Source organism: Thiomonas sp. UBA7699, from assembly GCF_002482605.1.
In the GTDB taxonomy this organism is placed as follows: Bacteria; Pseudomonadota; Gammaproteobacteria; order Burkholderiales; family Burkholderiaceae_C; genus Thiomonas; species Thiomonas arsenitoxydans.
The window spans coordinates 57,672-112,418 of sequence record NZ_DLGH01000010.1 but is presented as its reverse complement, the minus strand read 5'-3'; the positions used below and the strand labels follow the sequence as shown (position 1 = coordinate 112,418).

General features: G+C 63.0%; 55 protein-coding genes and 3 pseudogenes (2 of these 58 running past the window's edge). 32 read left to right on the top strand and 26 right to left on the bottom strand.

The genetic code is table 11. The annotated features are described in order from the left end of the window. The 8 genes and pseudogenes from B3H47_RS04600 to B3H47_RS15300 all read left to right on the top strand — a co-directional run. On the top strand, positions 1-915 hold the 3' portion of the coding sequence (locus B3H47_RS04600; protein ID WP_286986207.1) for a hypothetical protein. Its footprint begins 60 nt before the window's first position; only the last 915 of its 975 coding nucleotides appear in the window; the start codon falls outside the window, past its left edge; it ends in the stop codon at positions 913-915. 400 nt (positions 916-1,315) lie between these two features. Next, positions 1,316-2,371 (top strand): DUF3800 domain-containing protein, encoded by a 1,056-nt coding sequence (locus B3H47_RS04595; RefSeq protein WP_286986206.1) that lies wholly within the window; start codon positions 1,316-1,318, stop codon positions 2,369-2,371. Positions 2,372-2,428: 57 nt separating this feature from the next. Continuing rightward, on the top strand, positions 2,429-4,018 hold the full coding sequence (locus B3H47_RS04590; protein WP_286986205.1) for a VPA1262 family N-terminal domain-containing protein: 1,590 nt from the start codon (positions 2,429-2,431) through the stop codon (positions 4,016-4,018). Next, entirely contained in the window at positions 4,015-4,644 is a 630-nt protein-coding gene (locus tag B3H47_RS04585) for a hypothetical protein (protein WP_286986204.1), read from the top strand. Before B3H47_RS04590 ends, B3H47_RS04585 begins: the two co-directional genes overlap by 4 nt. After that, entirely contained in the window at positions 4,641-6,632 is a 1,992-nt protein-coding gene (locus B3H47_RS04580) for a hypothetical protein (RefSeq protein WP_286986203.1), read from the top strand. Before B3H47_RS04585 ends, B3H47_RS04580 begins: the two co-directional genes overlap by 4 nt. 61 nt (positions 6,633-6,693) lie before the next feature. Continuing rightward, positions 6,694-7,014 carry a hypothetical protein gene (locus tag B3H47_RS15325; protein ID WP_414718225.1) on the top strand — a complete coding sequence of 107 codons (321 nt, stop codon included), beginning with the start codon at positions 6,694-6,696 and terminating at the stop codon, positions 7,012-7,014. After that, positions 6,990-7,565, top strand: a pseudogene (locus B3H47_RS15305) (hypothetical protein); the annotation flags it as partial. The gene B3H47_RS15325 and the pseudogene B3H47_RS15305, both read left to right, overlap by 25 nt. 114 nt (positions 7,566-7,679) lie before the next feature. After that, the gene (locus B3H47_RS15300) at positions 7,680-8,174 is read left to right on the top strand and encodes a HEPN domain-containing protein (protein WP_349681458.1); all 495 of its coding nucleotides are present in this window, start codon (positions 7,680-7,682) and stop codon (positions 8,172-8,174) included. Positions 8,175-8,603: 429 nt separating this feature from the next. Here B3H47_RS15300 and glmS read toward each other — a convergent pair whose 3' ends face one another. Beyond that, positions 8,604-10,439 (bottom strand): glutamine--fructose-6-phosphate transaminase (isomerizing), encoded by a 1,836-nt coding sequence (gene glmS / locus B3H47_RS04570; RefSeq protein WP_013122307.1) that lies wholly within the window; start codon positions 10,437-10,439, stop codon positions 8,604-8,606. Positions 10,440-10,587: 148 nt separating this feature from the next. Between glmS and B3H47_RS04565 the strand changes: the two genes are divergently transcribed. After that, a complete protein-coding gene (locus tag B3H47_RS04565) occupies positions 10,588-11,067 on the top strand; it encodes an Lrp/AsnC family transcriptional regulator (RefSeq protein ID WP_013122308.1) in 480 nt (159 codons plus the stop codon). Here the strand turns inward: B3H47_RS04565 and glmU are convergent. Continuing rightward, entirely contained in the window at positions 11,054-12,445 is a 1,392-nt protein-coding gene (gene glmU, locus B3H47_RS04560; protein WP_041608545.1) for a bifunctional UDP-N-acetylglucosamine diphosphorylase/glucosamine-1-phosphate N-acetyltransferase GlmU, read from the bottom strand. The two genes, B3H47_RS04565 and glmU, sit on opposite strands and share 14 nt — an antisense overlap. A 92-nt stretch (positions 12,446-12,537) precedes the next feature. Further along, a complete protein-coding gene (locus B3H47_RS04555) occupies positions 12,538-13,329 on the bottom strand; it encodes a hypothetical protein (protein ID WP_013122310.1) in 792 nt (263 codons plus the stop codon). Between the two features lie 282 nt (positions 13,330-13,611). Between B3H47_RS04555 and B3H47_RS04550 the strand changes: the two genes are divergently transcribed. Beyond that, complete coding sequence (locus tag B3H47_RS04550) at positions 13,612-14,982, top strand: chloride channel protein (protein ID WP_041608344.1); 1,371 nt, start codon at positions 13,612-13,614, stop codon at positions 14,980-14,982. 165 nt (positions 14,983-15,147) lie between these two features. Then, positions 15,148-16,437, top strand: coding sequence for an MFS transporter (locus B3H47_RS04545; RefSeq protein WP_013122312.1), 1,290 nt, complete (start codon positions 15,148-15,150; stop codon positions 16,435-16,437). A 63-nt stretch (positions 16,438-16,500) separates the two neighbouring features. Here B3H47_RS04545 and B3H47_RS04540 read toward each other — a convergent pair whose 3' ends face one another. After that, the gene (locus tag B3H47_RS04540; protein ID WP_013122313.1) at positions 16,501-16,980 is read right to left on the bottom strand and encodes an Lrp/AsnC ligand binding domain-containing protein; all 480 of its coding nucleotides are present in this window, start codon (positions 16,978-16,980) and stop codon (positions 16,501-16,503) included. 474 nt (positions 16,981-17,454) lie between these two features. Beyond that, the gene (locus B3H47_RS04535; protein ID WP_013122314.1) at positions 17,455-18,195 is read right to left on the bottom strand and encodes an acetoacetate decarboxylase; all 741 of its coding nucleotides are present in this window, start codon (positions 18,193-18,195) and stop codon (positions 17,455-17,457) included. Between the two features lie 178 nt (positions 18,196-18,373). Here B3H47_RS04535 and B3H47_RS04530 point away from each other — a divergent pair, with 178 nt between their 5' ends. From B3H47_RS04530 to tatA, 3 genes are all read left to right on the top strand, one after another. Further along, positions 18,374-18,541, top strand: a complete 168-nt coding sequence (locus B3H47_RS04530) for a DUF6726 family protein (RefSeq protein WP_013122315.1) — start codon at positions 18,374-18,376, stop codon at positions 18,539-18,541. 10 nt (positions 18,542-18,551) lie between these two features. Continuing rightward, entirely contained in the window at positions 18,552-20,057 is a 1,506-nt protein-coding gene (glpK, locus tag B3H47_RS04525) for a glycerol kinase GlpK (RefSeq protein WP_286986201.1), read from the top strand. 122 nt (positions 20,058-20,179) lie between these two features. Continuing rightward, the gene (tatA, locus tag B3H47_RS04520; RefSeq protein ID WP_276730061.1) at positions 20,180-20,458 is read left to right on the top strand and encodes a Sec-independent protein translocase subunit TatA; all 279 of its coding nucleotides are present in this window, start codon (positions 20,180-20,182) and stop codon (positions 20,456-20,458) included. Between the two features lie 5 nt (positions 20,459-20,463). On the opposite strand, the gene B3H47_RS04515 is transcribed toward tatA, so the two are convergent. The 7 genes from B3H47_RS04515 to B3H47_RS04485 form a co-directional block, all read right to left on the bottom strand. Continuing rightward, the gene (locus B3H47_RS04515; protein WP_286986200.1) at positions 20,464-21,714 is read right to left on the bottom strand and encodes a THUMP domain-containing class I SAM-dependent RNA methyltransferase; all 1,251 of its coding nucleotides are present in this window, start codon (positions 21,712-21,714) and stop codon (positions 20,464-20,466) included. Positions 21,715-21,840: 126 nt separating this feature from the next. Beyond that, positions 21,841-22,725, bottom strand: a complete 885-nt coding sequence (locus tag B3H47_RS04510) for a GIDE domain-containing protein (RefSeq protein ID WP_286986199.1) — start codon at positions 22,723-22,725, stop codon at positions 21,841-21,843. A gap of 40 nt (positions 22,726-22,765) precedes the next feature. After that, positions 22,766-23,341, bottom strand: coding sequence for a LemA family protein (locus tag B3H47_RS04505; protein ID WP_276708331.1), 576 nt, complete (start codon positions 23,339-23,341; stop codon positions 22,766-22,768). A gap of 123 nt (positions 23,342-23,464) precedes the next feature. Beyond that, positions 23,465-23,635 carry a hypothetical protein gene (locus B3H47_RS04500; protein WP_276708333.1) on the bottom strand — a complete coding sequence of 57 codons (171 nt, stop codon included), beginning with the start codon at positions 23,633-23,635 and terminating at the stop codon, positions 23,465-23,467. 27 nt (positions 23,636-23,662) lie between these two features. Beyond that, positions 23,663-23,821 (bottom strand): hypothetical protein, encoded by a 159-nt coding sequence (locus B3H47_RS04495; protein WP_276708336.1) that lies wholly within the window; start codon positions 23,819-23,821, stop codon positions 23,663-23,665. Positions 23,822-23,888: 67 nt separating this feature from the next. Further along, on the bottom strand, positions 23,889-25,856 hold the full coding sequence (locus B3H47_RS04490; protein ID WP_276708339.1) for a PglL family O-oligosaccharyltransferase: 1,968 nt from the start codon (positions 25,854-25,856) through the stop codon (positions 23,889-23,891). A gap of 63 nt (positions 25,857-25,919) precedes the next feature. Then, positions 25,920-26,375, bottom strand: coding sequence for a pilin (locus tag B3H47_RS04485; protein WP_286986198.1), 456 nt, complete (start codon positions 26,373-26,375; stop codon positions 25,920-25,922). A 327-nt stretch (positions 26,376-26,702) separates the two neighbouring features. Here B3H47_RS04485 and B3H47_RS04480 point away from each other — a divergent pair, with 327 nt between their 5' ends. Continuing rightward, complete coding sequence (locus tag B3H47_RS04480) at positions 26,703-26,873, top strand: hypothetical protein (RefSeq protein WP_286986197.1); 171 nt, start codon at positions 26,703-26,705, stop codon at positions 26,871-26,873. Between the two features lie 165 nt (positions 26,874-27,038). On the opposite strand, the gene B3H47_RS04475 is transcribed toward B3H47_RS04480, so the two are convergent. Further along, positions 27,039-27,524, bottom strand: a complete 486-nt coding sequence (locus B3H47_RS04475; RefSeq protein WP_276708347.1) for a pilin — start codon at positions 27,522-27,524, stop codon at positions 27,039-27,041. Positions 27,525-27,816: 292 nt separating this feature from the next. Here B3H47_RS04475 and B3H47_RS04470 point away from each other — a divergent pair, with 292 nt between their 5' ends. Genes B3H47_RS04470 through B3H47_RS04455 form a run of 4 tightly spaced genes read left to right on the top strand, consistent with a single transcriptional unit; the run spans position 27,817 to position 30,391 of the window. After that, on the top strand, positions 27,817-28,065 hold the full coding sequence (locus tag B3H47_RS04470) for a type II toxin-antitoxin system Phd/YefM family antitoxin (RefSeq protein ID WP_276708349.1): 249 nt from the start codon (positions 27,817-27,819) through the stop codon (positions 28,063-28,065). Next, on the top strand, positions 28,062-28,448 hold the full coding sequence (locus tag B3H47_RS04465) for a type II toxin-antitoxin system VapC family toxin (protein WP_276708351.1): 387 nt from the start codon (positions 28,062-28,064) through the stop codon (positions 28,446-28,448). Before B3H47_RS04470 ends, B3H47_RS04465 begins: the two co-directional genes overlap by 4 nt. 48 nt (positions 28,449-28,496) lie before the next feature. Then, entirely contained in the window at positions 28,497-29,720 is a 1,224-nt protein-coding gene (locus tag B3H47_RS04460; RefSeq protein WP_276708353.1) for a M20 aminoacylase family protein, read from the top strand. A 29-nt stretch (positions 29,721-29,749) separates the two neighbouring features. Beyond that, entirely contained in the window at positions 29,750-30,391 is a 642-nt protein-coding gene (locus B3H47_RS04455) for a Uma2 family endonuclease (protein ID WP_276708355.1), read from the top strand. Here the strand turns inward: B3H47_RS04455 and B3H47_RS04450 are convergent. From B3H47_RS04450 to B3H47_RS04435, 4 genes are all read right to left on the bottom strand, one after another. Then, on the bottom strand, positions 30,310-30,942 hold the full coding sequence (locus B3H47_RS04450; protein WP_276708356.1) for a Uma2 family endonuclease: 633 nt from the start codon (positions 30,940-30,942) through the stop codon (positions 30,310-30,312). The two genes, B3H47_RS04455 and B3H47_RS04450, sit on opposite strands and share 82 nt — an antisense overlap. Before the next feature lie 42 nt (positions 30,943-30,984). Then, the gene (locus tag B3H47_RS04445) at positions 30,985-31,755 is read right to left on the bottom strand and encodes a sporulation protein (RefSeq protein WP_276708357.1); all 771 of its coding nucleotides are present in this window, start codon (positions 31,753-31,755) and stop codon (positions 30,985-30,987) included. 55 nt (positions 31,756-31,810) lie between these two features. Beyond that, entirely contained in the window at positions 31,811-33,148 is a 1,338-nt protein-coding gene (locus tag B3H47_RS04440; protein ID WP_276708359.1) for a biotin--[acetyl-CoA-carboxylase] ligase, read from the bottom strand. Positions 33,149-33,284: 136 nt separating this feature from the next. Further along, a complete protein-coding gene (locus B3H47_RS04435) occupies positions 33,285-33,782 on the bottom strand; it encodes an SET domain-containing protein (RefSeq protein ID WP_013122333.1) in 498 nt (165 codons plus the stop codon). Positions 33,783-33,929: 147 nt separating this feature from the next. On the opposite strand from B3H47_RS04435, the gene B3H47_RS04430 reads away from it, so the two are divergent. From B3H47_RS04430 to B3H47_RS04420, 3 genes are read left to right on the top strand one after another with little or no spacing between them, the layout of a single operon-like run. Then, entirely contained in the window at positions 33,930-34,481 is a 552-nt protein-coding gene (locus B3H47_RS04430; protein WP_276708364.1) for a TlpA disulfide reductase family protein, read from the top strand. Between the two features lie 18 nt (positions 34,482-34,499). Then, the gene (locus tag B3H47_RS04425) at positions 34,500-37,031 is read left to right on the top strand and encodes a DNA topoisomerase III (protein WP_276708367.1); all 2,532 of its coding nucleotides are present in this window, start codon (positions 34,500-34,502) and stop codon (positions 37,029-37,031) included. Positions 37,032-37,090: 59 nt separating this feature from the next. Then, positions 37,091-37,849: a glycerophosphodiester phosphodiesterase family protein gene (locus B3H47_RS04420; protein WP_276708369.1), complete on the top strand. Its 759-nt coding sequence runs from the start codon at positions 37,091-37,093 to the stop codon at positions 37,847-37,849. On the opposite strand, the gene B3H47_RS04415 is transcribed toward B3H47_RS04420, so the two are convergent. After that, positions 37,815-38,609, bottom strand: coding sequence for a 5'-methylthioadenosine/adenosylhomocysteine nucleosidase (locus B3H47_RS04415; RefSeq protein ID WP_286986196.1), 795 nt, complete (start codon positions 38,607-38,609; stop codon positions 37,815-37,817). The genes B3H47_RS04420 and B3H47_RS04415 overlap by 35 nt on opposite strands. A 51-nt stretch (positions 38,610-38,660) precedes the next feature. On the opposite strand from B3H47_RS04415, the gene B3H47_RS04410 reads away from it, so the two are divergent. From B3H47_RS04410 to B3H47_RS04395, 4 genes are all read left to right on the top strand, one after another. Then, positions 38,661-38,921 carry a DUF3149 domain-containing protein gene (locus tag B3H47_RS04410; RefSeq protein WP_231836365.1) on the top strand — a complete coding sequence of 87 codons (261 nt, stop codon included), beginning with the start codon at positions 38,661-38,663 and terminating at the stop codon, positions 38,919-38,921. Between the two features lie 185 nt (positions 38,922-39,106). Then, on the top strand, positions 39,107-40,123 hold the full coding sequence (locus tag B3H47_RS04405; RefSeq protein ID WP_276708371.1) for a TRAP transporter substrate-binding protein: 1,017 nt from the start codon (positions 39,107-39,109) through the stop codon (positions 40,121-40,123). A gap of 92 nt (positions 40,124-40,215) precedes the next feature. Further along, entirely contained in the window at positions 40,216-40,839 is a 624-nt protein-coding gene (locus tag B3H47_RS04400; RefSeq protein WP_276708373.1) for a TRAP transporter small permease, read from the top strand. Next, positions 40,836-42,122 (top strand): TRAP transporter large permease, encoded by a 1,287-nt coding sequence (locus B3H47_RS04395; protein WP_156054419.1) that lies wholly within the window; start codon positions 40,836-40,838, stop codon positions 42,120-42,122. Before B3H47_RS04400 ends, B3H47_RS04395 begins: the two co-directional genes overlap by 4 nt. Before the next feature lie 13 nt (positions 42,123-42,135). Here the strand turns inward: B3H47_RS04395 and B3H47_RS04390 are convergent, their stop codons facing one another. The 3 genes from B3H47_RS04390 to B3H47_RS04380 form a co-directional block, all read right to left on the bottom strand. Continuing rightward, the gene (locus B3H47_RS04390) at positions 42,136-42,411 is read right to left on the bottom strand and encodes a hypothetical protein (RefSeq protein WP_276708374.1); all 276 of its coding nucleotides are present in this window, start codon (positions 42,409-42,411) and stop codon (positions 42,136-42,138) included. Positions 42,412-42,598: 187 nt separating this feature from the next. Next, positions 42,599-44,005: a cytochrome c1 protein gene (locus B3H47_RS04385; RefSeq protein WP_276708376.1), complete on the bottom strand. Its 1,407-nt coding sequence runs from the start codon at positions 44,003-44,005 to the stop codon at positions 42,599-42,601. 197 nt (positions 44,006-44,202) lie between these two features. Beyond that, complete coding sequence (locus B3H47_RS04380; RefSeq protein WP_286986195.1) at positions 44,203-44,478, bottom strand: acyl-CoA-binding protein; 276 nt, start codon at positions 44,476-44,478, stop codon at positions 44,203-44,205. A gap of 182 nt (positions 44,479-44,660) precedes the next feature. On the opposite strand from B3H47_RS04380, the gene B3H47_RS04375 reads away from it, so the two are divergent. From B3H47_RS04375 to B3H47_RS04365, 3 genes are all read left to right on the top strand, one after another. After that, complete coding sequence (locus B3H47_RS04375) at positions 44,661-46,532, top strand: ABC transporter ATP-binding protein/permease (RefSeq protein ID WP_276708717.1); 1,872 nt, start codon at positions 44,661-44,663, stop codon at positions 46,530-46,532. Positions 46,533-46,542: 10 nt separating this feature from the next. After that, positions 46,543-47,178 carry a hemerythrin domain-containing protein gene (locus tag B3H47_RS04370; protein ID WP_276708718.1) on the top strand — a complete coding sequence of 212 codons (636 nt, stop codon included), beginning with the start codon at positions 46,543-46,545 and terminating at the stop codon, positions 47,176-47,178. 106 nt (positions 47,179-47,284) lie between these two features. Beyond that, positions 47,285-47,659 carry a hypothetical protein gene (locus B3H47_RS04365; RefSeq protein ID WP_276708719.1) on the top strand — a complete coding sequence of 125 codons (375 nt, stop codon included), beginning with the start codon at positions 47,285-47,287 and terminating at the stop codon, positions 47,657-47,659. A gap of 45 nt (positions 47,660-47,704) precedes the next feature. Here the strand turns inward: B3H47_RS04365 and radA are convergent, their stop codons facing one another. The 4 genes and pseudogenes from radA to alr form a co-directional block, all read right to left on the bottom strand. Beyond that, positions 47,705-48,841: a DNA repair protein RadA gene (radA, locus tag B3H47_RS15295; protein WP_414718224.1), complete on the bottom strand. Its 1,137-nt coding sequence runs from the start codon at positions 48,839-48,841 to the stop codon at positions 47,705-47,707. Between the two features lie 3 nt (positions 48,842-48,844). Continuing rightward, positions 48,845-49,081, bottom strand: a pseudogene (locus B3H47_RS15320) (AAA family ATPase); the annotation flags it as partial. Between the two features lie 168 nt (positions 49,082-49,249). Next, positions 49,250-49,342: pseudogene (locus B3H47_RS15315) on the bottom strand (hypothetical protein); the annotation flags it as partial. A 178-nt stretch (positions 49,343-49,520) separates the two neighbouring features. After that, a complete protein-coding gene (gene alr / locus B3H47_RS04355; protein ID WP_276707453.1) occupies positions 49,521-50,624 on the bottom strand; it encodes an alanine racemase in 1,104 nt (367 codons plus the stop codon). Between the two features lie 206 nt (positions 50,625-50,830). Here alr and lplT point away from each other — a divergent pair, with 206 nt between their 5' ends. The 3 genes from lplT (at position 50,831) to B3H47_RS04340 (ending at position 53,914) form a co-directional block, all read left to right on the top strand. Beyond that, positions 50,831-52,159 carry a lysophospholipid transporter LplT gene (gene lplT / locus B3H47_RS04350; RefSeq protein WP_276707451.1) on the top strand — a complete coding sequence of 443 codons (1,329 nt, stop codon included), beginning with the start codon at positions 50,831-50,833 and terminating at the stop codon, positions 52,157-52,159. Between the two features lie 77 nt (positions 52,160-52,236). Then, complete coding sequence (locus B3H47_RS04345) at positions 52,237-53,052, top strand: mechanosensitive ion channel family protein (RefSeq protein WP_286986193.1); 816 nt, start codon at positions 52,237-52,239, stop codon at positions 53,050-53,052. 58 nt (positions 53,053-53,110) lie between these two features. Further along, on the top strand, positions 53,111-53,914 hold the full coding sequence (locus tag B3H47_RS04340) for a TlpA family protein disulfide reductase (RefSeq protein WP_276707449.1): 804 nt from the start codon (positions 53,111-53,113) through the stop codon (positions 53,912-53,914). Positions 53,915-53,940: 26 nt separating this feature from the next. On the opposite strand, the gene B3H47_RS04335 is transcribed toward B3H47_RS04340, so the two are convergent. Beyond that, positions 53,941-54,747, bottom strand: the 3' end of a protein-coding gene (locus B3H47_RS04335) for an EAL domain-containing protein (protein ID WP_276707448.1). Its footprint extends 2,553 nt past the window's final position; 807 of the gene's 3,360 nt are visible here — the last part of the coding sequence; its start codon lies off the right edge, out of view — the gene reads right to left on this strand; it ends in the stop codon at positions 53,941-53,943.

Sequence of the window (54,747 nt, the reverse complement as noted above, 5' to 3'; positions counted from 1 at the left end):
AGTGCCGGCAATCTCTCCGGCACTTACGTCGGTTTGCACGCAAACGCGGCAGATCTTCTCCAGATCGTCGAGCGTCCGGATGGGGCGCTGCTCGGGCATTTCGAGCAGGTGATCCTGTCGGGTGACGGCATCGGAATTAATCGCATGAATGCCTCGGTTTCCGGTGCCGTCAACGCGGACACGCTCGTGCTGACATTGAAGCCAGCCGAGTTCCTGGGCGGTGCGATACCCATGTCCGGGACGATTCAGGTTGGGGCGGTGCAGCTCTCCGGCGGGTCTGGAGGGAACAGCTTTGATCTGATTTTGCGGCGATCCAGCCTGGCGGTCTATTCGCGGCACGTGCAGCAATTGACCGCGCGGGCCAGCGAGGCGGCTGCGGCCAAGGCGGCGAAAGACGCCATGGCCAAGACGCAAAATGCCATCCAAGACGTCACCGCCTGGATGCGGCACTACGTGCGGGATGCGGACGTGCATCTTCGGCGCATGCCCAAATTGTCCGCGGCCTATGCCCGGCTGACGGCAAAGATGCAGGCCGCTTTGGATGATGAGGCAAGAGAACCGCCCAACAGAGTTGCGCGGGCACAGATCGACGTCGGAATATCGCAAATGTCCGTTGCGTTCCACCAAGCGCAAATCGGGTTGCAAACTCTGGAATCGTCGTTCGGATATGCCGGAGGGAAGATCACTTACCCAGAAGCACAGAAGGACATCGCACGTGCGCAGCAATACTGCGGTTGCACTGGTCAGGCGTTGACGCCGATTTGCGGGGATTTTTCGACGGCATATGCAAATTTCCAGGCGACGGTAAGTGCGCTGCGGCAAGACTTCGCCAACACGGAGAGTGCCTGGAACGCCGAGGACCAAAAGCAGCAGGCGATCGAGAGGCAAGCCGATCGCTTGAATCAAGGCGGCTGATTTCCTCCGCTCGCAACCCAATCGCCGAAGCGGTTTCATCGGGTGCATTGAAGGCGCATTGATGTGTCCGACGCCTACAGCCCCAACCCTAGGCTGAAAACGCACGATCGCGCTCGCTTCGCAGGCTCGCGATGTTGTCGACCAACCGCATAGGCGGCAACGGGCGAAGTGGAAATGTTGGCGTTGTGTCCGCTCCTCGGCCATAGATGCCACTCAACCCTTCAGGTTTGAGCGACGGGTTTTGGATGCTAATCAGACTTCGCCTGAATTACGATAGTCAGAAGCAATTCAAATCGTTCAAAATATGGCTGTGATCGTTTATCGTATATGCCATAGCGGTATGCCTTGGGCAGATGGAACATCTACACAACTGGTATAGGCATTAGGGCGGGCGGGCAAATTGGAGTGCTTTCACATCGACGAGAGTGGCTACACGGGATTCGATCTGCTCAACGCGGCACAGCGCTTTCAAGGTGCGGCAGCGGTGTCTATCGATGACGATGAAGCTGCACGACTGATTCGAGAACATTTCCCCAAGCTGCAGGCCCCCGAGCTCAAGTACCACGCCTTGGCACGCCGGCCCGGCTACCGACAGCCATTGATGGAGTTGCAACGTGCCGTGCTCACGCAGCACAAGTGCGTAACCTACGTCTGCGACAAGCGCTTCCTGCTGCTCCTCATGTTCTTGGACTATGCCGTCGAACCGTTCTACTACGAACGCGGACACGATTTCTACAAAGATGGCCAGAACTACGCCTTGGCTTCATTGCTGCATACCGTCGGGCCCACTTTACTTGGCAAAGCGCCATTCGATTATCTGCTTGCGGCTTTCCAACGGGCGGTCAAGGAAAAGACTTCGCAGTCCTTGGATGCGTTAGTGAAAGCGGCTAGGCAGCTCAATTGGCGCGAACTGCCGGAAGCGTTGGGCCCTCTAGCGCAGAACTCGCCCGAATGTCTGTCCGCGATTGCCACACCGGGCGTCTCCACCGATGCCGCAATGGTGGTTCTCCAGTCCCTGATCAGCCGGATGGAAGTGATGGCAGCGGGTCCGTACCGGGTCGAGCATGACCAGTCCAAAAACCTGCTCACGTACCACGACCTGCTGCAGCGCTACATCGAACATCAGGATGCAGTCGAATTCAGGTCGTCGCAGATTGCGAGCATCCGTTTCCCCCTCAAGTTGTCGTCCGTTACCCAGGTCGATTCAAAGACCAGTCCAGCTGTGCAGATCGCCGATGTCATGATCGGCGCTGTCGTCGAAGCGGCAAACGGACTAAACGGCCTGCGCCCATCGTTGCTGGACCCGCAAGCCGTTATGTCGCTATACGCCGACGACCAGTTCATCCACTTGGTGCCGTCGATCGATTTTGATGAACAGAAGCGGTTACGCGAAGGGACGCAGGCGGCAGAAATGATCGACTACTTCGCCACGCATTTCACTACGAAAATTTCGTGAAACTGCTGCATTTGATTCGATAGTTACCCATCATAAAGGAAGCATTTAGTGTTAAACGTGGACAGCTACGTAGGTGCCGTCATACGGCTGGCAACCCTGCAAAGGCAAAGAGGACAAGCTGGGCGGCTGCTTTTTGCCACCGTGTCCCTGCTTCCTCGTGGCAGACCGTTGCCACCCCCGATGCAGGGGCAACCACATAGGTATGCTGTCGGAAAGACCGGCGAGAACGTCTTCTTTCGCCGCGCATTGCTGACCGTTCACGATGCAGTCGATTGGTATCGAAGCCTCGGGCTTGGCGAAGACACAACCCCCATTCCATCAAAGGCCGAAGAACGCGATAGCCGGTACGATGGGATCAGGATAGAAACCGCAAACCTGACTGACAACCCGACATGGCCGCACCTCGGCCTGCCGATGAGTGAGGGGATGTTTGCCTTCCATTCTGGGCGCAGCCACCCCGCGCCCTTTATCGGTAATGCGCCCGCTCGCATTCACCGCCGTCTCGGCGGCCAGGACGGCTTCGACGTGATGCTGGCGGATGATGCCGCCGTGGCCTTTGTTGCCAGGCGATTGCATGTCGATCTGCGACTGTACCGGGAATATCTGGGTAGCGTTGCCCTAGTCGCGCCGGACCCCGTGCTCAAGCAAATCGATCACTTCATGATTCCGGCTACTGCCGATAGCGGCGAACGCATTTTCTACCGTTTTGTCCCGCGTGCAGGCGCATTGCTTGCGGGCCTGAAACTCACCACCTTCGACGAACAAGCCTATCTGCTGACCGATCTCAGCACCTATGACATCCCCGCCGATGGCATTCTGGATATCGACAAAGGGGACTGCATCGGGAGCTATGGCTATGTGGTGACTCACCCGGAGCATGGTGTGCTTGCCTATAGCCCACCTTATTCATTCGTTCGCCAAATCGGCTTCAATTCACATGTTGTATCGAGTGGGGGCATGAGGGTCAGTGTCCAAACCGGTGAATCGGCCAACTCGCTACGCATGGAATATCAAGCAGCTCAACGCTCGTCACTTTCTACACAGAGCCTCATTGGCAACGCGGCGCGCGTTCCCAATGTCGGCGGACGTATCACCATTGCGGCCGCGCACCGTGAAAAGATTGCCAGTGCCAAGCAATACGGCCAGCGCTGGTTTTCCGATGGCTCCCGCGAGGAAGCCATGCGCTTTGTCCAGGGCGAACTGATGCGGGCAAGAACCCGAGTCATGATCGCCGATCCCTACCTCGCTGGATTGCAGTTGGGGCAATTCCTCTATGCAGTTAATCCAGAAACGACCACCGTGACCTTGCTGACCTCCGGCCTTGCATTCAAATCCCAGGCGCAGGAGCCATCGAAAATTGACGATTTCAGCCAGCGGCTTGCTCAACTGGAAAAGGACGCAAAAGTCACTGCCAAGACCTACGTGCTTCAGTCCTCCGTTCTGCACGACCGCTTTTTGGTGATCGATGATGCCGTTTGGTTCCTCGGCAACTCGCTGAACACCTTGGGCGACAAGGCATCCTTGATCGTCAAGCTGCCCAACCCGGATGAGGTCATTGGTCAACTCGAAGGCATGCGGAGGCAAGCTATACCTTTTGACGACTACAGACAGCGCCAAACCAAGCATCAAGAAGACAGCGCGTCATGAAGAAGTTTGGGCTCGACATCGCTATCTCCCCCAAGGCGGAGCGTCCATTTCCGGCCAGGGAAATTCTCTGGGGCAGCCAGGAAGGCGGCCAAAACAGCTTCCCGACATCAACGGCGGCTTGGGAACGAAAGTATTCCAACGACCCTGTTCCATTGCAGAAATTCGGCAAGGCAGTGGCTGACGCCCAGGAGCGCGTCTGGATCGTCGACGAATATTTGCTGATGCCCGACGAAGGGAAGGGGAGTCCGACAGATCGAGTCGACAAAATCTTGACTTGGCTACCTTTATGGCTTGCCGCTAGCGATATTCGGTTGCTGACGAAGCGGCATAAAGAAGTTGGCGACGACGATTTGAAGAAATTCCAGCAACAGGCACGGGCAATCAGTAACCACGTAGCGCGGCGCGAGATGGAATGTCGCATCGAGATCAGGATGCACCTCACACAAGCGTGCTGCAATTACATCCACGACCGCTTCGCCATCGTCGACGACGAGCTATGGCATTTTGGCGGAACGGCAGGCGGTTTCCATGCCACTGTCAGCGCCGCCAGCCGGGGCTGGCGGGCAGCGGATCATGGCGCCATCGATTTCTTTGAGGAAATCTGGAACGCGGGGGGACGGAAATGAACGAGCAATGGCCGAGCGAACGCCACGCCGTACAGCGACAAATGATTGCGGACACTTCGTTCAAGACTAAGCAGGACTTTCTTACACTGTTGAACGCGTTTCCAAGTGGTCTGCCACGAGCCTTCGATGATGTCGTGAGCTGGATCGTGGAACAGGATGGCGATCTTGCCGAACTCGAACTGCGCATGACTTCAGTAGTTGATGCGACCGATTTACGAGCTTATGCGGATAGCCTGCCCTTGCTGATGACCTGCGCCTGCGCAGCCGCCCTCGCCAAAGCCCCCTCGTTGCATACCTGGGGCAGGGTTAGTACGTTCAAGTACAACTCCTGGCAACTCGCACATTGGCTGGGTGAAGCTATGACGGCGTATGTGAACGTGAATTCCCCGGTCTGCCATAACTATGTAGCGCTTGCCCGAGAGGCTTTTGCAGGGCTGGATAACTTCTCACTGCAATCTAAATCGGATCGCATCAATGAAGAACGATCCGCTGCATGGACCTCTTGGAATGAATGCCAGGACAAGCTCGACGAAATATGGTGGGGTTTGCGCGGCTGGCATGGCTTCATGAACTACGAGGATGTGCTTCCGCTATTCCAAGTGTTCTACGAACTGAGCCCGGACGAATTCATTCGTACACTGTCGGGTTCTTCCAATCCCTATCTCGTCAGCGCTTTACTCGTCGTGGCGGGTATAGGCGCATTCTCTCCGCGATTCTCGGAATGGAAGCGAACGCTTGCGGCGGCACCAGTTGCTTTCGAGGATGATGGAAAATGGAATGGCTCCGTCCTGATGCCGCTGCTTCTGGTCGAAGCCCGCAACCAGCTGTTGCAGGTGCGGCAGAACTTTAGAACTCCAGCCCCAACGCCTGACGAGCTTCACGGGATCAGCCAGCAAGTTGCCGATACTGCCGAAGTTATCGCAGCCGCGTTGGCTGCGCGCCAGGATGCATCCGCAATTTTTTCTCGCTGGACGCCCTGGCTCATGCGGCAAGTCCTGAGTCATACATCAAAAGACACCGCCGACGTAAAGTCCTCGGCGTTTGCCGATGACGCCTTGATTGATGCGATTGGGCGGAATCTGGGAAATTGCGCTCTGCCGCAAACAAGTCCAGCAGATGCTGCCTCATGGGAATCCTGGTGCTACCGCTGCGCACGGTCCTCCTTTGCCTATAACGAGCACATCTCCGTGCCTGCCTGGGAGGATTTCGGAAACGAATGGCGCCTTGCGCCCGACGACTGGGCGGGCAGGAACGGGGGGCTCCTACGCGACCACGCCAACCTGCTTACAACCTTGAACAAGGAAACTCCGGGGGTTGCCGCCAACTTATTGGCCTACCCCATAGCGCAATCGTCCTCGCCAGGGGGGGCGTGGATCGGCCTGTGGAATGACGCCATCACCTTGCGCGAAATTGTGGAATTCGGCGATTCGGACGCAACTTCGGACGAATACAGTTCCCGTTCGGAGGCCGGACGGCTACTACTCTTGCTCTTCCGCATCGGTCTGGCCATCTTCGATCAAGGCGCGTCCCAGTGTTCCAGCAACAGTTCGCCTGAAGCCGAATCGCTTGTCGATTTATATAAGGCGCTTATCTCGGCTGCTCATGAAATGCGGGAAATTGACAGCACGCTGAACCATGATGAATGGCTCTCGGTGGTCCAACACTTGGCGGTCAGGAGAATGATTTGGGAGCAGATATCTGGCGACGAAAGTAAATCCGTGAATTTTATAATCTTCAAGCCCGACGACACCCCGACCGTTGTCGATCTCCTTGTAGAAGCAAAAGGCAATGTGATTGAACTGGTCGCCATCCTGCAATCTCTCTTGCTCAATGGCCCGGATGTTTCAAGACTGAAGGCCGATCTCAATTCGGCATCGATCAGTTTGGCCGACATCGTGCGATCGATCAGGAGGCTAAACCAATTCCATTCTCGCAGATACCCTATTGATCAAGCCCAGCTGCAAACACTTGACGATTTCGGCAGATAATCAAAAAAAGAGAGCTGCGTCAGAAAGTGGTCGTTACACCTTCGCAGAAAGACTGACGATTATGGATAAGTACAAGGATTTCCGAAAATCTGGGTTGTTCAAATTTTCTTCTGATGTCGAGGTGCCCGGCGAGCTTTCGCTTAATAGCGGAGCAACCTCGCTTGACCTGTACTCAACTTCGTTTTTCAGTACACATGGGAGTCAGGACATCGTCGGGGTGTTTCACGACCGAAGCAAGGTTTCGTTAATTGACTGCATCACGATGTCTGGACCAGGTTGGGGTACTAGAGTAGAGGCAAAGATCATTATCATTTCTCGAGTTTCTTTCCGCACTTCGCACTTTTCGGCGAGGAGCACCTCACGTCTGCTGACCGAAAGATAGTCGAGGTCAGTTTTGCGGTCGACGATGCAACTGCAATCTTCTATGACTTCGATGCTTTCGGATCAGTCATCAATGCACGCCCTTACATGGAAAGGATTATTGAAGCCAAGGAGTACGGGCGGACGATCGAGATTGGCGAACACCCACTCCTTTTTTACTTTACGGGTAAGCACGATATCTTTTCGACCGACACAGCACTCGGCAAGATATCGGCAACGCATGGCATCACCTACTCCTCCCCAGGGCCTAAGGGGATTCATGTTCAGAATACGATCCGTCTGAACATCAGTTTCCCGACCGAGCAGAGTGTAAAAACGGCCATTAGGGCTGTTATCGATACGTTGCGCTTTTTGGAAGTCGTTGCTGGTCGGCCGCAAAACATTGTGGACATGGCTTTTCGCCTCACGGCTTCAACCGATGAGCGTCCCCGAATCCTCGACGCTTACTGGTCCCTGCCTCCACGCAGGAATAAAGATGATGAGTCCACGGAGCCTCATCCCGCCGACCTTCCGTTGCAGGCAGGCAAAGACCCAGACAGTTTTGTAACCGTGCTGGCCCGTTGGCTTGAACGCCACGACGAGTGGCGCAATGCCCGAGCGCGGCACGCTACCGCATCGGCATATCAGAATCGCTACGACACAGATCGGTTGATCGGGGCAGCCAACATGTTCGACATCATGCCAGACTCGGCTTGCCAAACAGCCGAGGAATTGCCGCCAGCACTGAAGGAGGCAAGGGATGCAGCGCGAAAGGCGTTCAAGGCATTGCCATCAAGTCCTGAGAGGGACAGTATCCTCAACGCGCTTGGCCGTATAGGAAAGCCCTCCCTCAAGCGTAAAGTCCGCAGCCGTGTAAAGTTGATCGTCGACGCTGTAGGTACGAAGTTCCTCAATTTGGAGCTGGTCACTGACCAAGCGGTCGACTGTCGCAACTATTACGTGCATGGCACGCCGGGTAAGTTTAGCTACGAAATTCATTCTGATCAGCCCATCTTTTTTACCGATACGCTGGAATTTGTCTTCGCTGCTTCGGACCTGATCGAGGCGGGCTGGGACATCGCGGAATGGATCAAGCAAGGGACCACGATGTCCCACCCGTTCGGTCGATATCGCGTCAACTACGCAGCGCGTCTATCCGAGCTGAAAAAACTCTTGACCTGAGCGGCAGGTAACCAGGACATTGCAGCCCCCAATCGCTCATCAGACGAACGTCAGCAAAGGCCGATGTCCGGGCCTTTGGCGGTTTCGGTCAAAAGTACCCTCGGAGCTGGAAAGCTCCCCGCGACTGGAGTGTCGGGCCTAATCCTTGGGTTGTCACTCAAGGGTCAGCAAAATTGCATGCTCGATAACGCGTGGTTATAGCCTGCGCGACATCCAGTCCCCGTATCGCCCGCGATGTCCAGTGCCATGCCAGCAGTGCAATGCGTGGGGCCAAATCGGCCCTCAGGCCGCGACGCTGCGTGGTCGCTGTTTGCGACTTCATGTGCATGCCTCGCGAGCCCGCATTCTGCCTTGATCGTTGTTAGCGACTTTAATGTGCTGTTTGCGACTTTAATTGCACGGAACAGGAATATCGAAGTCTTGCTCATCTCACTCCACCGTCACGCTCTTGGCCAGATTGCGGGGCTTGTCCACATCGGTGCCGCGGGCGGTGGCGGTGTGATAGGCCAGCAGTTGCAGGGGCACGACGTGGAGGATGGGGGAGAGCGCGCCGTAGTGTTCGGGCAGGCGGATGAGGTGCACGCCTTCGCTGGCTTCGATCTGGCCGTCGGCGTCGGCGAAGACGTAGAGCTCGCCGCCGCGGGCGCGCACTTCCTGCAGGTTGCTCTTGAGTTTGTCGAGCAGCGCATCTCGCGGGGCGACGGCGACCACGGGCATGGCTTCGGTCACCAGGGCCAGCGGGCCGTGCTTGAGTTCGCCCGCGGGGTAGGCCTCGGCGTGGATGTAGGTGATCTCCTTGAGCTTGAGCGCGCCTTCGAGGGCGATGGGGTAGTGCATGCCGCGCCCGAGAAACAGGGCGTTTTCGCGGCGGGCGAACTGCTCGGCCCAGGCGATGATCTGCGGCTCCAGCGCCAGCACGCTTTGCACGGCGGCGGGCAGGTGGCGCAGGGAGGTGAGCATGGTGGCTTCGGCCTCGTCGCTCAGACGGCCTTTGGCGCGGGCCAGTGCGCCGGCCAGCAGGTAGAGCGCGACAAGCTGTGTGGTGAACGCCTTGGTCGAGGCTACGCCGATTTCGGCGCCGGCGCGGGTGAAGAACTGCATGGCGGTTTCGCGCGCCATCGCGCTGGTGGCGACGTTGACCACGGCCAGGGTGTGGGTGTGGCCGAGTTGTTTGGCGTGTTTGAGCGCGGCCAGGGTGTCGGCGGTTTCGCCCGACTGGGAAATGACGACGACCAGTGCGCTCGGGTCGGGCACTGAGTCGCGGTAGCGGTATTCGCTGGCGACCTCCACCTCAACGGGCACGCGGGCGATCGATTCGATCCAGTATTTGGCGGTGAGCCCGGCGTAGAAGCTGGTGCCGCAGGCCAGAATGCGCACGCCGCTGATGGCGGGAAACACGCTCTCGGCCTGCGCGCCGAACAGTGCCGGGGTGATGGCCTGGATGCCGTCGAGCGTATCGGCGATGGCGCGCGGCTGCTCGAAAATTTCTTTCTGCATGAAGTGGCGGTAGGGGCCAAGCTCCACGGCGGCGGTGTAGGCGGTGATGGTGCGTACTTCGCGTTCGACGGGCTTGTGGGCGCGGTCGACGATCCACACCTTGCCCAGTTGCAGGTCGGCCACATCGCCGTCTTCGAGGAAGATGAATTGGTCGGTGGTGCCGGCCAGCGCCAGCGCGTCGGAGGCGAGAAAGTTTTCGTTCTGACCCAGGCCAACGACCAGCGGCGAACCGTCGCGCGCGCCGATGATGCGGTGCGGCTCTTCGCGGCTGAATACCGCAATCGCATACGCGCCGTGCAGTTGCTGTGTCGCGGCCTGCACCGCCTCGAACAGATCGCCGGCGTAGAGGTGATCGATCAGGTGGGCGATGACTTCGGTGTCGGTCTGGCTCTCGAACTGGTAGCCGTCTGACTTCAGCATGGCGCGCAGCGCCTCGTAGTTTTCGATGATGCCGTTGTGCACCACGGCGATGTGCGCCGACTCCGCCGTCTTGTTCGGCCCGGCCGAGAAATGCGGGTGCGCGTTGCGAGTGGTGGGCGCGCCGTGGGTGGCCCAGCGGGTGTGGGCGATGCCGGTGAAGGCTTGCAGGTCGTGCGTTTGCGCGTCGAGCTCGGCTACGCGCGACACGCTACGGGCGCGCTGCAACTGGCCGTCGGCATAGACGGCGATGCCGCAGGAGTCATAGCCGCGATATTCCAGGCGGCGCAGGCCCTCGATCAACACCGGAACGATATTGCGTTGCGCCACGGCGCCGACGATTCCACACATGAACAGACTCCCTAGGGTTGCGTTGGCTGCCATGATAGGCAGGCGGCTGTGAAATGAGTCGGCAATATTTCACGAAAAATGATTGCAGATTCCACCGCGATTGGTGAATGGAATAAAATTGCAAAAATGACTAAAAAATGGAATTAAAATGGAATCGATTGAACTTGACGAGGCCGACCGGCGCTTGCTCGATGTGCTGCAGCAGGATTGCGCGCTGAGCAACCAAGAGCTGGCGCAGCGCGCCCACCTCACCCCGCCCACCTGTTTGCGCCGGGTGCGGCGGCTGGTGGAGGCGGGGGTGATCGAGCGGCGCATCGCGGTGCTCAACCCCGAAAGGGTGGGGGCGGGGCTGACCGTGATTGTCGAGATCACCCTGGCCGAGCAGGCGGCCGAGCGCATGGCGGCGTTCGAGGCGCTGGTGGCCGAAGTGCCCGAGGTGCAGCAGTGCTACCGCGTGTCGCCTGGGCCGGACTTCGTGCTGGTGTTGCTGGTCGTGGACATGGCGGCCTATCACGCCCTGGTGCACCGGTTGTTTACCGCGGCGAATCAGGTGCGCAATGTGCGCGCGTTTTTTTCGGTGCACCGCAGCAAGTTCGCGCCGCGCGTGCCTGGGCTTATTTCTTCTTGACCGGGCGGGTCCAGCCGTCGAGGGTGACGGCCTTGGCGCGCGCGACCGTGAGCTTGCCCGCCGGCACGTTTTTGCTCACCGTGGAGCCCGCGCCCACCGTCGCGCCCGCGCCGATGGTGATGGGCGCGACCAGCACGGAGTTGGAGCCGGTGTGCGCATCGTCTTCAATCACGGTGCGGTGCTTGTTGGCGCCGTCGTAGTTGGCGACGATGGTGCCCGCGCCGATGTTGACCCGCGCGCCCACCGTGGCGTCACCCACATAGCTCAAGTGGTTGGCCTTGGAGCCCGGGCCCAGTGTGCCGTTTTTCACTTCGACGAAGTTGCCGATGTGCACGCCATCGGCCAGGGCGGTGGCGGGCCGCAGCCGGGCGAAGGGGCCGATGATCGCGCCCGCGCCGATGCTCGCGCCGTCGAGATGGCAAAAGGGATGCACCACCGTGCCCGCGCCCACACGCACATCGCGCAGCACGGCGTAGGGTCCCACGCGGGCGCCGTCGGCCAGATGCACTTCGCCTTCGAACACGCAGCCCACGTCGATGAACACATCGCGGCCACAGTGCAGCGCGCCGCGCACGTCGATGCGGCTCGGGTCGGCCAGGGTGACGCCCGCGTCGAGCAGGCGGCGCGCAGTGCGCAGTTGCACCACGCGCTCCAGATGCGCGAGCTGGCTGCGGTCGTTCACGCCGAGCACATCGTCCGCGTCGGCCACGGTGGAGGCGCGCACCGGCACACCGTCGGCCACGGCCAGGGCCACCACGTCGGTGAGGTAGTACTCGCCCTGCGCGTTGTCGTTGCGCAACTGGCCCAGCCAGCGGCGCAGGGCGGGCAGGGGCGCGCACAGAATGCCGGTGTTGCATTCGCGCACCGCGCGCTGCGTCGGCGTGGCGTCTTTGTGTTCGACGATGCCCTGCACCGCGCCGTCGGCACTACGCAGAATGCGGCCATAGCCTGTCGGGTCGTCCAGCTCGACGGTGAGCAGGGCGAGCGCGCCCGTCTGCGCCTGCGCCACCAGCGGCGCCAGGCTGGCGGCGGGCGCCAGCGGCACGTCGCCATAGAGCACCAGGCACACGCCGTCACCCGGCAGGTCCGGCAGGGCTTGCTGTACCGCATGGCCGGTGCCGAGCTGCGGTTCCTGCAGCGCAAAGCGCAGGTGCGCCTGATGGGCAAAGGCCTCTTGCACCCGCTGCGCACCGAAACCGGTGACCACCACCACGCGCTCGGCTGCCAAGTGATGCACGGTATCGAGCACATGGCCGAGCAGCGGTTTGCCCGCCAGCGGCTGCAGCACTTTGGGAGCGTCGGAGCGCATGCGCGTGCCCTTGCCTGCGGCAAGGACGACGACGGAAAGGGCGGAGGAGGGGGTTTGGGCGATCGTCATGCCGCGCATTCTAAGGAGCGCCGGTGACGCTGCTGCGCCATTTGCCGCATGAAAAACCCCGCATCAGCGGGGTCGGCAAAACGTAAAAATGATCAGGCTGTGGCGGTGCGCACCACCGTCTTGGGCACTTCGGTCACGATGCGCTGCATAAGGAATTTGGGCAGGCCGATCCACATATCGAACAGGGCCACGCCCATCTCCATCATGGCGATGGGGCACGAGAGCGCACCGCCGATGAGCACGAACCAGGCGAAGTCGGGGTTCTGCTTGGTGAGGAACCAGCCGGAAAAATCGAGCAGCATGGCGATGAACGGCGTGATGACCGAAATGGCCTTGATCTGGCTATGCACCCTTGTTTGCAAAAACAGCCAGCCGGCCACCCAGAAAATCAGCCCCAGCATGGTCAGGTGCACCATGCCGGTCATCAGCATCGAGTTGTACGACATGCCGGTGTCGACCTTGGCCACCGCCTTCACGTCTTCATACGAAGCCAGCGGCGGGTTGTGCAGTTGCTTGCTCATGGCCACGCTGTGGCACATCAGGCAGTGTTGCGCGAGGATGGGCTTGATCTCGGTCTCGTAGCCGGCCTTGGTCTGCCCGCCGACCACCCAGGTGTCGATGGTCTTCTGCAGTTGCGGCCACTGCTCTTTCGGCACGCCCGCGTTGGTGAGCATGGTGGGCAGCACGGTTTGCAGCTTGCTGCTGTCGCGATTGCCGTAGTACGAAATCTGGATGTCCTTGAGGGTCACCCCGGTCTTGCCGTCCAGCCCGGCGTGGGTGACGTAGAGATAGGCTTCGGCACAGAGCAAGCCGATGCAGACCAGAAAAATGAAGCCGGTATGCAGCAGTTTTTCCGGCACGGTGAGCAGATGAAGGGAACGCATGAGTAAGGCTTTCTCGCAAGGTGTCAGCGGTTGTGAACGCGTCTGTGTTTTAACTTTTGTCAAAAATGCGGGGTTATCCTAGTGCGTAAAAACCCTTAAGTGCAATGCCTGAGTTGCACGAAGGGACACAGGCAACGTTCTGTTTCTATTGAGATTTACCCCGTGCAGTATGGTGGTGGGTTGCGCACCATGACGCTTTTCGCTTCATCCGTATGCGTATTCGTATACCAGGGCCCTTGGCCTTTACGGCGCGTGCGCGCCGCCCCGCTATTCTTGTTCCCTATGCATGCTCGTTACCGCCCCGCTGCGATTTGGCGACTCACACGAAAAGAACTTCGCAGATCGTGGCTGAATTACGGCGTGCTCTGGGTGGGGGCGATCCTGGTGGGGTTGGCAGCGGTGCAGTTCGCCAACTGGACCAACGATGTGCTGGCTATCTTTCTGGGTTGGATCGACGGCAGGGCGTGGTTGGCCCTGCTTATCACCCCGGCGTTGACCGGCGGCGCGGTATGGATGACCCGCAAATGGTTCAGCGGCAGTGAGGGCAGCGGCATTCCGCAGGTGATTGCGGCGCTGCATGGCCAGCCAGACCCCACCCGCATCCGCCGCCTGTTCGGTCTGCGCATCTTGATCGGCAAGATCGGTCTCGGGCTACTGGGCATGCTGGGCGGCCTGACGCTGGGCCGCGAGGGGCCGACGGTACATATCGGCGCGTCCATCATGATCGAGATGCGGCGGTTTTATCCGCGCGTCTCGCTGCGCATGGAGCGCCTGTTGTTGCTCGCGGGCTCGGCGGCGGGTCTGTCGGGTGCGTTCAATACCCCGCTGGCCGGGATTTTGTTTGCTATCGAGGAGCTCACCCGCAGTTTCGAGGTGCGAACCAACGGCGTGCTCATCACCAGCATCGTGTTCTCCGGCCTGGTCTCTTTGGCGCTGGCGGGCAACTATCTGTATTTCGGACAGATCACCGCGCCGGACATTTTTCCGCTGGCCTTCGTCTTGCCGGTGGTCATCGCCGCGGTGGTCTGCGGTCTGGCCGGGGCGGCGTTCAATCTGGCCTTGCTCAAACAGGTGCGCTGGATTCCTGCCAAGCTGATGGCTTGGCGCGAGCGTTCGCCGCTGGCGTGGGGCGCGGGGCTGGGCCTGCTGGTGGCCATCATCGGCATCGCCTCGGCCGGGCAGACCTGGGGCAGCGGCTACGAGCAGGCGCGGCATTTGCTGATGAATCACGGCGAGCAGGTGAGCTGGTATTACCCGCTGGTGAAGTGGCTCACCATGGTGCTGTCCTACATCACCGGGCTGCCCGGCGGGCTGTTCTCGCCTTCGCTGTCGATCGGCGCGGGGTTCGGGCAGTGGGTCAGCCAGTGGTTCGGGCAGTATCCGCAGTCGGCCCTGGTGGCCATTTGCATGGTCGGTTATCTTGCAGCGGTGACGCAGTCGCCGCTGACTTCGTTTGTTATCGTGATGGAAATGATCAACGGCGGCGGGCTGGTGATTCCGCTCATGGCCACGGCGCTGATCAGCAGCCGGGTGGCGAACTTGTTCACCCCGCCGCTGTATGAAGCGCTGGCCGAGCAGAAGTACTTTGCGCCCTTGCGCCACACGCCGCAGCCCGAACCAGTGGCCGTGGCGGTGGATGAAAAGCCGCGCTGATTGCGCGCTGATCCCGGCTTTGAACCGGGTTTGATGGGCTGAATGGAGTGCCCCCAGACCTGCCGCGAAGCGTCAGGCCCCCCGAGGGGGGATGAGAAAACTTGGGGCGGCCCGGCGTTTTCTCATGAGCCCTCATGTTTGAATCACAACGACAAGGAGACTTTCATGGCAACACATCCTGCAACGCCCGCAGCCCCGCCCGCCGAAGCGGTCTATCGCCGCATCGGCTGGCGCATCATTCCCTTCCTGATCTTGTGCTATTTCGTCGCCTATCTCGACCGGGTGAACATTGGCTTCGCCCAGTTGCAGATGAAGGGCGACCTCGGGTTTTCCGACGCGGTGTACGGGCTCGGCGCGGGCATCTTTTTTCTCGGCTATTTTTTGTTCGAGGTGCCGAGCAACCTCATTCTTCACCGGGTTGGCGCGCGGGTGTGGATCGCCCGCATCATGATCACTTGGGGGCTGATTTCCGCGCTCACGCTGTTCGTCACCACGCCGACGCAGTTCTATGTGATGCGGTTTCTGCTCGGCGTGGCCGAGGCCGGGTTCTTTCCGGGCATCATCCTCTATCTCACTTATTGGTATCCGGCGGCGCGGCGCAGCCAGATGACCGCTTGGTTCATGAGCGCGGTGCCGCTGTCCGGCTTGATCGGCGGGCCGGTGTCGGGCTGGATCTTGCACCACTTCCACGGTCATCACGGCTGGGCCGGGTGGCAGTGGTTGTTCGTGCTCGAAGGCCTGCCGGCCGTGGTGCTGGGCATCGTCACCCTGTTCTATCTCGACAACGGCATCAAGCATGCCAAGTGGCTGAACGCGGACGAGAAAAACGCGCTGCAGCACGCGCTCGACCAGGAGGCGCAGACCAAGCCAGCGCACTCGGCGCTGCAGGGCATGGCCGATCCGCGCGTGTGGCTGATGGCGCTGATCTACTTCTCCGTGGTCATCGGCCTGTACGGCCTGAGCTTCTGGCTGCCGCTGCTGATCAAGTCCACCGGCGTGACCGATCCGCTGACCATCGGCTGGCTGGTCGCGCTGCCTTACGGCGTGTCGGTGGTGGCGATGATTCTGGTGGGCCGCAGCTCGGACAAACGCCATGAGCGCCGCTGGCACGTGGCTATTCCCGCACTGATCGGCGCCGTGGGCCTGGTGCTCTCCACGTTCTGGAGCACCGACACCACGCTGGCGATGGTGGCGCTGACGCTGGCGACCGTGGGCATCATGGTGGTGCTGCCGCTGTTCTGGGCGTTGCCCAACGCCTTCCTCGCGGGCACCGCGGCGGCGGCAGGCATTGCGCTGATCAACGCGCTGGGCAATCTGGCCGGGTTCTTCGGCCCGTCCATCATCGGTTGGGTGAAGCAGACCACGCAGAGCACCAACGGCGGCATTCTGGTGCTCGCTGCCTTCATGGTGCTGTGCGCCGTGCTGGTGCTGCTCACGCCGAAAACGCAAAAATAAAAAAGCGCGCGCGAACCAGTCAGATTCGCGCGCGCCTTGCCGCCGCTCTCGGCCGCAAGACGGTCAGAGTTCAACTTGCAGCCGGGTGGTGTTCTTCACCTCGTCGATCACGGCGAACGAGCGGGTTTCACGCACGCCGGGCAGGTTGGCGATAACGTTGGCGACAAACGTCTTGTAGGCCGCCATATCGGCCACGCGCACCTTGAGCAGATAGTCGAAATTGCCGGCCACCATATGGCATTCGAGAATTTCCGGGCGCACCTTGATGGCGGACTGGAATTTCTCGAAACTGTCGGCCACCGAGCGGTCGAGCTGCACTTCGACGAACACCATCAGCCTCGCGCCGAGCAGGTTGGGGTTGAGCCGACCTTCGTAGCCGAGAATGAAACCGTCACGCGTGAGCCGCTTGACACGCTCCAGCACGGCGGTGGGCGAAAGATTGACCAGTTGGGCCAAACGCAGATTGGCAATGCGGCCATCTTCCTGCAGCAGATCGAGCAGGCGACGGTCGATGCGGTCGATGCCGCCAATTTTTTCAGACATGGCGAGCCTCCGCGGTGGGGGTGGGAAGCTGCAGGCAGGGCAGTAGAGAGTTCATCATGGCCTCGGTGTGAACGGTTGTATTAGTGGAGGTTTGAAATTTAGCGCATCAGTGTCATGCGAGTCGAAGTCTAGCGACAATTGCCTGACAATCACTCCGGTTTATAGAGGGCAACACCCGTAAACAGTGCTTCATTGCCGGGGAATCGGTGCCATTTCCGGATTGACGCGCAACTTGATTTTATACACCGCTAATACGAACTGTTCACTGGCCCCCGAGCCGTCAGGTTGACGGGTTTGGCCCGGGGCTCATGAGAAAACGCCGGGCCGCCCCAAGTTTTTTTGTCCACCTCGCGGCTTGCAAGCCGCTCGGATTCGGCTCCGTCCAAGCTGCCACAGGGCAGCTTGGAGCCGCGGGCCTCATCCCCCTCGGGGGGCCTGACGCGAACGCGGCAGGTCTGGGGGCGCTCCAAACATTCACGGTTTGAGATAGTTATGCGCCACCCGTCCCAGACCCAGGGTGAGGTCGGTGATGATGTGAACACCCGAAACCACTTCGAGCACCGGCAGCGATGCCACCGGGGCCAGCGCGTGGGCGTGGAGTTCGAGCGCAGCGGGGCCTTCCCAGGCGCCTTTCACCACCATGTCCTCCAGGTCGTACTGCACCAGTTCGCAGATGCGCGGGGTGCAGTCCACATCGGGAATGATCTTGAGCAGGAAGTTGGGCTGCTGCAGCGAGGCCAGCACTTTGGCGGTATCGAGCGCGCGGTGTTTGTAGCCCATGGTGCCGGTGGCAATGCGCACCGGGCCATAGTCGAGCGTGCCCAGCAGGGTGTCGGCGACCACGCTGAGATGCGGCTTGGCGAGCTTTTTCGGAAAGCCCCAGATCTCGCGCCCACCGGCAATCGGCGCTTCGTCGTCGAGGTACATCGCAATCTGATAGGTGGCGGGCTTGCCCTTGTAGAGCACGGGTACGACCTGGCCGGATTCGGTGTACGCGCCAAACCCAGTGGAGTCGGGCATGTGGATGAACTCGAACTTCACCAGATCGCTCGCAGGCTCCAGCGGCTCGGGAATCATGGCGCGCAGCACCTTGGGATCGGTACGATAGGTCACCACGAAAAACTCGCGGTCGATGAAACGATAAGGGCCGGGCGGGTAGGCGGGGCTGGTGAGGGGCATGGAAAAGGCGGATTTGGCAACGTCGGCGGCTTTCATGAGGTGTCCTTTGGTCAGGGCTGCGGGATGTCGTTCTGAAATTGGGCGCGCCCGATCTCACCGGGCCCGTCTTACTGTCAGTGTGAAGACGAGGTCATCGGTTCCGCGCAAGGCGGTTTGCTTCAGCCTCGGTTCAGTTGCCCGCATAATGAACCTGATCAGCTGAAACCACCACCTCATGTCCAGACTCTTGATTGCATTGATCTTTGCGGCCCCGGCGCTTGCCGGTTGCGGTGTCGTGGCCGCACCCTGCCGCATCGCATCGGCGGGTCTGAAAATGGTGCCCGTCGTGGGCCATGTGGCCGCAGCGCCGACTGATGTCTGCGCCGACGTGATCGACCCGTGACGGAGGTGTCATGCCCTCATTGATTGCCGCGCTCGATCAGGGTACGTCCAGCTCGCGCACCCTCATCGTCGATCTGCAGGGCCGGGTGCTGGCCAGCGCGCAGCGCGAGTTCACCCAGCACTACCCGCAACCCGGCTGGGTGGAACATGACCCGCTCGACATCTGGGCCACGCAAAGCGCCACCCTCACCGAAGCCCTGGCCCGCGCCGCAGCGAAGCTGAGCGATCTCGCCGCCATCGGCATCACCAACCAGCGCGAAACCGTGGTGCTGTGGGAGCGTGCCACCGGCAGGCCGCTGGCCAACGCCATCGTCTGGCAAGACCGGCGCACTGCGGGCATCTGCGCTCAGCTCGCGGCTGACGGCCACGCGCCGCTGCTGCAAGAGCGCACCGGCCTGTTGCCCGACGCCTATTTCTCGGCCACCAAGCTGGCTTGGCTGCTCGACCACATTCCCGGCGCTCGCGCCCGCGCTGACCGTGGCGAGTTGGCCGCAGGCACCATCGACAGCTGGCTGGTGTGGAACCTAAGCGGCGGCGCGACCCACCTCACCGATGTCAGCAATGCCAGCCGCACCCTGCTGTGCAATCTCCACACCGGCGATTGGGACGACGAGTTGCTGGCGCTGCTGCGCGTGCCCCGCGCCGTGCTGCCCGCCATCGTGCCCAACTGCGGCGCGCTGGCCGTGGCGCGTCTGGGCGGTCTGGACATTCCCATCACCGGCATGGCCGGCGACCAGCAGGCCGCGCTGTTCGGCCAGGCCTGTCTGCAGCCCGGCATGGCGAAAAACACCTACGGCACCGGTTGCTTCGCGCTGCAGCACACCGGCACGCAGGCGGTGCGCTCGCAGCAGCGTCTGCTGACCACCATCGCCTGGAAGCTCGGCGCCGATCAGCCCTTGCATTACGCCCTGGAAGGCGGCGTGTTCATCGCCGGGGCCGCGGTGCAATGGTTGCGCGACGGCCTCGGCTTGGTGCGCAGCGCGCAAGAAGCGCAGCAACTCGCCGACAGCGTGCCGGACAGCGGCGGCCTGCTGCTCGTGCCCGCCTTCACCGGCCTGGGCGCGCCGCACTGGGACGCACAGGCGCGCGGCCTGCTCATCGGCATCACCCGCGGTACCACGGCGGCGCAGGTCGCCCGCGCCACCATCGACAGCCTGGCTTATCAAAGCGCCGAGCTGTTCGCCGCCATGCAGGCCGACGTCGCCGCGCAGGGCGGGCCGCCGCTGACCGAACTGCGGGTGGATGGCGGCGCGGCGGTGAACGACACGCTGATGCAGTTTCAGGCCGACCTGCTGGGCGTGCCCGTGGTGCGCCCCGTGCAGGCCGAGAGCACGGCGCTGGGCGCGGCCTATTTGGCCGGGCTGGGCGCAGGCCTGTGGCCGGACGCGGCCACGCTGTCGACGCTGTGGCAGGAACAACGCCGCTTCACGCCGCAAATGAGCACCGACGAGCGCGAGGCGCGCATGGCTCGCTGGCGCCGCGCGGTGGAGCGCGCCCGCGACTGGGCCGACGACTGATTTTTGCCTGCGGCGCAGATGTTGCGTTTGCTTTCACCTGAAGGGGTGAACCTGGGGAGACAATTTCACCCTAAACAGAGTCGAACCTGCCCGCCACGCGGCGGACGCACAGGAGAACCGCAATGGGTGAATTCAGTATTTGGCATTGGCTGATCGTGCTGCTGATCGTGATCATGATCTTCGGCACCAAGAAGCTCAAAAACATGGGCAGCGATTTGGGCGAGGCCGTGCGCGGCTTCAAGCAAGGCATGAAAGAAGCCGACGCCCCGGCGGAGAAAACCGCGGAGGCCGACGCTGCGGCAACGGCGGCCACACCGCCGCCCCAGGTCACGGCTTCGGCCAAATCGCCACTGGGCACGCGCGCCGAGCAGGCCGAAGACATCGCCTTCAAAGCGAAGTAAAACGCCTATCCCCGCGCGCTGCCCGCGACCATGTCGATCAGCATCAGGCGGCATTCGATCGTGCCGTTGAACAGCACGATGCGGCGTCGGGGCTTGAGGCGCAGCGCCTTATCCCAATGCAGATCGGCGGCCAGCAGCGCCACATGCCAACCAGCGAAACGCTGCTTGAGGGTGCGGGCGAGTTGCGGGGCGAAGTCATCCGCGGCCTCGCCTTCGGGTGTAATGCGCTCGTTGTAAGGTGGGTTGCTGATGAGCCAGGCCGCTTGTCCGGCCGGCAGGGCGGCGGCGTCCACCGGGGGAATGGCCGCGATCACGTCGCCCGCTTGCGCGGCAATTGCGCCGTCCACCCCGGCGCGGCGGGCGTTATCCAGCGTCATGCGCACGTTCACTGGGTCGATATCGGCGGCGAAAAACTGCCCCGGCGCGACGGGCTGCACGGCTTGCCGGGCCTGCTCGCGCATCGCGTTCCAGGAGTCCATGTCGAAGCCATGCAGGGCTTCGAAGCCGAAGATGCGATCGAGCCCCGGCGCGCGGTGGGCCGCCATTTGCGCCGCCTCGATGACCAGCGTGCCCGAGCCGCACAGCGGGTCGAACAGCACGTCGCCCGGCGTCCAGCCCGAGAGCTTGAGCAGGCCGGCGGCCAGATGCTCTTTCAGCGGCGCCGCGCCGTGCTCGCTGCGCCAGCCGCGCTTGAACAGCGGCTCGCCGCTGGTGTCGAGGTAGAGCAGGGCGTCGGCCTCGCGTAGATGCAGGTGGATGCGCACATCGGGGTGCGCGGTGTCCACGTCCGGGCGCTCGCCCGTCAGCGCGCGGAAGCGGTCGCAGATGCCGTCCTTCACCCGCAGCGCGGCGAACTTGATGCTCTCCAGCGGCGAGCGCTCGGCGGTCACGTCCACGCGCAGCGCCTGGGTCACGCCGAACCATTTTTCCCAGGCCAGATCGCGCGCCAGATGATAGATGTCTTCGGCATCGGCATAGCTGCAACTGCCGCCCAGCAGCAACACCCGGCTGGGCAGGCGGCAGTGCAGGTTCAGCCGCATGGCGTCCGTCAGGCTGCCTTGCACGGGCAGGCCGCCGGGCGTCGGCATACCCGCTCGCAGGGTGGGGCTGTGCTCGGCTAGCGCCTTCACTTCGTCGGCCAGTGCGGCCTCGACGCCGCGCGGGCAGGGCAGGAAAAAATCGAAGGCGTTGGGCGCCGCTGGCAGCTGTGCGGCCGCGCTGCGCTTTTTGTAGACGGAGGAATAGGGCGATTGCATGCCGCCATCGTATGACCGATGGCAGCAAGACTCCCCCTCCCGGCCTCCCCCACTTCGTGGAGGAGGTGATTTCTGCTCCCTCCCCACTTGTGGGGAGGGTTGGGGTGGGGAGATTGCGGGCGTCGATCAAACCCGCATCAGCAGCCCCGCCCCGCCGTAAGCCAGCCCCAGCACGCCCGCCGCCAGCCAGGCCCACGCCTGCCAGCGCAGCTTGCCGCTGAGGGCGTCGTGCGGCTCGGTGGTGAGCAGAAACAAGCGGCGGTCTTTCGGCTTTTTCAGCACATGCGTCTGCGGCTGCGCGGCGCGTTCGCGGCGTTCGGCCTCGACGGCGGCAGCGGCCTGCTGGCGTAGTTGCTCGAACTCGGCCATGTCCAGCTCGCCGTCCCGGTTGGCGTCGAAGGCGCGCCGCTGTTGGGGGTCGGCCTTCCACGCGGCGATGCGCTCGCGCACTTCCTCGTGGGCCGAGGCCTGCAGCGGCGAAAGGCTGGCAAACCAGCCCAGGGCGTAGAGCGTCTGGCCCGGCAGGATGAGATGTTCGGTATAGCGGTGATCGTTGTCGCCCGTCATCAGCACCTCGCTCGTGCCGGGAATGAGCTGCGCGGCGGCGCCCGTCCAGGTGTTGCGCGATCGGGCGCGTACTTCCGCGCCCTCGGGGTCGACGATGCAGCGGCCTGTGTCGTCATCGAGCCAGAACTGGGTCGTGCTCTTGCCCTGTTCCTCGACGGACCAACTGTTTTTGTTGTCGTCGTCGCGTTTTTCGATTTTGTAGCGATACCAGCAGCACGGCGTGCGGGTGATGGGCGAAAACAGCGGCGCGTCGGGCGGCAGCGCCCGGCCGATCAACTCCACATAGCCCTGCGCCGCCGAACGGATGCGCGCCGTGGGCATGTCCTCCATCACCCGGCGGCGGCGCTGCAAGCGGAAAAACTGCACCAGCCCAACCGCGCCCAAAGCCAGCGCCATGAACAGCACCTGCGGCGCCGCGCCGCTGGGCGACAAGCCGCTCAACATAGGTGCGCAGCAGCATTGCCGGGCATCAACGCGGCCAGCATCACGACGCGGCGAACAAGCCCTTCAGATCGACATCGGCCCGCTCGGCAGAGGCCACCTTGAACAACTCCGCCGGGCCGAAGGCCAGCAGCCGCGCCACGATCACGTCGGGAAACTGCTCGATGCGCACATTGTTCGCATTCACCGCCGCGTTGTAGAACTCGCGCCGGTCGGCAATGCTTTCCTCCAGCCCGCTGATGCGCGCCTGCAAATGCTGGAAGGTCTCGTTGGTTTTCAGGTCGGGGTAAGCCTCGGCCACCGCGAACAAAGCCCCCAGACCGCTGCGCATCGCCCCTTCTGCGCGGCCCAGCCCGCGCACATCCCCGGCTTCGCGCGCCTCTTGCACCTGCGAGCGGGCGCGCACCACGCGCTCCAGCGTCTTCTGCTCGAAATGCATCGACTGCTTGCACACCTCCACCAACTTGGGCAACTCGTCGTGACGCTGCTTGAGCAGCACATCGATATTCGCCCAGGCCTGCGAAATTGCATGCTTGAGATTCACCAGATTGTTGTAAATCATCACGCCGTAAAACAGCAGCGCAACGAGCAGAACGAGGACGACGAGCGTGACGATCATGGGCGGTTCCAGTTGAAACGGAATGTTGCGCAGTTTACGTTTGGCGGGTGAAGCCGCGCCGTTCCAGCGACTCAGCCGCCCGCCGCCGTTGCGCCCATGGCACTGCGGAGCGCCCCGCCCCGATCACTCCGGTTCCGGCTTGCGCCCCGACCGCAGCCCGCGCCGCAGCGCCTTGTTGCTCTTGCGATGCGCCCCCGCCTTGCGCTGCAGCGCCGGCGCCACCAGCGGGTTGCGCGGCGTGGAGGCAGGCAGTTTGAGCGACTGCGCGCGGGCGCGCTTGCGGGAGATTTTCATGGTGCCAACCCGACTCCACCCCAGACCTTAAAGAAGCACCAATGCTTGCAGAGTCACCGGCTTTGCATTGGGCTGCCCGGCGAGCAGCAGCACGCCGTTGCGCTGCCCGGCCGCCAACTGTCGGGCAGCATTGAGCACATCATCATCAATCGACAGCGTTGTTCTCATGCCGGTGTCTCCGAGCATCAACTTTCCTCCTCGCGGCGGATCATGTGGTGAAGTAGGGGAGGTGGAACTGGATGTCGCTCCGCGCCTAGTCGCTATTTTTTGGCGTCGCGAGAAAGGTGCCCTCCCGTAAACCTTGATCTGCCAGCCCTGATGCATAGAGGGCTAAATCAAATCCGAACCAGGTTTTCGATGGGTCGATCGTTACGACGGTACCTTCGGCATGATGATCCCAAGGCCGTAGAACGTTCACATCTTGCGGTTTGATTCGCGATTGTGGCATTGAAAAAAACAGCCGTGAAACCGGGTCAAAATCATTAGGATTTTTCTTTTGCAAGGCGCGCAGATTCTCCCGGGCATGGCCGCAGTCATTCGGGAAATAGGCGCATAACCGTGCAAAGCTGTGCGCCGCAGATGTAGTATCGTGTGCCATGCCGTAAAGTGTGGCAAGCTTGGCAATAAGCTGTGGGCTCGAATACGTGGTGACGACCCGTTCTCCAAGCGCTATCTTGTCAGACAGCATGAAATCGTCGGTACCCATCTGCGCGAACACCAGTGCATCCGCATAAGGCGAGAAACTCGGAACGTTTAGGGTATCGCGGACCGCACTGCGAAGATTGGCAGAGTTGGCGGTCGCCGCATTGGAGAGAAAGACTTCGCTACTGACCTTGGAGATGTCCGCGTAAGCGCGTGCAGACCAGGCACAAAACCCTAACGCAGCTATCAAGAGCGCCCCAACTGGCCAACGCCACTGCGGGCTTGGGGTCAGCTTTGCCGCGGGCGTGTCGAGCACCGCCCAACACATAGCAAAAGGCACGGCAAAAAAAACATACCAAAGTGGATACTCTGTAAGGCTATAGCCGAGTACCATCAGGCAAACACCCAGCGCGAACAATCGCCAATCCTCCCAGGCTTGCAACCCCCGACTCGCCCACGCTCTCCAGGCACGTGCCACGCTAATGGCAGCGGGCACAATGACAGCCAGTAGCCCCAGCAGTCCAGTCTCGGCAGCCAGTTGAGCGAATAGATTGTGGGCGTTGTTGGCAAAAAGAGGCTGGGCTTGGGAAAGAGCGAGGCGGTAATCCCACTGCACATAATTGCCCAAACCGACACCGAGCAGGGGGTGTGTCTTGAACGCCTCCCCAGCGATCTGCCACAGGCCCAGGCGTTGCCCAAGACCACGATCTGCTAGGCGCTGAAGCCCCGGTGGAAACAACTGCCCTAAACCGAATCCAGTGTAGATGACCCATTGCAGCAGCGCGTAGAGCGCTGCGGCTCCAATCAAACCCAGCAGTGCAGAAATGACCCGTCTGCGCGGCGCGCTGATCATCATGCCGCCCATTACCCCGGCCACCGCGAGAAATGCCATGCCGATACGGCTTTGCGACAACACGATGCCGCTAGTCAACAGCACGACAAGCGGCACCGACAAGACCAACATACTGCGGCGCCGCTTGTCGGCACGTAGCCCGTAGGCAAGGGCGAGCAAGCCAAATCCTAAAAAAAGAGCGGCTTGATTGCGCTGGGCGATATTGCCCATCGGTGCCTGCAGAGGGCTCCGGGGAAACAGCCAAATCGCCACCATATCCGGTAGGAACACCTGGGCCCACATGCTCAGAGCGGTGCCGACGGCGCCTAAGACGAATGCCCTGGCGAAGACCTGCATCAGCCGCTCGCTCAAACCCTGCCCCGCCCAGCGCGCAGCCAACAGTGCTGCAATCGCGGCGACAGCAAGACTTCCCAAGGGCCAGATCATGGCGTCGGCATAGGCGGTGCGCTGCAGCGCGATGTCGAGCAAACCGAGCAGCGCCAAGCCGCCAAACGGCAGAGCGATCCAGGGCACAACGACGCCAGGCCCTTTTGCAGGCACGGCAAGTTGCAAAACGGCTGCGAGCAAGACTGCAGCAGCGACAGCGAGCTCTTGATAGAAGGTAGAAATCGGAAAATAGTGCTGAGCGGAGATGGCAGCACCTACCCAGGCCAACAGCAACAACCCAGTCGCGCCAGAGAAAGCCACGACGTTGCGTTGACCTGGAAGGAATGTCATTTGAGTCATGGGCAGATTGGGAAGAGCGAATAAAAAACCCGCCTTGCGGCGGGTCTTAAGGTGGAAAGCAAATTAGATGCCTTTACACGAAGACGGCAGGTATTTTTGAGCAATATCACTGGATACACAAGTCCAAGAGATGGATCCGCCGGTTGTGGCCCCAACAAGTGACAAAGCTTTTGTGTTAATCGCGGCATTAGCCTTCTGCGGCGACGTATTGCTGAATGTGCTGGTAATGGCGACATTATTTCCGCTTTTCGCAACTACCACACTACTTACATAATTTCCGCTAGCTCCATTCTTAGGAAGCCCTAGAACAGCATTGCCTGTTGGCCAGGTGCCATGATTCGTTTCGTATTCAGCAACAGTGGTTTTTGCGCCATCCATCAGGCTTAGACCTTCTGAGACCTGCGCGCGAACCGTGTAGTCTTGATACGCCGGAATGGCGATCGCCGCCAAAATACCAATAATCGCCACGACGATCATCAATTCGATCAGCGTGAAGCCTTGTTGCAGTTGCTTTTTCATCTGAAACTCCTGAGAGTGGAAAGTAAAAAAATCAATAACGGTTGGGCAAAAAAATAACCGCAGCCTGGGGCGGAACAAAGTCTGGAGATGCTGCGGCCCCAGACTGCGGTGGACTGACATCACCCCCCGATGGGCAGGACAGATAGAGCACATGCCGTGCCAGCCATTTTGTGTCTTGTTCGCCCCGACGTTCCGTGAACTGCTTCACGAAATACGGCGCATCGGCCCTCTCACCCGCCGACAATCTTTGCCGGGTCTGCCAATTTTTGTCAGGTGAGGCGAAAATTGGCGATGCGCGCAAGCGCCCAAGCCGCCGCGAGGGGCGATTTGGCGCAGGTCAGCTTGCTGGCGCTGCTGGAAACCAAGTGGGTGTTGCGCGGCGGGGACAAGGTGGGCTGGCCGGAGGGGATCGGGCTGTTCAAAAAACTGCTGGAATGCGCCGACCTGCTGATTGAAAACGAGGATGGGTGGATCGCTGCGGGCGCAACCCCCTCCTAGCCTCCCCCACTGCGTGGAGGAGGAGCAAACACGCCCTCTACACTTGTGGGGAGGGTAGGGGAGGGGGAAGGTTTTTGCGCGGAGACCAAGACGCTCTGAATTCTCAAACTCGCGCCTGCCAGCATCCGCGCCGAGGCGAAGCCTCACTTCGTGGACAGTCCGGGTTTAACTGCACGAAGTCGGCAGATAGGCGCGGGGGACGCCGTTGGCGTTGGGTGTGCCGCCTGGCGCGGTGGTGCAAACCCAGCTCAGTGCGCCCTGCGAGCCTGTGCCTGCGAGGTAGAGGGTTTTGCCGCTGAGGTTGGCATTGGCATGGTTGCCGTAGGTGATGGTGACCAGCCCGGCCGATGCGTTGCCTGATATGGAGATGCTGCTGACATAGTTGCCGGAGATGGTGGCTGGGTCGGTCAACCCGGCAGAGGCATTGGAATTGGGAAAGACGCCCCGTTGCGCGTAGTAATTCCAAATCGCATTTTTCGCCCCGCCCGCCAGACTCAGCCCCTCGGCCACCTGCGCGCGGATGGTGTAGTTTTGATAGGCGGGTATGGCGATGGCCGCCAGAATGCCAATGATGGCGACCACGATCATCAGCTCGATGAGGGTGAAGCCGCGCTCAAGGTGGCGCAACGAAGGAAGGGCAGGCGCGCGCATAGTCTGTGCTCGATGGGGCAGGGCCGGTGGATTTGTAAACAATCGTGATTCTGGCTCTGCAATTTGAAGGCCATCGACGCCGGTCGCAACAAGGGCCGCATTGTGTGAAAAGCTTCACAGTTTTTCGCACCAAAGGGCTGGTGCGGTGACGGTTTACGGCGCAGATGAGCCGGATTTGTCAGCCTGCGGCGGGTGAATGACAATTTCTGGAAGGTCGTTGCAAGTCTGACTAGACCAGACTAGTCTTGTATTCCTTTGCCGCGCCAAGCGGCTTTATTTCCGGGAAAACGACATGAGCACGGTCAATATGCTGGATGCGAAGACCCATTTGTCGCGGCTGATTCAATCTCTGGATCAGGGGCGTGAGCGCGAAATCGTGATTGCCCGAAATGGCCAGCCCGTGGCCCGGCTGCTGCCGGCGGAGAAGACGGGCGCGGGCAAGCGCCTGGGGGTGGCGAAAGGGCGTTTTGTCGTGCCACAAAGCATCGACACTCACGCCGACGAAGTCGCGGCGCTGTTTCTCGGTGGCGCGGCACCATGAACGTGCTGCTCGACACCCATATCGCGCTATGGGCCATTACCGATGATGATCGCCTGAGCGCCAGGGCGCGTGAGATGATTCTGTCCGATCGCACCACGGTGTGGGTCAGCGCGGCGTCGGTGTGGGAAATTGCGATCAAACACGGTCTGGACCGAGGGGATATGCCGGTTTCTGGGCAGGAGGCGCTCGGTTATTTTCGGGAGGCGGGGTATCGTTTTCTGCCGGTCGAGCCCGAGCATGCCGCCGCTGTGGAGGCTCTGCCTCGGCATCATCAAGACCCGTTCGACCGTTTGCTGGTGGCGCAGGCCGTGACCGAACCGATGCATCTGCTGACGCACGATGCGATGCAGGCCCGTTATGGCGACCTCGTCGTGCTGGTTTGACGCCGGGTTGCCCGCTTGTTTCTTTCAGACTGACGATAGGACACCGCTATGCAACTCATCGACTCCATCGTGACCGAGGCCGCCGCGCTCACCGCGCTGCGGCGTGATCTGCACGCGCACCCCGAGCTGTGCTTCGAGGAGCAGCGCACGTCCGACGTGGTGGCGGCGCGGCTGGCCGCCTGGGGGGTGGAAGTACACCGCGGTCTGGGCAAGACCGGGGTGGTGGGGGTGATTCATGGGCGGGGTGGCGACGGAAGTGGCCGGATGATCGGCCTGCGCGCCGACTTCGACGCCCTGCCGGTGACGGAATTCAACACCTTCGCCCACGCCAGCCAACACCCCGGCAAGATGCACGCCTGCGGCCACGACGGCCACACCGCCATGCTGCTTGCAGCGGCGCAGCATCTGGCGAAGTCGCGCGACTTCGACGGCACGGTGGTGTGCATCTTCCAGCCGGCCGAAGAGGGCGGCGGCGGGGCGCGCGAGATGATCGCGGACGGCCTGTTCGAGCGCTTTCCGATGCAGGCGGTGTTTGGCATGCACAACTGGCCGGGCCTTCCCGCAGGGCATTTCGCGGTGAAAGCCGGGCCGGTGATGGCGTCAAGCAACGAGTTTCACATCAAACTCACCGGCAAGGGCGCGCATGCGGCCATGCCGCATCTGGGCATCGACCCGGTGCCTGCGGCCTGCCAGATGGTGCAGGCGTTCCAGACCATCGTCACCCGCAACCGCGCCCCGCTCGACCCGGCGGTGATCTCGGTCACCATGATTCATACCGGCGAGGCGACCAATGTGATTCCCGAATATGCCGAGATTCAGGGCACGGCGCGCACCTTCACCACTGAGACGCTCGACCTGATCGAAACCCGCATGCGCGATATCGCCACCCACACCGCGGCGGCCTTCGGCGTGGGCTGCGAGTTTGCGTTCAAGCGCAACTATCCGCCCACCGTCAACCACGCGGCCGAGGCCGAGTTCGCCCGGCGGGTGATGGTGGAGATGGTGGGGGCGGAGGCGGTGCACGAGTTCGTGCCGTCGATGGGGGCGGAAGATTTTTCTTTCATGCTGCAGGAGAAGCCCGGCGCCTATCTCATCATCGGCAACGGCGACGGCGACCACCGCATGCCCGGCCACGGCGAAGGGCCGTGCACCCTGCACAACCCGAACTACGACTTCAACGACGACCTCATTCCGCTAGGCGGCAGTTTCTGGGTAAGGTTGGTACAGGCGTGGTTGAAAAGCAGGGCCGGGCAGCAGGACAATCGGCGCTGATTGGGCTTCGATGAACAGCGGAGAGCGTGATGGCAGCGAACTTGCAAGACTATGCACCGCGCATGAGCGTGCAGGAGTATCTGGACACCGAACCTTTGTCGGAGGTGAAGCGCGAATACCTCGACGGCATGGTGGTGGCGATGGCCGGGGCGAGCGACCGGCATGGGTTGATTTGCACGGCCTTGGCCATCGCGCTGGGACCGCTGGCGCGCAAGTCGGGTTGCCAGTTGTTCATCGCCGACATGAAGGTGCGGGTGCAGGCGCTTCGCGGCACCTACTTTTATTACCCGGACTTGGTGCTGAGTTGTGACGCGCAAGACCGCGAGTCGCCGTATTACCGCAGGCGACCCTGCCTGGTGGTGGAGGTGACGTCGCCCAGCACCGAGCGTATCGACCGGCGGGAAAAACTGTTCGCCTACCAGCAGGCGCCGGGTCTGCGGGAATACTTGATCGTGGACAGTGCGAGCGCGACAGTCGATCGCTACCACCGCGCCCAAGGCGAGCCGGGCGAAGAGTGGGATTTCACCCGCTGCACCGCAGGCTCGCTGCGGTTGGACTGCCTGAATGCCGATCTGGCGCTGGCGGAGGTTTATGCCGATGTGCCAGAACTGGCGGCAGCCGTCTCGGCAGTCGCTTCGGCGGTCGCGGCGGCAAAATCGACCCCGGCGTAGAGATCGGCCAGCGAGAAAATGAACGAACGCCCGGCGGCGATGCAGGTGAGTTGGGCGTCGAGCCCGCTGGCTTCATGCAGCGTCCACGAGCCGTCGGTGTTGCGGCTGAAGGCCTCGACGTGAGGCTGATTCTGCGCGACGAAGAGCATGGTCTGCAAACTGGGCAATAGGCGGTAGGCGGCGAATTTATCGCCGCGGTCGTGGCCTTCGGTCGAGGGCGAAAGCACCTCGAAGATGAGCAGCGCGTCTTGTTGCACGGTACGCCGCCCGGCGTCTGCTGCCGAGCAGGTGACGAACACATCGGGATAGAAGCTGGCGTCTGCGGCTTCGACTTGCAGCTTGACGTCGGCCATATACACCCGGCAAGGCGTGCCGCGGGTTTGGCTGCGCAGGGCGATATAGGCGTTGCCCGAAAGCGTGTTGTGCACGGTGCCGCCACCGGCCATGGCGAAGACTTCGCCGCCGATGTATTCGTGGCGCTCGGTCTGGGTTTCTTCCCAGGTGAGATAGTCTTCAAAGGTGAAATGAGCTCGGGACAGCACGGCGGACATGGCGTCTCCTTGGTGAGCGTGACCAGTATGAGCGTGACAAGTTTACGGCGCAGACCCTTCGGTCGCGCAGGTCTTGACGATCTGCCCGCCGAGTTGGCCTGACACTTTTTGCAGCGCGCCGAGTTGCTCGGGCGTGAGCGCGGGCAGGCGCAGTACGGTGCGGCTCAGTCCGGCATTGCGCTGCACTACCCTGGCGCCCTGTACGCCTTGCTTGCGCACGATCTGCAACTGCTGCTGCGCCGCGGCTTCGTTGGCAAACACGCCCAGCGAAATTCCGGGCTCGTAGCGCGGGCGGTCGGTCACCGGGGCGAACACCTTGACCTTGCCTTGCTGGGTGATTTCGTCGAGCGCGGCGCGCATGGCGCTTTGGCTGGGATAGGGGCCGAGCAGCACCATCCATTGCGCGGGCACAGGCGTGTTGAGGACAGTGGGCTTGAGTCCGGCCTTCACCAGTGCGGACTGCGCCTGCGCGAGCGCCTCGGCTTCGAGCGCGCCGTAGGGGCCGATCTGTCGGCAGACGGCATTCGCGGTACGGGCGGGCTCGGCGCTGGCCGGGGCGGACGCGTCGATCGGGGCGGACGGCAGGCTGGACGGAATGGCAGGTGCGGAAGGCGCGGGCTGCGGCGGGATGGCGGGCGTGGCGGAGGCGCTGGCCAACGGGGTGATCTGCACCTGCTCGGGGTGGATTTGCAGCGCCAGGCGCTGCGGCTCGCGCTGCGTCACTGGCCCGAGCCCGACCCCCGCCATCCAGCCCTGCGACCAGGCGAAAAACACGAGGTTGACGAGCAGCAGGGCAAGGAGCAGGGTGCGCATGGGTCAGTGGGATTCAGGGCGTTCGGGAGGACGTTATGGAGGGCGTTCGGCCCCGTCATTTTGCCGCGTCCGCCATACCTGCGGCGCGCAGGCGCAGCGACACGTCGGCGCTGAGCACGCGGCGTTCGCCCTCGGGCGTGCTCACGCGCAGCGCGCCATCGGCGGCTATGCCCAGCGCGGCGCCGGAAAACAGCGTTTGCCCATGATCGAGCACCGCAACCGTCTGGCCGCTCCAGGCGTGCAGCGCGTTCCAATGGGCGAGCGCTTCGCTCACGCCACGCGGGCCTTGCTGCAGGCCGTCGAGCAGCCCGGGGGCGAGGGCGGCGAGTACCTGCTCCCGCGAGAGATCGAGCCCGGCGACGTTCAGTCCCGTCGCCTGCGGCAGATCGGCCGGGGCGCGCAGGTTGAGGCCGAAGCCGATGACGGCCCAGCGCGCCTGCGGCGTGTCGGCCATTTCCACCAGAATGCCGCCGAGCTTGCGCCAGCCGTTGGGGGCGTCCGCCGCGGGCAGGAGCAGATCGTTGGGCCACTTCAGGCGCACTTGCGCAGCGCCGAGCGCGTGCAGCGCCTGCGCCAGCCAGACGCCCACGGCCAGACTCAGCGGGCCGGGTTCACGCTTGCGCGGATCGGGCCAGGCCAGCGAGCACAGCACGCTGCTTTGCGCATCGTCGGCCCAGGGGCGGCCCTGGCGCCCACGGCCCGCGGTTTGCTGGCCGGTGGCGAGCAGCGTCGGGCCATCAAGCCGCCAGGCTCGCGCCTCGGCCAGCAGATCGGCATTGGTCGAGCCGGTGCGGGGGGTCCAGCGCACGGTGCAGGCGGGGTGGCTAATGGCAAGCTGGGCGCGCAGCGGGGTAAGGGGGTCGGAGGTGGCCGCTCTCCCCTGCCCAACCCTCCCCACAAGTGGAGAGGGAGTGAACGCGCATTTCTCCTCCCCCACTTGCTGGGGGAGGTTGGGAGGGGGAGATTGGCCTGCGCGTTGTTCAACCGCAGATTGAATCGTCAGCAACACGCCCGCGATATTGACCAACACATCGTTATTCCAGAAGCGCAAAACCTCATAGCCTCTTTGCCGAAAAAACGCATCGCGTAGCGCATCGTGGGGGCATTCGTTGTGCTGTCCGCCGTCGAGTTCCACAACCAGGCGGGCAGCAGCGCAGGTGAAGTCGGCGATGTAGGGGCCAATGGGCACTTGGCGGCGAAATTTGCTGCCCAATTGCCCATTGCGCACGCGGCTCCAAAGCAGGCGTTCCGCGTCGGTCATGTCGCGCTGTAATTGGCGGGCGCGGAGGGTGAGGGGATGGATCACAACCAGCACCCCTCCCCAGCCCTCCCTACAAGTGGAGAGGGAGCAAACACCCCTCCTCCGCGCGGTGCGGGAGGCCGGGAGGGGCATCCGAAGTAGGCGCGAAGCGCTGTTCTCACCTCCTCCACTTGTGGGGGAGGCCGGGAGGGGCGGCCTACAGCCCGCGCAGCGCAGTTCTCACCTCCCCCACAGCGTGGGGGAGGCCGGGAGGGGGATGGGTCTTTGCTCATTTGCCTTTGCGCCTCTTGGGCGCGAGCAGGGTGCCGCGGCAGTTGGGGGCGCCGCAGCGGCAGGCGTAGTCGCGCTTGAGTTTGGCGGTGTAGCGGGCGTCGAGTTCGAGGGCGTAGTCGAAGAACAGCTCTTCGCCGGGGGCGATGTCGCGCAGGGCGTCGATGAACACGCGGCTGCCGACTTGCTGTGCCTCGCAGTTGGGGGCGCAGGAGTGGTTGATCCAGCGGGCGCTGTTGCCTTGCACGCCGCCGTCGATCACGGTGTCGTCGCCCAGCGAGAAGTAGAAGGTGTGATTGGGCTGGGCCGGGTCGCGCGGGTGGCGGCGCAGGGCTTCGGGCCAGTCGATGCGCTCGCCCTTGTATTCCAGCAGGCGCTGCCCCGCATGGATGGGGCGGCGGGCAAACACCCCGCGTCCGTGGATGGGAGAATCTTGCACCTGGGTGTAGGGGCCGCCGGAGGGAGCAACGGCGGAGGCGGGGCGGCTTTTGGGCATCGGTGGTCAGGGCGAGACGGGTGGGAATGCGCGGCGGCGAAGAAACTCGGTAAAGTAAAAAAAGAGAACGCGAGAGGTGGAGGAGACAAACCGTCCGTGATCGTTCTCGTTATGGTCGAAATCGAGGCATTCTAGGGAGCCGTCATCATGGATCAATCTCGTCGTACTCAGTTGAAAGGGTTTGCCGCCGCGCTCGGCGCTGTGGCCGTGCCCGCCTGGGCGCAAAACGTGGCCGAGCAGGCCAGCGCGCTGGAGAAAAAAGACAAGAAGGCCGTGCCCTTGCCGAAGGAGGGCAGCGTGTTTACGCTGCCGCCCACGGTGGAGTTGCTGGGCGGCAAGACGCTGCACACCAAGGACTGGGCGGGCAAGGTCATCGTGCTGGAATACTGGGCTACCTGGTGCCCGTTCTGCGCGCGGCAGATGCCGCATGTCGAGGCGCTATACAAGAAGGAGCACAGCCGCGGGCTGGAAGTGCTGGCCCTGTCCATCGACAAGAAGGCGGCCGATATTGCGCCGTTTCTCAAGAGCAAGAACTACACCTTTCCGGTGGCGTGGCTGTCGCCCGCGCTGGCCAAGGTGCTTCCCAAACCCGCGGGTCTGCCGGTCACCATTGTCATTGGCCGCGACGGCCGGGTGAAGATGGCCGATTCGGGCGAGCTGTTCGCCGAAGACATCGCGGGCATCGCCAAATTTCTTTGATCGCATCCATTCCGTCCTATGAGTAAAACCCTGGTCATCGCCGAAAAGCCCAGCGTGGCACAAGACATCGTGCGCGCGCTGACGCCGCAGTCGGGCAAGTTCGACAAACATGATGAGTATTTCGAGAACGAGCAGTATGTCGTGACGTCGGCGGTCGGCCATCTGGTGGAAATCAAGGCGCCGGACGACTTCGAGGTCAAGCGCGGCAAATGGAGCTTCGCCCATCTGCCGGTCATTCCGCCGCACTTCGATCTGAACCCGATCGAAAAGACCAAGAGCCGACTGGCGGCGGTGGTCAAACAACTCAAGCGCAAGGATGTGACCGCGCTGGTGAACGCCTGCGACGCGGGGCGCGAGGGCGAGCTGATTTTCCGCCTCATCCTGCAATACGCCGAGGGCAAGAAGGCGCTGGACAAGCCGGTGAAGCGGCTGTGGCTGCAGTCGATGACGCCGCAGGCCATCCGCGAAGGGTTCGAGCGTCTGCGCGCCGATGCCGACATGCGGCCGCTGGCCGATGCCGCGCGCAGCCGCAGCGAGGCCGACTGGCTGGTGGGCATCAACGGCACGCGGGCGATGACCGCGTTCAATTCGAAGGACGGCGGCTTTTTCCTCACGCCGGTGGGCCGGGTGCAGACGCCCACGCTGTCCATCGTGGTGACGCGCGAGGAGCAGATCCGCAAGCACATTGCCCGCGAATACTTCGAGGTGCACGCGCAGTTTGGCGCGCCCGCCGGGGCGTATGCGGGCAAGTGGTTCGATCCGGCGTTCAAGCGAGGGGAAGATGCAGACGTCCGCGCCGACCGGCTGTGGGACAAGGCGCGCGCTGAAGCCATCGTCGCCGCCTGCAACGGACAGCCCGCCACGGTGCGCGACGAATCCAAGCCGTCCACCCAGCTCTCGCCCGCGCTGTTCGACCTCACCTCTTTGCAGCGCGAGGCCAACGGGCGCTTTGGCTTTTCCGCCAAGACCACGCTCGGCTTGGCGCAGGCGCTGTACGAAAAGCACAAGGCGCTGACCTATCCGCGAACCGACTCGCGCCATCTGCCCGAAGACTATCTCGCCGTGGCGCGGCAGACCGCGCAGGCGCTGGCCGAGGCGGGCGGGGCCATCGCGCCGCACGCACGCCGCGCGCTGGAGGCCGACTACATCCGCCCGAGCAAGCGCGTGTTCGACAACGCCAAGGTGTCGGATCACTTCGCCATCATCCCCACCACGCAGACGCCCGGCGCACTCACCGAGGCCGAGGCCAAGATTTACGACCTGGTGGCGCGGCGCTTTCTCGCGGTGTTCTTCCCGGCGGCGGAATCTCTGGTGACCACGCGCATCAGCACCGTGGGCGCGCATCAGTTCAAGACCGAGGGCAAGATTCTGGTCAAACCCGGCTGGCTGGAAATCTACGGCAAGGAAGAGCAGGGCGCAGATGACAACCTGCCCGCCGTGAAAGAGGGCGACGCGGTGCAGGCCGAGACCGTGGAACTCAAAGCCCTCAAGACCCGCCCGCCCGCGCGCTACTCCGAAGCGACCTTGCTGGGCGCGATGGAAAACGCGGGCAAGATGGTGGAAGACGAAGAACTCGCCGAGGCCATGTCGGGCAAAGGGCTGGGCACGCCGGCCACGCGCGCGGCCACCATCGAAGGCTTGCTGGCCGAGGCGTATATGGTGCGCGAGGGCCGTGAGCTGATCCCCACCGCCAAGGCCTTCCAGCTCATGACCCTGCTGCGGGGACTGCAGGTGGAAGAACTCACCAAGCCCGAACTCACCGGCGGCTGGGAGCACAAGCTGGCGCAAATGGAGCGCGGCCAGCTCTCGCGCGAAGCCTTCATGCGCGACATTGCCGGCATGACCGAAACCATCGTGCGCCGCGCCAAGGAATTCGACCGCGACACCGTGCCCGGCGACTACGCCACGCTGCAAACGCCCTGCCCGAACTGCGGCGGCGTGGTCAAGGAGAACTACCACCGCTACGCCTGCACGCAGTGCGATTTTTCCATCGGCAAACATCCGGGCGGACGCAGCTTCGAGCTGGCCGAAGTGGAGCAGCTGCTGCGCGACAAGCACCTCGGCCCGCTCACCGGTTTTCGCAGCAAGATGGGCCGCCCGTTCGCCGCCGAACTCAAGCTGGCGCAGGAAGACGGCAAAGGGCAGTGGAAACTCGAATTCGACTTCGGTGACAGCGCGCCCGGCAGCGATGGGGGCGAAGCGCCCGACTTCAGTTCGCAACAGCCGCTGGGCGCCTGCCCCAAATGCGGCAGCGCGGTGTATGAAGCGGGCAGCAGCTATGTCTGCGAAAAGAGCGTGGGCCCGGCGCCGAGCTGCGACTTCCGCAGCGGCAAGATCATTTTGCAGCAGCCCATCGAGCCCGAGCAGATGCGCAAACTGCTTCAGACCGGCCGCACCGATCTGCTCGACGGCTTCGTCTCGGCGCGCACCAAGCGCAAGTTCAAGGCGTTTCTGGTGAAACAAACGGGTGGCAAAATCGGCTTCGAGTTCGAGCCGCGCCCGGCCAAGGCGCCAGCGAAAAAAGCGGCCGCCAAAAAGGCAACGGCGTGACAACAGGGCGTCATGCTGCAAGCGCAAGATGCACGGGATGATCAACGCCGCTCACCATCATGACGATTCGAATTCCATTTGATCTGCGCTGGTTCGCGCACCGCGGCGGGGGCGATGCCGCGCCCGAGAACACGCTGGCCGCTTTTGAAGTCGGCTTCAAGGCCGGTTTTCGCGCGTTTGAATGCGATGTGAAACTCAGTGCCGACGGCGTGCTGTGGCTGCTGCACGACGACACGCTCGACCGCACCACCGACGCGCGCGGCCCGGCGGCGCCCTGGCGCTGGGAAAACCTGCAACTGGTGGATGCCGGAAGCTGGCACAGCGCGACCTTCAAGGGCGAGCCTCCGGCCTCGCTCGTTCAGGTGCTCGACTTCGCCGCGCGCCATGCGGTCTGGCTGAACCTGGAAATCAAGCCCAACCCCGAGCAGGATGCACAAACCGGCGAGGCCGTGGCGCGCCGCGTGGTGCAGTGGCTGGCCGATCAGCCCTCAGCTCCGCGGCCCTTGCTGTCCTCCTTTTCGCTCGCCGCGCTGCAGGCGGCCCGCGCGGCGCTCGACGCCCGGCAGGCCGATGTGCCGCTGGCCTATTTGGTGGAAACCTACGACGATCAGGCGCTGGCGCAGGCCGTGGCGCTGGGCGCCGAGGGGCTGCATACCGATTGGCAACAGGTGACGCCTGCGGTCGTGGCGGCGGTGCATGCGCGCGGACTGAAGCTGCGCGCCTATACGGTGAATGACGCCAATCAGGCGAGAGCGCTGCTGGCTGACGGACTGGACGGTCTGTTTACCGACCGCCTGGATCTGCCTTCTCGTTTGTAAGTCCGGCGTGCCAAAGCTCAGATAGCAACGCCCGGCTGTACTGGCTGGCCACGGCGTGGATGAAGCGGCCGAAGTCGATGTGGGCGGTGTCGTCGGCGCGGTCGGAAATGGTGCGCACCAGCGCGAAAGGCACGTCGTAATCGCGGCAGACCTGCGCCACTGCGGCACCCTCCATCTCTACCGCTAGCGCGTCGGGCAGCGCGTGGCGCAGCGCGTCGCTGTCGGCGCGGGTGGAGATAAAGCGGTCACCGCTGACAATCAGCCCGCGATGCACGCACGGGGCGTGCAGCCCGAAGGCCTGGCGGGTCTGGGCATCAATCAAGGGCTCGGCCTGCGGTGACAAAAGCCGCTGCGCAGCGGCGTGCAGGCGGTCGGTGAGCGCGCGGTTCGCGGCGAAGTGCGTCAACCCCGTGTCGGGCACTTCGTATTGCGGATAGAGCGGTCGGGCATCGAGGTCGTGCTGCAGCAGCGTGTCGGCAATCACCAGATCGCCCACTGCCACGCCGTCTCCCAGGCCGCCAGCCACGCCGGTGAACAGCAGCGCGTCGCAGCCGAATTCGACAATCAGGCTGGTGGTCGTGGCGGCCGCCGCCACTTTACCGATGCCGCACAGCACCAGCACCACTTCGCTGCCCCACAGCGTGCCCAGGGTGTAGTCGCGGCTGCCGTGACGCACACCGCGCGGCTGCTGCAAACATTCCAGCAAACCCTGTTGCTCCTGCGCAATGGCGCTGACGATGCCGAAACGCGCCGCGTTCATCGCTTGCGCCCGATGCGGCTTAGCCGGGTCAGGCCGAACGCTGTTTGCTCTGTGTCAAACCGTAAACTGTGTACGGATTTATTCTCACGCATCGTCAACAACAGGGAGAAAGACATCATGGGATCTGCTTGGCAAGGATTGCTCGGCACCGATTATGGTCTGTTCAGCTTGATTGGCAGCATTTTCATGCTGGGCATCGGCGTATTTTTTATCTGGTTTTTCAGCCGCAAAATTCAGCAGAGCGCCGACGAGCATGCGCGTGAACTGCGCAAAGGCGCAAACAAGCCGCCAGTCAACAACGGCCGCGGCTAAGAGCGTCTGGTTTTGGCTGACGCTGCCTATTCGGCGACCCCTTCGGCGAATCCCTCGGCAACCCCTTCGGCTGGCTGATCCTCCGGGCTAACCCTGCGCGCTTCAGCCGCGGGTTGACGTATGCTCTCGCCGGTTACAAAAAAATACTATTCATTTCACAACACAACAAATCAACGGAGATCGCCATGCAGCGTCGTCAAGCAGTCATTGGTCTGGGGTTGGCCGCAGCCGGTTTGGGTCTGAGCCCCTTGGTGCGGGCGCAACAGCCCATCGTCATCAAGTTCAGCCATGTGGTTGCGCCCAACACCCCCAAAGGGCAGGCCGCCGAATACTTCAAAAAATTGGCGGAAGAGCGCACCAAGGGCCGGGTGAAGGTGGAGGTCTATCCCAACAGCCAGCTCTATAAAGACAAGGAGGAAATGGAGGCGCTGCAGCTCGGTTCTGTGCAGATGCTTGCACCTTCGCTGGCCAAGTTCGGACCGCTGGGGGCCAAGGAATTCGAATTGTTCGACCTGCCCTACATCTTCGACGACTACACCGCCCTGCACAAGATCACGCAAGGCCCCATCGGCGCCGGGCTGCTGAAAAAGCTCGAATCCAAGGGCATTCTCGGTTTGGCCTATTGGGACAACGGCTTCAAGGACATGAGCGCCAACAAGCCGCTGCGCAATCCCGCAGACGCCAAGGGCCTGAAGATGCGCATCCAGTCGAGCAAGATTCTTGAGATGGAAATGCGCGTCATCGGCGCCATTCCGCAAGTGCTGGCGTTCTCCGAGGTGTATCAGGCGCTGCAGACCGGGGTGGTGGACGGCACCGAGAATCCGCCCTCCAACTTCTACACCCAGAAGTTCTATGAAGTGCAGAAGGCCATGACGCAGACCCAGCACGGCTATCTGGGTTACGCAGTCATCGTCAACCAGAAGTTCTGGGAGGGCTTGCCGGCCGACATTCGCAAGACGCTCGACCAGGCCATGGTCGAAGCTACCGATTTCGCCAACAAGGTGGCGAAGAAGGACAACGACGATGCCACTGAAGCGGTGCGTAAGTCGGGCAAGTGCGAGGTCATCGCCCTCACTCCGGCCGAGCGTCTGGCTTGGAAAAAGGCGATGGTGCCGGTTTACAAGCAGGCCGAGTCGCGCGTGCCCAAGGCGCTGATGGACTCTGTGTTCAAGGCGACCGGTTTCGATCCCGCCAAGCTCTGAGTCGTTCAGAATCGATGTGCGAAGCCCGTGCCCAGTCGGCATGGGCTTTTGTCGTTCTGGCCCGTCAACCCCCTTCCTGATCGGACCCTCCCATGTCTGCTCTTGCCCTGTTCAACCGCGTGCTCGACCGGTTGGAAGAAACGCTGATCGCCATTCTGATGGCGGCGGCGACCTTGCTCATTTTTGTTGCCGTCGTGCATCGCTATATGGCGGGCTTTGCCATTCCGGGCTTGCAGGACTGGCTGTTGTCGCTCAACTTGAGCTGGGCGCAGGAACTCTGCATCTATATGTTTGTGTGGATGGCCAAGTTCGGCGCGGCGTATGGCGTGCGCACCGGCATCCATGTGGGCGTGGACGTGTTGGTCAACCGCCTTGCGCCGGAAAAACAAAAACCCGTCATTCTGTTCGGTCTGCTGGCCGGAGCGCTGTTCACAGGCACGGTTGCGGTCATGGGCGCGAACTTTGTCTGGCATGTCGGCCATACCGTCCAGACTTCGCCCGATCTCGAAGTGCCGATGTGGTGGGTGTACCTGGCGATTCCGCTCGGATCGTCGTTGATGTGCTACCGCTTTTTGCAGGTCGCCTGGCGCTTCAACCGCGACGGGCAATTGCCGCACCACGATCCAGGCGCGGTGGAAGGGCTGGATGAGCCGATGGAGATTGCGCCCGGGGCGGACAACATTCATCCGGTGCCGCAGATGGGAGGTGCGAAATGAGCGCGCTGATCATTTTCGCCCTGCTGCTCGCCCTGATGCTCACGGGCATGCCCATTTCCATCGCCCTCGGGCTGACGGTGCTCACCTTCTTGTTCACCATGACCGATGTACCCATCCAGGCCGTGGCGCTCAAGCTGTTCACCGGGATCGAGAACTTCGAGATCATGGCGATTCCGTTCTTCATTCTGGCCGGCAACTTTCTGACCCACGGTGGCGTGGCGCGCCGCATGATCACCTTCGCCAGCAGCCTCATCGGGCATTGGGCCGGCGGGCTGGGGCTGGCCGGCGTGCTGGCTTGCGCGCTGTTCGCCGCGGTGTCGGGGTCCAGCCCGGCCACTGTGGTGGCCATCGGCTCCATCCTCATGCCGGCCATGGTCAAGGCCGGATTTCCGCCGCGCTTCGGCGCCGGGGTCATCACCACCTCGGGCGCGCTGGGCATTCTCATTCCGCCGTCGATCGTAATGGTGCTGTATTCAGTTTCCACCAATTCGTCGGTGGGCGCGCTATTCATGGCCGGGGTGGTACCCGGCATCATGCTGGCCACCATGCTGGGCGTGACCACCTGGTGGCGCGCCTGGCGAGGCAAGTACCCGCGTCAGCCTCGGGCGACGTGGGCGCAGCGCGGTAAGGCGCTGCGCGAGAGTTTCTGGGGGCTGATGCTCATCCTCATCGTGCTGGGCGGCATTTACAGCGGCATGTTCACCCCCACCGAGGCGGCGGCGATGAGCGCGGTGTACGCCTTCATCATCGCCGTGTTCGTCTACAAGGATCTCAAGCTCAGCGATGTGCCGCGGGTGCTGCTGGCTTCGGCCAATATGAGCGCCATGCTGCTCTACATCATCACCAACGCGGTGCTGTTCTCGTTCCTGATGACCTCGGAGCACATTCCGCAAAACATGGCGCAGTGGCTGCTGGGCGCGGGCCTGGGGCCGATTGCCTTCCTGCTGCTGGTGAATGTGCTGCTGCTGGTGGCCGGCAATGTGATGGAGCCGTCGAGTATCGTGCTGATTCTCGCGCCCATTCTGTTTCCCGTGGCCATGCAACTGGGCATCGACCCGATCCACTTCGGCATCATCATGGTGGTGAATATGGAAGTGGGCATGTGCCACCCGCCGGTGGGCCTCAACCTTTATGTCGCCAGCGGCATCGCCAAGATGGGCATCACCGAACTCACCATCGCGGTGTGGCCTTGGCTGCTGACCATGCTGGTGTTTCTGGGCCTGGTGACCTACATCCCGGCAATCAGCCTGGCGTTTCCGCGCTGGCTGGGCATGGTGCAGTGAACCTCAGCGCGGCTCAGGCCGCCTGAGTTTCGTCGGGCTGACTGCAAGTCCATTTCTCGCCCATGTCGGACGAGAGGTAGCCGACCAGGCGGAAGTTGTCTTGCGTGGCGCCATTTGGCAGAGTGCGGTAAATGGCCACGCCATAAGCCCCTCGCAGCCGCGCGTGCTCCGCCTTGGCCAGCGCCTCGACGACTTCGCGCTCACCGACGGCCACGACATAACTGTGCTGCTCGGCCTCGCCGTGGTGGAAGGCTTGGGCGAAATAGATGAATGTGTTGGCGTTTGTCATGGAAAACCTCCTTGCGTAAGCCGAATGATCAATGCGAAAAGCATAGGACGTTCTGCGCTGGATCAGATGATGAAATCGTGACAAGTGATAACGAGGTGGGGCCGTCGAGCGGCCCGGCTGCGATCAAACTGAGATGCGCCCCACTGCTCGCGGAGCGCATCGGCTTTGCGCCTGACCACTTCGCCGATCAGATCGCCGTCCACAGATAGAGGTAGAGGGTATTCATATCCCGTGCATTGGTGCCGGCGCCGTCAAAATTGGTTTTGGCCCCGAGATATTTGTTGTACAGCGTGTACTGCAAACCGATCCGCAGATTTTTCTCGGGGTTGACCCAGCTCTTGCCGAACGGATTCCAGTCGATTTCAAAAATGGCGCCGTTGGTATTCGGGCTGTTGGTGCGCGAGTTGGCATAAACCACGGCATCGGAGGAGCCAGTGGTTTGAAACAGCCCGAGCGTTGCCCCGTAAGTATTGTCACGCCAGTAGGCCACGTTCAGATTGGCCGAGTTCAGCGTGTTGCTGCCGTTACTCGCGTTGCCTTGCAACAGCGCTTGGTTCAGGTTCTGGCGTTCGTGCATATAAATGGCGTTTGCGGTGATGATGTTCGGGCCGCCATTGAGGAATTGATAGGTCGCATCCAGTCCGATGTCGTGATAGTCGTCTGTGGGCAGTCCGGGTAGACCGCTGGTGTTGATGCGGGCGTCAAATCCCAGCAGGCCAGCCTCGAATACATGGGGGCCGACGGTTTTGGAGTACCACAGCCGCCAGTAGGGCGCTTCGCCTTGCAGGGAGGCGTTGCCCGCATGCAATGCGTTGGCCCAGTAAGTCGAAAGGTTGTGATAGGCCCCAGCCTCCGCATACCAGCTGTTGTCAATCATCGTGTACGCCGTGGCGCCCACGACACTTTGCCCCAGGTTGTAAATGACGGGGGATACCGGCGGACCGCTGTTGCCGAATGGCGGCGCCATATAGCTGTATTGCCAAGCGGGCGTGGTGTTCCACACGTCCGACAGAGTGGGGTTGTTGTTCAGACTCATGCCGAACAGGCCGCTGGCGGAGCCGAGTGTGTAGGAGTGGGCGTAGCGCAGCTCGGTGTTGTCCCAGGCCAGGTTTTGCGAACCTGGGTCGGAATAGGTGGCCTGCCCCAGCATGCCCACGTGGTCGGTAATGCGACCCGCCAGAAAAATGGAGGCCTGCTGCAGCGCGGTGAAGTTGTCGTTGGCGCTGAATCCTGCGGGCGGCGGGCCCATGTAGTTGTTGTTGCCATAGCTCTGCGCCTGGTGGGTGTAAGAAGCCACCAGCATGGCCGACAGCGGAATGTGTTTTTTTCCGTCGCTCAGGGTGTAGCCGTCGAGCTTGAACGCCCGGCCAAAAGGCGTGAGCTGCGGGCCGAAGCCGCCGACGTGACAGGCGATGCAGTCCTGCCCGGTCTGGCGGGCAAAGGCGGGCACGGCTTGCGCATTGGGCGCCCACGCCAAGCAGCCGATCAAGCCGGTCAACGCTGCGAGGCTGTATTTCAGTCGGCGCGCAGACTCACGCTGTCGGGTGAAGAACTGGCGGAAAAAAACGTTTTGTGAACAAGGGATGAGAGACATGACGACCTCCATGTTTTTCCTTGCGGCGACTGCGACAAATTGGCGCACAACGCTGAAGGGGTTTTGTCATGTCTGCATTCTGGGCGTCCTGTGTTCCGCGAGCTTGATTCAAGTCAACGACATCTAAATACTTGAATGTAATCAGATGCAACGCCTGAGCGCCTCAGAAGGGTCAGCGCAGCCCGGCCCTGGGGCGCTCAGGTGGACAGGGCGTTGATCTGATCGATATAGGCCTGCATGGCCTCAGCGCGGGGCATGCCTTTGCGTGCGGCCCAGGCATCCCATTTGGCGCGGGCGACGAAATCGGTCAATCCGGGGCGTTCGCCCGAAACGTCGCCCGCGCTGCCTTGTTTGTACAGGCCGTAGAGTTGCAGCAGGGTTTGGTTGTCGGGGCGGGTGGTGAGGGTCTTGGAATGGGCGACGGCAGCGTCGAAGGCGGTCTGAAGTTCGGCGGAAATGGGGGTGTCGGTCATGAGAAAAAGCACGGTCGTTCGAGAATGGGCATCATACGGCCCGGGTGGGCGGCGGTCTTAAGCCGATCCTCAGGCGGCGTCGTTAGGCTGCGACAGCTGAGGGCATGTCCGTACTGTGACAACGGCCGCGCCGTCACAGGCACAATGCCGCAGTTTTCGCGTTTTCGGGAGCCGTTTGCCTCATGCCACCTCAAGCCTCTCCACAGTCGTATCGCTTCGCCCTCAGACATTTCTATTCGCTCGCCAAACCGTACTTGGTTTCGGAAGAGAAAAAAAAGGGCTGGGGTCTGCTTTTGCTGGTGCTGGCGATGAATCTGGCGCTGGTTTGGGTGAATGTGAAGCTCACGCAGTGGAACGGTGATTTTTTTAATGCGCTGCAGGCGAAGAATTTCGGCGCGTTCAAGCAACTGCTGCTGTATTTCACTGGCTACGCCTTTCTCTACATCGCGCTGGCGGTGTATTCACAGTACTTTTTGCAGATGCTGCAGATCAACTGGCGTCGCTGGATGACCGAGGTGTTTCTCAAGGACTGGCTCTCTGGCGGCACGCATTACCGCATGTCGCTGCGGCAGGGCAACACCGACAACCCGGACCAGCGGATCGCCGACGATATCGGCGGTTTCATCAACGGCAGCCTCAATCTGTTTTTCGGCTTCGTCTCCTCGCTGGTCACGCTGTTTTCTTTTCTGGTCATGTTGTGGATGCTGTCGGGCGCGGTCACCCTGTTCGGCATCACCATTCCCGGTTACATGGTGTGGGTCGCCATTCTCTATGCCGGTGTGGGCAGCGTGCTGGCGCATTGGGTGGGCAAGCCGCTGATTCGGCTCAACTTCTACCAGCAGCGCTACGAGGCGGATTTCCGCTTCGGCCTGGCGCGTACCCGCGAGCACGACGAAGGCATTGCGCTCTACAACGGCGAGCAGCGCGAATTGGCCGGGCACCGCGACCGGTTCGCCAATGTGTGGAGCAACTGGTGGGGCATCATGAAGCGGCAGAAGCTGTTCACCTGGTACAGCGCGTTTTACGGCCAGCTCGCCATCATCTTCCCCATCCTGGTGGCCGCGCCGCGTTACTTTGCCGGGCAGATTCAACTCGGCGGCCTGACGCAGACGGCGCAGGCCTTCGGTCAGGTGCAGGGCGCGCTGTCCTGGTTCATCGGCGCGTACACCAGCATTGCCGACTGGCGAGCCACCGTCGAGCGTCTGCAGACCTTTGTCGAGGCCATGCAAAACGCGCAGAGTCATCCGCCTACGCCCACGGCGCCCGCTTCCGCAGGTCTGCCCTCAGACCGGTCATCAAGCGCTGCGATCGCTTCGGCCGGTGTGGTGCCGCTGCGCAGCGCGCGCGAGTCGGTGGCGCTGGGCGATCTGCTGCTGCTCTCTCCCGACGGACGGCCGCTGCTGCAATGCGCGGGTGAGCACATCAGCCGCGGCCAGCACACCCTGTTCACCGGGCCGTCGGGCAGCGGCAAGAGCACGCTGGTGCGCTGGCTCGCCGGCATCTGGCCCTACGCGCTCAACACCGCGCACGCGCACGCGCCCTCGGGCCGCACCCTGTTCCTGCCGCAAAAGCCGTATCTGCCGCTGGGCACGCTCAAACAGGCGCTCACCTATCCGCAAAGCCCGGAAGACTTCAGTGCCGCGCAAATCAGCGAGGCGCTGCAACTCGCCCGCGTGCCTTATCTGGAAGCCGCGCTGGAGCAGACCGATACCTGGATGCAACGCCTCTCGCCCGGCGAGCAACAGCGCCTGGCCGTGGCCCGCGCCCTGCTCATCGCCCCGGACTGGCTGTTCATGGACGAGGCCACCAGCGCGCTCGACGCGCCGACCGAACGCGCCATGTACGCGCTTTTGCAGCAGCGTCTGCCCGACGCCACGCTGGTCAGTGTGGCGCACCGTGTGGGCGTGATCGGATTTCATGCGCAGATTTACGCGGTCGTGGCCGACCCTTCTGGCGAAGGCCCGGCGCGCATGGAAAGACGCGATGCCGAGCGGGCGCAAAAGGCAGCGCTGGGCGACGAGGGTGCACCGGGTGCGCCAGCCTTCGCATCGTGATGCGGCGGTGATGCTGCTTTCTGACGATCTGTCCGCCGCCGGGTTTGACCAGCCCTTCGAGCTGCTGCGCGGCTGCCATGCCCGCATCACCCGCATGGACGCTCTGCTGCTGCGGCTGATCGATCATGTGGCGCTCAAGGAAACGCAAGGCCGCCCCAAGTTTCCTTGTTCCCAACGGGGGGCGGGGCGGCGTGCCGACCCTGGGGGCGCACAAGAAGGCACGGACGCACAGGCGCAGCAGGCGCAGCAGGCGGCCGGCAAAGTGCTGCGCTACTTCGATGTAGCCGCGCCGCTGCACCATGAAGACGAGGAACTGCATGTGTTTCCGCTGCTGCGCGTTTCGGCGGAAGAGTGGGACGGCGACGACGCGGTGCTGGAAACGCTTGAAAGCGATCACCGCACGCTTGCCGTGCTCTGGGCCGAGTTGCGCGACTGGCTGCTGCAAGTGAAAGCCGCGCAGGCCCTGCCCGCGTCGGCGCCCATCACCGATGCGGCGCAACGCTTCAGCGCTCTGCACGCCGCGCATATTGCCATCGAAAACACGCAGATTTTTCCGGCCGCGCAAGCGCGCATGAACCCCGCCCAAATCTCGGCGATGGGCCAGGACATGGCTGCTCGCCGTGGAGTGCGCTGGCCGCCGGATTAGGGTCTGTTCACGCTATTGGTGTGAGAAAGGCGTGATCGTCTGTCGCGGTTTCGCAGCGCTGCGCGTTACTTCAGAACCTGCTCCCACGACACACGAGGTCATCGCCATGTCTCAACCGCTCATTCCCGCTGCACTCAACACCCCGAAGCGTCGCCTCGCGGCTCTGATCTTGCCTGCTGTTGCCGCGCTGGGGCTGGGCGGTTGCGTGGTGGCGCCCGTGCCGCCGCAATATGGCTACGGTGCGCCCGCATATGACGTGGTCAGTGTGCCGCCTCCCGCCCCGCAGTACGAGGCGGTCGGCGTGGCGCCCTACCCCGGAGCGGTGTGGATCACCGGCTATTGGGGCTGGGCAAACGGTCGCTACGTGTGGAACCGGGGCTACTGGCACGCGCCACGCCCTGGCTACCGTTGGGTGCCGCATCGCTGGGTGCAGCAAGGCGGCGGTTGGCACGGTCAGGGCGGCCGCTGGGAACGGCGCTGATCCTCCAAGGGATGCGCACCCGTGATGCGGCGCGGGGTTGATGCGTCACCCCAGCCCGCGCACCACGTCCAGCGCTTCTTCGATGCGCGACACCGGGTGCAACTCCAGCCCTTCGAACTGTTTTCCCGCGCCCTTGGGGGCATTGGCAGCCGGAATGATGGCAGCGGAGAAGCCGAGTTTGGCGGCTTCGCGCAGGCGCTCTTGCCCGCGCGGGGCGGGGCGGATTTCACCCGCCAGGCCGACTTCACCGAAGGCCAGCAGACCGCGCGGTAGCGGGCGGTTGCGCAGCGAACTCTGAATGGCCAGCAGCACGGCCAGATCGGCCGCGGGCTCGGTGATGCGCACGCCGCCCACCGCGTTGACGAACACGTCTTGATCGCCGCTGGCGACTCCCGCATGGCGATGCAGCACGGCCAGCAGCATGGCCAGCCGCGCCGCGTCCAGCCCCACGGACAGGCGACGCGGGCTGGGCGCGGCGGCGTTGTCCACCAGCGCTTGCACTTCCACCAACAGCGGGCGGGTGCCCTCCAGCGTGGCCAGCACGCAGGTGCCTGGAACCGGCTCGGCGTGGGTGGAGAGGAAGATGGCCGAGGGGTTGGACACGCCTTTGAGGCCATGCTCGGTCATGGCGAACACGCCCAGTTCATTCACCGCGCCGAAGCGGTTCTTGATGGCACGGATCAGCCGGAAGCGCGACTGCGTGTCGCCCTCGAAATACAGCACGGTATCGACCATGTGCTCCAGCACGCGTGGGCCGGCGAGCGCGCCTTCCTTGGTGACATGGCCGACCAGCACCAGGGTGATGCCGCTGGCCTTGGCCGCGCGGGTGAGCTGCGCCGCGCATTCGCGCACCTGCGACACCGACCCCGGCGCCGACGACAGCGCCTCGGTGTAAACCGTCTGGATGGAGTCGATCACTGCGATGGAATAGGCCCCCACGCTCGCATTCGCTCGCTGCCCCCCGAGGGGGCGGACCCCGCCTTGGGGCGGCCCTGCGGCGGGGTCGGCCCCCACGCTCGCGTTCGCTCGCTGCCCCCCGAGGGGGGCATCCCCACCCCGACCCTCCCCACCCGTGGGGAGGGAGTGATTGCTCCTCCCCCGCTCGGTGGGGGAGGTTGGGAGGGGGAAACGCCCGCCTTGGGACGGCCCGGCGCCGGGGCCGCGTGCTAACTCGTCGAGCATGACCTCCAGCTGCGTTTCGGCCATCAGCCGCACCGGCGCGTCTTTCAGCCCCAGGCGCTGGGCGCGCAGCGCCACCTGCGCGGCGGACTCCTCGCCGCTGATATAGAGCACCGGCAGTTCGGCGGACAGATTGGCGAGCACTTGCAGCAGCAGGGTGGACTTGCCGATGCCCGGATCGCCGCCGAGCAGCAGGACGCCGCCGGGCACCAGTCCGCCGCCGAGCACGCGGTCGAGTTCGTCGATGCCGCTGCTTCGGTGCGCGTGGCGCTCGGCCTGCACCTCGGTGAGCAGCACCGGGCCGCTCGCCGCGGTGAGGCCGCCGCGCCCGGCGAACTGCGCTGCCGCGGCGCCGTGCCGTGCGCCGGGGCGGGCGGCATCGACGTTGCGCTCTGCCGTTTCCACCAAGGTATTCCAGGCCTGGCAGTGCGGGCACTGGCCCTGCCACTTGGCGGACTTGCCGCCGCACTCGGAGCAGATATAAACAGTTTGGGGTTTGGCCATAGGTGTAGTCACAGAAACTCGCCGGGCCGTCCCAAGAGTTTCTGGCCCCTTGAGGGGAGAACCGAGCGTAGCGAAGGTTTTCGGGGTGGGCTCAGAAACTCGCCGGGCCGTCCCAAGAGTTTCTGGCCCCTTGAGGGGAGAACCGAGCGTAGCGAAGGTTTTCGGGGTGGGCTATTTCCTATTCCACCCGCACCGGCACGCGTTGGGCCAGGGCACACATCAGCTCGTAGCCGAGCGTGCCTGCCGCCGCCGCAACCTCGTCGATCGAGAGCTCGGCCTGCGCGTCCTGTCCCCACAGCAGCACGGGGCTGCCGATCATGGGCTGGTTGCCTGCGGCAAACACCGGCTCGAGATCGACGGTGATCATGTCCATCGACACCCGGCCGACCAACTGCGTGCGCACGCCGTCCACCACGATGGGCGTGCCGTTGGGGGCGACGCGCGGGTAGCCATCGGCATAGCCGCAGGCGACCACGCCGATGCGCATGGGGCGCGGCGCGGTGAAGCGAGCGCCGTAGCCCACACACTCGCCCGCAGCGATGTGCTGAATGTCGATGAGCTCGCTGCGCAGACTCATGGCGGGGCGCAGCTTCCAGTGCGCCGCGTCTAGCGCCAGCCCGGTGGGCGAGCTGCCGTAAAGCGCAATGCCGGGCCGCACCCAGTCGGTCGCAACGCGCGGGTCGGCGCCGTGCACCAGCACCGCGGCGGAATTGGCCAGGGTGCGTTCGCCCGGCAGATGGCCCACGCCGCGGGCGAATCGTGCCAGCGCTTCGTCGATTCCGCCCGCTTCGTCGGCGCAGGCGAAGTGGGTCATGTGGGTGATTTCGCCCACCTGCGGCAGCGCGTTCAGCCGCTCCCAGGCGGCGGCGTAGGCCTCGGGCGAAAAGCCCACGCGGTTCATGCCGGTGTTCATTTTGAGGAACACGCGGTGCGTGCGGTTGCCGCGGTGCACCGCCAGCCAGTCGATCTGTTCACGGCAATGCACCACATGCCAGAGGTTGAGGCGTTCGCAAAGCGCGAGGTCTTCCGGGGCGAAACAGCCTTCGAGCAGCAGAATGGGGCCGACCCAGCCCAGCGCGCGCAGCTTCTCGGCCTCGGTCAGATCGAGCAGGGCGAAACCGTCGGCCGTGCGCAGCGCGCCATACGCGCGGGCGATGCCGTGACCGTAGGCATTGGCTTTGACCACGGCCCAGACCTTGCTCGCGGGCGTGGCCTGGCGGACTCGCAGGAGGTTGTGGGAGAGCGCGGCCGTGTGGATCACGGCGGAAATCGGGCGGGGCATGGCAGCTCGGGCAGAGGGTTGAGGCCAGCATTGTCGCAAATGCCCTGAAATGCCCTGTGCTATAAACCTCTGCAGCCTGCGGGTCTGTTCCCGCAAGCCGCCAGCCATGCCGCACGCGCCAGCCCGCCTCATTCATCGCAATCCCTGATCTTGTTCTCACCCAACGATACGACACAGCCTGCCGCAGCATCGCGGGCAGCCACGCGATGAAAAAAGGCTTTTACTGGATCATGGCGGCGCAGTTTTTTTCTTCGCTGGCCGACAACGCGCTGCTCATCGCCGCCATCGCCCTGCTGGTGCAGATGCAGTCACCCGACTGGATGACGCCGCTGCTCAAGTTCTTTTTCACCATCTCCTATGTGGTGCTCGCCCCCTTCGTGGGGGCGTTTGCCGATGCCATTCTGAAATGGAAGGTGATGTTCATCACCAATCTGGTGAAGGTGGCCGGGCTGGTGCTCATGCTGATCTCGGTGCACCCGCTGCTGGCTTACGGCGTGGTGGGCCTGGGCGCGGCGGCCTATTCGCCGGCCAAGTACGGCATCCTCACCGAGTTGCTGCCGCCGCAGCAACTGGTCGCGGCCAATGGTTGGATCGAGGGCACCACGGTCAGCTCCATCATTCTGGGCACGGTGCTGGGCGGGTTTTTGGTGAGTCAGGCGGCGTCGGGTTTTTTGCTGGGGCTGCCCGGGCTGGCTGCGGTTGGTATCAACACCACGCCCGAGGCGGCCATTCTGGTCATCACCCTGGTGTATTTGCTGGCGGCCTTATGCAATTTGCGCATTCCCGATACCGGGGCGCGTTACGAAAAACAGAAAACCCGGCTGGTGGCGCTGCTGGTGGATTTTGCGCATTGCACCAAGGTGCTTTGGACCGACAAGCTGGGGCAGATTTCGCTGGCGGTCACCACCCTGTTCTGGGGCGCGGGGGCGACGTTGCAGTTCATCGTGCTGAAGTGGGCGGAACACGCACTGGGGCTGGATCTCACCATGGCGTCGGTGATGCAGGCGGCCGTGGCGCTGGGCGTGGCCGCTGGGGCTATTAGCGCCGCCGTGCGCGTGCCGCTGAAAAAGAGCCTGAGCGTGCTGCCGCTGGGCGTGGGCATGGGGCTGACCACCGTGGCGCTGGCGTTTTTCAACCGCGAGCTGCTGCCCGACGTGCAGCTGCATTTCTGGGTGGTGCAACTGCCGCTTTACATGCTGATCGCCTACGGCTTCATGGTATTCATCGGCGCATTGGCCGGGTATTTTGTGGTGCCGATGAACGCGCTGCTGCAGCACCGGGGCTATGTGCTGCTGTCGGCGGGGCATTCGATCGCGGTGCAGAATTTCAACGAGAACGTCAGCGTGCTGCTCATGCTGCTGTTCTACGCCCTGCTCATCCGCCTGAACCTGCCGGTGCCGTGGGTGATTGCGCTGTTTGGCACCTTTGTCTCCGTCAGCATGTTTCTGGTCATCCTCTGGTACCGGCGCAACCAGAGGGAGCGCGACTGGACGCAGCTGATCGGCGAGCCGCGTCACGACGAGCATCATTCTTAACATTCTGCCGCTTCGCCCTGTCTTCAAACCGTCGCAAAATCGGTCTAACCCCCGATGTCCTTTCCAGGAGCGCCACCATGAATGACGTGCAGCACTACAGCAACCTCCTTTTGCAATACGCCACCGAGGCGGGAATGAAAATTCTCGCGGCCATCGCGCTGTGGATTCTGGGGCGATGGCTCATCCGCATTGCCGACAAACTGCTGCGCGGCGTGCTGGATCGGCAGCATCTCGACCCCATGCTCACGCGCTACATGCTCAGCTTCATGAACATCGCGCTGAACATCGTGCTGGTCGTGGCCATTCTGGGCTATTTCGGAGTGCAGACCACCACCTTCGCCGCCTTGGTGGCAGGCGCTGGCGTGGCTATCGGCGCGGCGTGGAGCGGCCTGCTGGGCAACTTCGCGGCGGGCGCCTTTCTGCTGGTGCTCAAGCCCTTCAAGGTGGGCGATTTCGTCAAGGCGGGTGATGTGACCGGCACGGTGAAGGAGGTCGGGCTGTTCGTCACCTCCATCGTCACGCTCGACAACGTGCTTACCTTTGTCGGCAATGGCAAGATTCTGGGCAACAACATCGAAAACTATTCGACCAACGACTACCGCCGCGTCGAACTCAAATGCCAGCTTTCCAGCGACGCCGATCATGTCGCCGCCATGGAGCTGCTGCGCAAACAGGTGCAGGCCATTCCCAATGTTTTGACCGATCCGGCGCCAGTGATTGAAATTCTGGAGTTCAACAGCGTCGGGCCGGTGCTCACGGTTTTTCCCTTCTGCAACAACGCCCACTATTGGCAGGTGTATTTCGACACCAACCGCACCATCCGCGAAACGCTGACGCAGGCCGGTTTCGCCTACGCCTTGCCCAAGCAAGTCTGGGTGGGCAAGGCGGCGTAACGATGCGGAACGCTTGGCCGTCGATGTTCGTGCCCGGCTTCGGCCGGCAGGGTTGAGCATGGACGCCTTGCGCCTCGGCCCCATCGTCTTGCCCTGGGCGCCGCTATTGCTGGTGCTGGGTTATGCCGTGGCGGTGTGGGTGGCGGGCGTGGCGCAGAAGGCGGGGCGCGGCAATGCCGAGCCCGCGCTGCTGCCGCTGCTGATTGGGGCGCTGGTCGTGGCGCGCGCCGTGTTCGTGGCACGGCACAGCGCAGACTATTCCAGCGTGCTGGCGATGATCGACATCCGCGATCGCGGCTTCGATCCCTGGGCGGGCTGGGCCGCGGCGGCAGCCGGTGTGGCGTTCTGGGCCTGGCGGCGCCCGGCCTTGCGCATGAGCCTGCCGCTGAGCGCCAGCGCCGGAGCCGCCATTGTGCTGGCGGGCATGGGAGCGCTGACCTTGTTGCAACCGGCGCGCCCGCCGCTGCCTGATCTCACCCTGCAAACGCTGCAGGGTCGCTTGGTGGCGCTGGCCAGCCTGCGTGGCCAGCCGCTGGTGGTCAACCTCTGGGCCACCTGGTGCCCGCCTTGCCGCCGCGAATTGCCGCTGCTGATCCAGGCGGCGCAGCAGCAGACTGGGGCGCGCATCGTGCTGGTCAACGAGGGCGAGCCGGCGCCGCGCGTGGCGGCGTATCTGCAGCGCGAGAAACTCGCCGATCCGGGGGTGCTGCTCGATCCGGGCAACCGGCTGCTGTCGCTCTATCAGTCTCCTGGGCTGCCCACCACCTTGTTCATCCGCGCCGACGGCACGGTGCAGCGGGTGCACATCGGCGAGTTGTCGGCGGCGACGTTGCAACAGGGCATCGCCGCGCTGCGCAAGTAACGGCGAGTGGGCGTAGTCCCGGTGCGTCAGGCGCCGGTGTGCAGCGCTTTGCGCCGCGCGGCGTGCAGCAGGCGGCGGGCCGAGGCGTCGGCAAGCAGGCGGCCGTGCTGCGCCATCCAATCTTGCGCCAGACGGCCCAGCGGCGTGGCGGGCTGGCGCGGATCGACCGGGCAGCGGAAGTTGCGCACCCAGTCGGTCACATCGGCAGCGGGCATGGGCCGCGCCAGCGCATAGCCTTGGCCGGCGTCGGCGCCCAGCAGGGTGGCGGCTTCGACTAGGTCGGGCGTTTCCAGCCCTTCGACGACCACCCACAGGCCCAGGCTTTGCGCCAGCTGCACCAGCGCGCCGATGAAGCCGATGGCCTGCTCGGGGTCGCGTCCGGCTTCGCGCACCAGGCCCTGATCGATTTTGACAGTATGAAACGGCAGGGTGCGCAGGCGCAGCAGGCTGGAGTAGCCACTGCCCAGATCGTCCATCACCAGCCGCACGCCGGTGGCGGCGAGGTCGCGCACCGCATCGTCGCGGCGCTGCGGATTGTCGAATTCGGCGTTTTCCAGCATTTCGAGCGACAAGCGGTCGGGCGCGACACCAGCCTCGCGCAGCGCCGATTCGACGCGGCCTCGACAGTCTTGCTGCAGCAGCACGTCCAGCGGCAGGTTCAGCCCCAGGCTCAGACGCAGACCCTCGGCGTCCCAGCGGGCGATGTGCGCCAGCGCCTGCGCCAGCCCGCCGCGAAACAGGCGCGAGAGTTCGGCCTGGCCGAACCACGGCAGAAACTGCCCCGGCATGACGAGGCTGCCGTCGTCCATGCGCAGGCGGGCGAGGGCTTCGAC

What these genes read in the sequence shown, in the direction of transcription:
- B3H47_RS04530 (WP_013122315.1), top strand. Translation starts at nt 18,374, where the DNA reads ATGTCCAGACTCTTGATTGCATTGATCTTTGCGGCCCCGGCGCTTGCC.
- B3H47_RS04455 (WP_276708355.1), top strand. Translation starts at nt 29,750, where the DNA reads ATGGCAGCGAACTTGCAAGACTATGCACCGCGCATGAGCGTGCAGGAG.
- lplT (WP_276707451.1), top strand. Translation starts at nt 50,831, where the DNA reads ATGAAAAAAGGCTTTTACTGGATCATGGCGGCGCAGTTTTTTTCTTCG.
- B3H47_RS04395 (WP_156054419.1), top strand. Translation starts at nt 40,836, where the DNA reads ATGAGCGCGCTGATCATTTTCGCCCTGCTGCTCGCCCTGATGCTCACG.
- B3H47_RS04405 (WP_276708371.1), top strand. Translation starts at nt 39,107, where the DNA reads ATGCAGCGTCGTCAAGCAGTCATTGGTCTGGGGTTGGCCGCAGCCGGT.
- B3H47_RS04460 (WP_276708353.1), top strand. Translation starts at nt 28,497, where the DNA reads ATGCAACTCATCGACTCCATCGTGACCGAGGCCGCCGCGCTCACCGCG.
- B3H47_RS04485 (WP_286986198.1), bottom strand. Translation starts at nt 26,375, where the DNA reads ATGAAAAAGCAACTGCAACAAGGCTTCACGCTGATCGAATTGATGATC.
- alr (WP_276707453.1), bottom strand. Translation starts at nt 50,624, where the DNA reads ATGCCCCGCCCGATTTCCGCCGTGATCCACACGGCCGCGCTCTCCCAC.
- B3H47_RS04505 (WP_276708331.1), bottom strand. Translation starts at nt 23,341, where the DNA reads ATGATCGTCACGCTCGTCGTCCTCGTTCTGCTCGTTGCGCTGCTGTTT.
- glmU (WP_041608545.1), bottom strand. Translation starts at nt 12,445, where the DNA reads ATGACGATCGCCCAAACCCCCTCCTCCGCCCTTTCCGTCGTCGTCCTT.
- radA (WP_414718224.1), bottom strand. Translation starts at nt 48,841, where the DNA reads ATGCTCGACGAGTTAGCACGCGGCCCCGGCGCCGGGCCGTCCCAAGGC.
- B3H47_RS04400 (WP_276708373.1), top strand. Translation starts at nt 40,216, where the DNA reads ATGTCTGCTCTTGCCCTGTTCAACCGCGTGCTCGACCGGTTGGAAGAA.
- B3H47_RS04385 (WP_276708376.1), bottom strand. Translation starts at nt 44,005, where the DNA reads ATGTCTCTCATCCCTTGTTCACAAAACGTTTTTTTCCGCCAGTTCTTC.
- B3H47_RS04585 (WP_286986204.1), top strand. Translation starts at nt 4,015, where the DNA reads ATGAAGAAGTTTGGGCTCGACATCGCTATCTCCCCCAAGGCGGAGCGT.
- B3H47_RS04445 (WP_276708357.1), bottom strand. Translation starts at nt 31,755, where the DNA reads ATGCGCACCCTGCTCCTTGCCCTGCTGCTCGTCAACCTCGTGTTTTTC.
- B3H47_RS04435 (WP_013122333.1), bottom strand. Translation starts at nt 33,782, where the DNA reads ATGCCCAAAAGCCGCCCCGCCTCCGCCGTTGCTCCCTCCGGCGGCCCC.
- B3H47_RS15325 (WP_414718225.1), top strand. Translation starts at nt 6,694, where the DNA reads ATGGATAAGTACAAGGATTTCCGAAAATCTGGGTTGTTCAAATTTTCT.
- B3H47_RS04550 (WP_041608344.1), top strand. Translation starts at nt 13,612, where the DNA reads ATGCATGCTCGTTACCGCCCCGCTGCGATTTGGCGACTCACACGAAAA.
- B3H47_RS04415 (WP_286986196.1), bottom strand. Translation starts at nt 38,609, where the DNA reads ATGAACGCGGCGCGTTTCGGCATCGTCAGCGCCATTGCGCAGGAGCAA.
- B3H47_RS04565 (WP_013122308.1), top strand. Translation starts at nt 10,588, where the DNA reads ATGGAATCGATTGAACTTGACGAGGCCGACCGGCGCTTGCTCGATGTG.
- B3H47_RS04465 (WP_276708351.1), top strand. Translation starts at nt 28,062, where the DNA reads ATGAACGTGCTGCTCGACACCCATATCGCGCTATGGGCCATTACCGAT.
- B3H47_RS04340 (WP_276707449.1), top strand. Translation starts at nt 53,111, where the DNA reads ATGGACGCCTTGCGCCTCGGCCCCATCGTCTTGCCCTGGGCGCCGCTA.
- B3H47_RS15300 (WP_349681458.1), top strand. Translation starts at nt 7,680, where the DNA reads ATGTTCGACATCATGCCAGACTCGGCTTGCCAAACAGCCGAGGAATTG.
- B3H47_RS04380 (WP_286986195.1), bottom strand. Translation starts at nt 44,478, where the DNA reads ATGACCGACACCCCCATTTCCGCCGAACTTCAGACCGCCTTCGACGCT.
- B3H47_RS04390 (WP_276708374.1), bottom strand. Translation starts at nt 42,411, where the DNA reads ATGACAAACGCCAACACATTCATCTATTTCGCCCAAGCCTTCCACCAC.
- glmS (WP_013122307.1), bottom strand. Translation starts at nt 10,439, where the DNA reads ATGTGTGGAATCGTCGGCGCCGTGGCGCAACGCAATATCGTTCCGGTG.
- B3H47_RS04420 (WP_276708369.1), top strand. Translation starts at nt 37,091, where the DNA reads ATGACGATTCGAATTCCATTTGATCTGCGCTGGTTCGCGCACCGCGGC.
- B3H47_RS04365 (WP_276708719.1), top strand. Translation starts at nt 47,285, where the DNA reads ATGTCTCAACCGCTCATTCCCGCTGCACTCAACACCCCGAAGCGTCGC.
- B3H47_RS04470 (WP_276708349.1), top strand. Translation starts at nt 27,817, where the DNA reads ATGAGCACGGTCAATATGCTGGATGCGAAGACCCATTTGTCGCGGCTG.
- B3H47_RS04515 (WP_286986200.1), bottom strand. Translation starts at nt 21,714, where the DNA reads ATGCAATCGCCCTATTCCTCCGTCTACAAAAAGCGCAGCGCGGCCGCA.
- B3H47_RS04540 (WP_013122313.1), bottom strand. Translation starts at nt 16,980, where the DNA reads ATGTCTGAAAAAATTGGCGGCATCGACCGCATCGACCGTCGCCTGCTC.
- B3H47_RS04345 (WP_286986193.1), top strand. Translation starts at nt 52,237, where the DNA reads ATGAATGACGTGCAGCACTACAGCAACCTCCTTTTGCAATACGCCACC.
- B3H47_RS04555 (WP_013122310.1), bottom strand. Translation starts at nt 13,329, where the DNA reads ATGCGTTCCCTTCATCTGCTCACCGTGCCGGAAAAACTGCTGCATACC.
- B3H47_RS04425 (WP_276708367.1), top strand. Translation starts at nt 34,500, where the DNA reads ATGAGTAAAACCCTGGTCATCGCCGAAAAGCCCAGCGTGGCACAAGAC.
- B3H47_RS04545 (WP_013122312.1), top strand. Translation starts at nt 15,148, where the DNA reads ATGGCAACACATCCTGCAACGCCCGCAGCCCCGCCCGCCGAAGCGGTC.
- tatA (WP_276730061.1), top strand. Translation starts at nt 20,180, where the DNA reads ATGGGTGAATTCAGTATTTGGCATTGGCTGATCGTGCTGCTGATCGTG.
- B3H47_RS04375 (WP_276708717.1), top strand. Translation starts at nt 44,661, where the DNA reads ATGCCACCTCAAGCCTCTCCACAGTCGTATCGCTTCGCCCTCAGACAT.
- B3H47_RS04440 (WP_276708359.1), bottom strand. Translation starts at nt 33,148, where the DNA reads ATGCCCCTCCCGGCCTCCCGCACCGCGCGGAGGAGGGGTGTTTGCTCC.
- B3H47_RS04500 (WP_276708333.1), bottom strand. Translation starts at nt 23,635, where the DNA reads ATGAAAATCTCCCGCAAGCGCGCCCGCGCGCAGTCGCTCAAACTGCCT.
- B3H47_RS04450 (WP_276708356.1), bottom strand. Translation starts at nt 30,942, where the DNA reads ATGTCCGCCGTGCTGTCCCGAGCTCATTTCACCTTTGAAGACTATCTC.
- B3H47_RS04510 (WP_286986199.1), bottom strand. Translation starts at nt 22,725, where the DNA reads ATGTTGAGCGGCTTGTCGCCCAGCGGCGCGGCGCCGCAGGTGCTGTTC.
- B3H47_RS04430 (WP_276708364.1), top strand. Translation starts at nt 33,930, where the DNA reads ATGGATCAATCTCGTCGTACTCAGTTGAAAGGGTTTGCCGCCGCGCTC.
- B3H47_RS04495 (WP_276708336.1), bottom strand. Translation starts at nt 23,821, where the DNA reads ATGCTCGGAGACACCGGCATGAGAACAACGCTGTCGATTGATGATGAT.
- B3H47_RS04535 (WP_013122314.1), bottom strand. Translation starts at nt 18,195, where the DNA reads ATGAAAGCCGCCGACGTTGCCAAATCCGCCTTTTCCATGCCCCTCACC.
- B3H47_RS04370 (WP_276708718.1), top strand. Translation starts at nt 46,543, where the DNA reads ATGCTGCTTTCTGACGATCTGTCCGCCGCCGGGTTTGACCAGCCCTTC.
- B3H47_RS04580 (WP_286986203.1), top strand. Translation starts at nt 4,641, where the DNA reads ATGAACGAGCAATGGCCGAGCGAACGCCACGCCGTACAGCGACAAATG.
- B3H47_RS04490 (WP_276708339.1), bottom strand. Translation starts at nt 25,856, where the DNA reads ATGACTCAAATGACATTCCTTCCAGGTCAACGCAACGTCGTGGCTTTC.
- glpK (WP_286986201.1), top strand. Translation starts at nt 18,552, where the DNA reads ATGCCCTCATTGATTGCCGCGCTCGATCAGGGTACGTCCAGCTCGCGC.
- B3H47_RS04475 (WP_276708347.1), bottom strand. Translation starts at nt 27,524, where the DNA reads ATGCGCGCGCCTGCCCTTCCTTCGTTGCGCCACCTTGAGCGCGGCTTC.